This is a genomic window from Streptomyces sp. NPDC005722, from assembly GCF_040630935.1.
Taxonomy (GTDB): Bacteria; Actinomycetota; Actinomycetes; order Streptomycetales; family Streptomycetaceae; genus Actinacidiphila.
On record NZ_JBEXYN010000004.1, the window covers coordinates 339,376 to 379,750 of the forward strand.

Below are 40,375 nucleotides of genomic sequence, written 5' to 3' on the forward strand. Positions count from 1 at the left end.
ACACGGGAGCCGAAGCGGATCAGGCCGATGCGCTCGCCCTGCTCCACCTTGGTGCCCTGCGGCACGTAGGGAACGATGCGGCGCGCCACGGCTCCGGCGATCTGCACCATCTCGATGTCGCCGAGCTCGGTGTCGAAGTGCCAGACGACGCGCTCGTTGTTCTCGCTCTCCTTGTTGAACGCCGGAACGAATCCACCGGGGACGTGCTCCACGGACGTGACCGTGCCGGCCAGCGGCGCGCGGTTCACGTGGACGTTCAGCGGGCTCATGAAGATCGCGACGCGGGTGCGCCCGTCCTTCCACGGCATGATGCTCTGCACCACGCCGTCGGCCGGCGAGATGACGCGGCCCTGGGCGATCTCGCGCTCGGGGTCGCGGAAGAACCACAGCATGCCCGCCGCGAGGGCGGTGGTGGGGACGGCCACGGCCGCCCAGCGCCCGGAGCGGCGGGCGCGGACCAGACTGACCGCCGCGGTGGCCACGGTCGGGAGGAGCCACGGCGACGCTCCGCGCGCGAGGCGTACGCCGGCCCGGCTGTCGCGTTGTGCAGAGGAATGGCTGTGGGGCATGGAAGACCTTCGTAGCGGAGGGTGCCGCAAAGATGGTGCTGGGGACGGCGGCTTTCCGTGAATGGTATCGGGAGTCACCGGCAACTGGGCAAGCCAGCAGTCGAGTCAGTGGCCGGTATTTGATGACTGGGTGTGACCTTTGGCTCGCACAAAGTGTCACAACCCAGACATTCACCCCTGGATCCGGTACTCCTCGAGCAGCCGGCGACCGATGATCATTTTCTGGATCTCGGCGGTGCCCTCGCCGATGAGCAGCATGGGTGCCTCGCGGTACAGGCGCTCGATCTCGTACTCCTTGGAGAAGCCGTAGCCGCCGTGGATGCGGAAGGAGTCCTCCACGACCTCCTTGCAGTACTCCGAGGCCAGGTACTTCGCCATGCCGGCCTCGAGGTCGTTGCGCTGGCCGGAATCCTTCTTGCGGGCCGCGTTCACCATCAGCGCGTGGGCCGCCTCGACCTTGGTGGCCATCTCGGAGAGCTTGAACTGGATCGCCTGGTGCTGCGCGATCGGCTTGCCGAAGGTCTGCCGCTGCTGGGCGTACGCGATCCCCAGTTCGAAGGCCCGCTGTGCGACACCGCAGCCCCGGGCGGCCACGTTGACCCGGCCGACCTCGACGCCGTCCATCATTTGGTAAAAACCGCGGCCGCTCTGACCGCCCAGGACGCGATTTGACGGAATCTTCACATCTTCGAGGATGAGTTCGGTCGTGTCGACGCCCTTGTACCCCATCTTCTCGATCTTGCCGGGCACGGTGAGGCCCTTCACCTTCGGGTTCGGGCCGAAGCCGGGCTCCTTCTCGATGAGGAAGGTCGTCATGGACTTGTGCGGGGCCGCGCCCTCCGGCTGACCCTCGTCGGTCCGGCACAGCACCGCGACGAGGTTGGACGTGCCGCCGTTGGTCAGCCACATCTTCTGGCCGTTGATGACGTAGTCGTCGCCGTCACGGACCGCCTTGGTGCGGATCGCGGAGACGTCGGAGCCCAGGCCCGGCTCGGACATCGAGAAGGCGCCGCGCACCTCGCCGGTGGCCATGCGGGGCAGGAAGTGGTCCTTCTGCTCCTGGGTGCCGTGCTGCTTGAGCATGTAGGCGACGATGAAGTGCGTGTTGATGATGCCCGACACGCTCATCCAGCCGCGGGCGATCTCCTCGACCGTCAGGGCGTACGTGAGCAGGGACTCGCCGAGGCCGCCGTACTCCTCGGGGATCATCAGCCCGAAGATGCCGAGTTCCTTGAGGCCCTCGACGATGTCGGTCGGGTACTCGTCCTTGTGCTCCAGCTCGTTGGCGACCGGGATGATCTCCTTGTCGACGAAGCTGCGGACGGTGGAGAGGATCTCCTGCTGGACGTCGGTCAGCCCGTCGGTCTGCGCGAGGCGGCTCATGTCTGCTGTCTCCTAGGCGTTCAGCTCGGGGCGGCCGGGCTGCTCGCCGCCGCGCTCCTTGACGTAGGTGGCGGTGGGGACCATCACCTTGCGGCGGAAGACGCACACCAGGGTGCCGTCCTGCTTGTAGCCCTTGGTCTCCACCTGGACGATCCCGCGGTCGTCCTTCGACTTCGACGGCCACTTGTCCAGCACCGTCGTCTCGCCGTAGATGGTGTCGCCGTGGAAGGTCGGCGCCACGTGCTTGAGCGACTCGACCTCCAGGTTGGCGATCGCCTTGCCGGACACGTCCGGCACCGACATGCCGAGCAGCAGGGAGTAGACGTAGTTCCCCACGACCACGTTCTTCCCGAAGTCGGTGGTCCGCTCGGCGTAGTTCGCGTCCATGTGGAGCGGGTGGTGGTTCATGGTCAGGAGGCAGAAGAGGTGGTCGTCGTACTCGGTGACCGTCTTCCCGGGCCAGTGCTTGTAGACGGCGCCGACCTCGAACTCTTCATACGTACGGCCGAACTGCATCTCTGCTGCGCCTCCGGGGTGTCGAACGTGTTCGTACGGGTGTTCGCCGCGGGGGTCATGCGGCGACCTCCAGCGGGTCCAGCTTGTTGGCCCTGCGGATCTCGTCCACGATCCTGCCGATGATCTCGGTGATCCCGAAGTCCTTCGGCGTGAACACGGCCGCGACGCCGGACTCGACCAGCTTGGCCGCGTCCGCCGGCGGGATGATGCCGCCGGCGATCACCGGCACGTCGTCCACCCCCGCCCTGCGCAGCCGGTCGAGCACGTCCGGCACCAGCTCGGCGTGCGAGCCGGAGAGGATCGACAGGCCCACGCAGTGGACGTCCTCGGCGACCGCCGCCGATACGATCTGCTCCGGCGTCAGCCGGATGCCCTGGTAGACCACTTCGAGGCCCGCGTCGCGCGCCCGTACGGCGATCTGCTCGGCGCCGTTGGAGTGACCGTCCAGCCCCGGCTTGCCCACGAGCAGCCGCAGCTTCCCGGCGCCCAGCTCCCGGGCGGTCAGCGCCACCTTGCGGCGGACCTCGGCCATCGGGGTGCCCGGCTCGGCGGTGACCGCGACGGGGGCGCTGCTCACGCCCGTGGGGGCGCGGAACTCGCCGAACACGTCGCGCAGCGCCCAGGACCACTCGCCGGTGGTGACGCCCGCCCGGGCGCACTCCACGGTGGCCTCCATGAGGTTGCCGGTGCCGGCGGCCGCGGCCTTCAGGGCCTCCAGCGAGCGCTGCGCCCGCACCTCGTCCCGGTTGTCGCGCCAGTCGTGGAGGGCGGCGACGACCCGCGCCTCGTTCTCCGGGTCGACGGTCATGATGGCGCCGTCGAGGTCGGAGGTGAGGGGGCTGGGCTCGGTGCCCTCGTAGCAGTTGACGCCGATGATCTTCTCCTCGCCGGACTCGATCCGCGCCCGGCGCTCGGCGTGCGAGGAGACCAGCTGCGACTTCAGGTAGCCGGACTCCACGGCGGCCATGGCGCCGCCCATCTCCTGGATGTGCTCGATCTCGGCGAGGGACCGCTCGACGAGTTCGCCGACCTTCGCCTCGACGACGTGGCTGCCGTCGAAGATGTCGCCGTACTCCAGCAGGTCGCTCTCGTGGGCCAGCACCTGCTGGATGCGCAGGGACCACTGCTGGTCCCAGGGGCGCGGCAGGCCCAGCGCCTCGTTCCAGGCCGGCAGCTGCACGGCGCGGGCCCGGGCGTCCTTGGAGAGCGTCACGGCCAGCATCTCCAGCACGATCCGCTGGACGTTGTTCTCCGGCTGCGCCTCCGTCAGGCCGAGCGAGTTGACCTGCACCCCGTACCGGAAGCGGCGCTGCTTGGGGTCCTCGATGCCGTAGCGGTCGCGGGTGATCCCGTCCCAGATGCGGGTGAAGGCCCGCATCTTGCACATCTCCTCGACGAAGCGGACGCCCGCGTTGACGAAGAAGGAGATGCGCGCGACGACGTCGCCCATCCGCTCCTGCGGCACCTGGCCGGAGTCGCGGACCGCGTCGAGGACGGCGATCGCGGTGGACATCGCGTAGGCGATCTCCTGCACCGGTGTGGCCCCGGCCTCCTGCAGGTGGTAGCTGCAGATGTTGATCGGGTTCCACTTGGGGAGGTGGTTGACCGTGTACGCGATCATGTCGGTCGTCAGCCGGAGCGAAGGGCCGGGCGGGAAGACGTACGTCCCGCGCGACAGGTACTCCTTGACGATGTCGTTCTGCGTCGTCCCCTGGAGCCTGGTGACGTCGGCGCCCTGCTCCTCGGCGACCACCTGGTAGAGCGCGAGCAGCCACATGGCGCTGGCGTTGATGGTCATGGAGGTGTTCATCTCCTCCAGGGGGATGTCCTGGAAGAGCCGGCGCATGTCGCCGAGGTGGGCGACCGGGACCCCGACCCGGCCCACCTCACCGCGGGCCAGGACGTGGTCGGGGTCGTACCCGGTCTGCGTCGGGAGGTCGAACGCGACCGACAGGCCCGTCTGGCCCTTGGCGAGGTTGCGCCGGTACAGGGCGTTGGACGCCTCGGCGGTGGAGTGCCCCGCGTACGTCCGCATCAGCCACGGACGATCCTTCTGACGCTGGTTCATGGTCCCTCCCGGTCTCAGACGTTCCGGAAGCGGTTGATGGCGTCCACGTGCCGGGCCCGCAGCTCCTCGTCGCGGACGCCGAGGCCCTCCTCGGGGGCGAGCGCCAGCACGCCGACCTTGCCCTGGTGCACGTTGCGGTGCACGTCGTGGGCGGCCTGGCCGGTGTCCTCCAGGCGGTACGTCTTCGACAGCGTGGGGTGGATCCTGCCCTTGGCGATCAGGCGGTTGGCCTCCCAGGCCTCGCGGTAGTTCGCGAAGTGCGAGCCGACGATGCGCTTGAGCGACATCCACAGGTAGCGGTTGTCGTACTCGTGGTTGTAGCCCGAGGTCGACGCGCAGGTGACGATCGTGCCGCCCTTGCGGGTGACGTAGACCGAGGCGCCGAAGGTCTCGCGGCCCGGGTGCTCGAAGACGATGTCCACGTCCTCGCCGTCGGTCAGCTCGCGGATGCGCTTGCCGAAGCGCTTCCACTCCTTCGGGTCCTGGGTGTGCTCGTCCTTCCAGAACCGGTAGTCCTCGGCCGTGCGGTCGATGATGGCCTCGGCGCCCATGCGGCGGCAGATCTCCGCCTTCTGCGGCGAGGACACCACGCAGATCGGGGTGGCGCCGCCGGCCAGCGCGAACTGGGTGGCGTAGCTGCCGAGGCCGCCGCTGGCTCCCCAGATCAGCACGTTGTCGCCCTGCTTCATGCCGGCGCCGTTGCGGGAGACCAGCTGGCGGTAGGCGGTGGAGTTCACCAGGCCCGGGGCCGCGGCCTCCTCCCAGCTCAGGTGCCTGGGCTTGGGCATCAGCTGGTTGGACTTGACCAGGGCTACCTCGGCGAGGCCGCCGAAGTTGGTCTCGAAGCCCCAGATGCGCTGCTCGGGGTCGAGCATCGTGTCGTTGTGGCCGTCCGCGGACTCCAGTTCGACGGACAGGCAGTGTGCGACGACCTCGTCGCCCGGCTTCCAGAGGTTCACGCCGGGGCCGGTGCGCAGCACCACGCCCGCCAGGTCGGAGCCGATGACGTGGTACGGCAGGTCGTGGCGCTTGGTCAGCGGGGAGAGCCTGCCGTAGCGCTCCAGGAAACCGAAGGTGGACACCGGCTCGAAGATCGAGGTCCACACCGAGTTGTAGTTGACCGAGCTGGCCATGACGGCCACCAGGGCCTCGCCCGGGCCGAGCTCGGGCACGGGCACCTCGTCCAGGTGCAGCGACTTGCGCGGGTCCTTCGCGCGGCTGTCAACGCCCTCGAACATGCCGGCCTCGTCCTTGTGGACGGTGACGGCGCGGTACGACTCGGGGAGCGGCAGCGCGGCGAAGTCCGCGGCCGTGCTTTCGGACGCCATGATTGCGTCGAGGATGTCCTTCACGGTGATGCCTCCGGCGAAGCGCGACGTAGGGACGCTTGAGGGAACGTCGGGGGGTTGCTGAGGGTGGTGCCGTCGGTTCGGCGGTGGTGCTTCGGTCCGTGGCGGTCGCACGGATGGAGCGGGAGCGCGTGGTGGCGCTGTGAATGCCTGTGACGCAGGCGTCCGGGCCTCGGGGACAGACGGCGTGCGACGGATCCCAGCACGCCGCCCGCCCGGACTGCTTTCACGGTATGGCACCGCGTGCCACCCTGCAAGACACTGCGTGCCAACAATTTCTCTCAGATGGCGCCACGGCTTCACGTTTGAGCAACACGCGAAGGCGCCCCCGGCACGAGGGCCTGGGGGCGCCGGTGGGATGCCGGGGCGCGGAAGGGCGCCGGGGGCGCGAACGGGCGGCTACGCGCCCTTCAGGGCTTTTTCGATCGTCCGCATGACCTCGGCCGGCGAGGCGTCGGTGCGGGCCACGGCCACGATGACCTCGCCCTGCTCGGAGGCGAGGATCGGGGTGGGGGAGGGGCGCCGGCCGATGCCGGTGCCGAAGGTCTGCTTGATCACCTCGAAGGCGTGGTCGAGCTGCGACTCGACGTCGCCCTTGCCGCCGGCGCGCAGCCAGCGCCGCAGCACGTGGTTGTGGGCGGCGACGACGGCGGACGCGGCGACCTCGGCCAGCAGGGGGTCGTCGTCCCCGACGTGCTGGGCGCCCTCGTCGAAGTGGCCCAGCAGGTAGCGGGTGAACAGCCGCTCGTAGCGGGCCACCGAGGCGATCTCGCGCTCCCGCAGGATGGGGATCTCGCGGGTCAGCCGGTAGCGCTCCACCGAGACCTCGGGAGCCTCCGCGTACATCCGCAGCACCTCGGTGATGCCGCGGCACACCGTGTCGAGCGGGTGCTCGTGCGGTTCTGCCGAGTCCAGCACCTGCCCCACGCGCACCAGGGTGTCGTCGTGGTCGGGGAAGATCGCCTCTTCCTTGGAGCGGAAGTGCCGGAAGAACGTCCTCCGCGCGACCCCGGCGGCCGCGGCGATCTCGTCGACCGTGGTCGCCTCGTACCCCTGGCTCGCGAAGAGGTGCATCGCCGCGGCGGCCAGTTCCTGGCGGACACGATGGCGCTGGGCGGTGGTGGAGGACGCACGGGCGGGCTTCACGGGCTGGGGCATACCGCGAACGTACTGCATTCCCGTGGAAGCGTGGGCCGGGCCCGGTTTCCGGAGGCGGTGGGGCGGCCCCAGCAGGCCGCCCCAGCCGCCGGGACCGTCCCGGCCGTCCCAGCCGCCCGTGTGATCAGCGGCGGGCATACTCGCGGAAGCCGCGGCCCGTCTTGCGGCCGAGGCAGCCCGCGGACACCAGGTGCTCGAGCAGCGGCGCCGGCGCCAGGCCCGGGTCGCGGAACTCCCTGTGCAGCACCTGCTCGATCGCGAGCGAGACGTCCAGCCCGACGACGTCGAGCAGCTCGAAGGGCCCCATGGGGTAGCCGCCGCCGAGCTTCATGGCCGAGTCGATGTCCTCGACCGTCGCGTAGTGCTCCTGGACCATCTTCACGGCGTTGTTGAGGTACGGGAACAGCAGCGCGTTGACGATGAAGCCGGCCCGGTCGCCGCAGTCCACGGGGTGCTTCCCGATCCGGCCGCAGACCTCGTGGACGGTGGCGTGCACGTCCTCGGCGGTCAGCACGGTGCGGACCACCTCGACCAGCTTCATGGCGGGGGCCGGGTTGAAGAAGTGCATGCCGACGACGTCCCGCGGACGCGTGGTCGCCGTCGCGACCGCCACCACGGGAAGCGAGGACGTCGTCGTGGCCAGCACCGCGTCCGGCTTGCAGACCTTGTCCAGGGTCGCGAAGAGCTGCTGCTTGACGGGCAGGTCCTCGGCGACCGCCTCGACGGCCAGGTCCACGTCGGCGAAGGCGTCCAGCGAGCCCGCCGCGGTCACCCGCGCCAGGGCGGCGTCACGCTGCTCCTGGCTGAGCCGGCCCTTGGCGACCGACCGGTCCAGCGACTTGGCGAGCGCCGTGACGGCCCTGTCCGCCTTCTCCTGGCCGCGCGCGGCCAGGACAACCTCGTACCCGGCCTTGGCGAAGACCTCGGCGATGCCGGTGGCCATCGTGCCCGAGCCCGCGACGCCCACGCTGCGCACGGGACGTCCGCCGCTCGCGCCGCCGGCCGCGGCCGGCGTCTCGGCGTCCGCGACGACCGTCGCGCTGCCGGGGGCCTCGTAGCTGTAGAAACCGCGCCCGGCCTTGCGGCCCTTGAGGCCGGCGGCGGTGAGCTGCTTCAGGATGGGCGCGGGGGCGTGCAGCCGGTCGCGCGAGGCCTCGTACATCGCCTCCAGGACGGTCTGGGCCGTGTCGATGCCGATCAGGTCCAGCAGGGCGAGCGGGCCCATGGGCAGGCCGCAGCCCAGCCGCATCGCCGCGTCGATGTCCTCGCGGGTGGCGTAGCGCGCCTCGTACATGGCCGCGGCCTGGTTGAGGTAGCCGAAGAGCAGCCCGTCGGCGATGAAGCCCGGACGGTCGCCGACCGCCACCGGCTCCTTGCCGAACGAGCGGACCAGTCCGGTCACGGCGTCCGTGGTCTCGGGGGAGGTCAGCACGGTGGAGACCACCTCGACCAGCTTCATGGCCGGGGCGGGGGCGAAGAAGTGCAGGCCGAGGACGCGGTCCGGGCGGGAGGTGTGGGAGGCCAGCTGGGTCACCGACAGCGCGTTGGTGCCGGTCGCGAGGATGGCGCCGGGCTTGACGATGGCGTCGAGCGCCGTGAGGACCTCGCGCTTGATCTCGAAGTGCTCGGTGACGGCCTCGATCACCAGGTCGGCGTCGGCCGCCGCCTGCAGGTCGGGGAAGGTGCGGAAACGGGTCAGGATGTCGCCGCGTTCGGACTCCGTGATCCGCTCGCGCTGCACGGCGCGGGCGGTGGAGGCCTCCAGGGCGGCGACGGCGCGGTGCGCGGCCGCGTCGTCGATCTCGATGCCGATCACTTCGTGGCCGGCCCGGGCGACGACCTCGGCGATGCCGGTGCCCATGGTGCCGAGACCGATGATGGCGACGGTGGGGAAGGGTCGTGGACGGTCCATCGCGGAACTCCGAATGCTGAGGATCCGCGCCGTGCGTCTCTGCTGCGCAGGCGCGGGGCGGGAGAGTCGAGGAGCCGCGGGGGTGCGTACGCGTGCGTGTGCGTACCCGCGTGAGAACCGGCGAGCCCTGTCCCGGGGCTGCGCCGCGATGGTGCCGAACCGACAACGGCCGCACAAGCGGCTGCGTCACCAGGCCGCCACGTGCGTTGGTTAGAGGGTAACCGGTGAGTAACCTCGGCGCCAGCCCTCCCGCCCATGTGATTTACGCCTCCCACAGATGAGCGCGCCATTAGGGTGAGCGCACGGGGGAGAGGGGGAACCGTGGAACGGGTGCAGGGGGGCGCCGGTCACGCGGCGCGGCGCGCGGCCCGGCTGTACGAGGCCGTAAGGGCCGGGGAGACGGACGTCGCGCGGCTGCGCGGGCGCGGCGAACCGCGCCGTGTCCTGGGCCTGCTGGAGTTCGCCGCCCAGGGGCGCCGCGAGGAACGCGGTTCCTATCTGCGGCGGCTCGCCGCCTCCCCTGACGCCGCCGCCATGGTGCGGCCCTGGCTGGGGCCCACGGAACGGGCGCGCCTCGACGTCGCGGGCGGGCAGGTCACCGCCGTCCCGCCTTTGCTGGTCATGCTTCCCCGCGGCACGGAGGAGGGGCGCCGCTACGCCCTGGAAGCGCTGGCGGTGCAGCGCCCCCTGGAGGCGACGGGACCGCTCTTCGGCCTGCTCGCCGTACTCGCCCCCGAGGAGCCGCCGTGGTATCCGGGGCTGATCGAGGACACCGTCAGTCGCATCGTCATCGGCCGGCACCTGCCCTCGTGGCGCAGGCCGTCCGGGACCGAGCCCGTACTACCCGCCGTCTGCGTGCCCATGCTGCTGCGCCAGGCCGGTCAGGCGGCGCCCCGCGTCAGGCGGCCGGCCCTGACGCTGCTCGGGTGCGACCGGGACCCGGCGCACCTGGAGTTGTTCCTCGCGGCGGCGGGCGACCCGGACCAAGGGGTGGCCTCGGCGGCGCTCGTCGCCCTGGGGCGGCTGGACGACCCCACGGCCCGGGACCGGCTCGCCGCCGTCCTGACCGAGCCGTCGCGCTCCCTGGAGGAGCGGGAGATCGCCGCCGTGATGCTCGGCCGGGCCGGCGACCGGAGGGCGTTCGAGACCCTGGTGCTGCTCCTGAACCACCGCGACGGCATCCGCAACGTCACGGCGGCCGAAGCCCTCGCCCGGCTCGGCGATCCCCGGACCGCACGCGCCGCCGCCGCGCTCGCCACGAACCGGCTGCGGATCGCCTACGCCCTGGCCGCCGTGCGCCTGCTGGGGCGGTTGCGGGCGCCGGAGTCGCTGCCCGCGCTCACGTCCACCCTCGCCTGGCTCCTGGACGAGGGCCGGACGACCTGCCAGGCGGCCGCCGGCTGCGTCGAGGAACTGGGACGGCTCGGGGACGCGCGGGCGGTGCCGGTGCTGACCCGGGCCGCCGGTGATCCCCGCCTGCGTGCCACGGCTGTCGACTCCCTCGGCCGGATCGGGGGCCCGGAGGCGCTCTCCACGCTGCTCGCGGCGGCGGCGGCGGCGTCGGACGGGGACGGGGAGGTGCGCTCCGCCGCGGCGCGCGGCCTGGCCCGCTACGAGGCCGAGCCCCGCGCGACCGCAGCCCTCGTCGGGCTGTTGGCGCCGCCCTATCCCCGGCGGATCGTCCGCGCCCTGGTGCGGTCCGGCGACCCGGTGGCGGCGGAGGTACTGGCCTCGGCGCGGGACGAGGCACCGAGTGCCGCGACGCGCCGACTCGCCGGGCGCTTCAGGCCAGATCCGTCGCGTACCGCAGCTCCCTGAGCGGGACGCCGTCGTACATCTCGGTCTGGTCGGTGCCGTCCGGCGCGAGCCCGGATCGCTCGTAGAAGCGCAGCGCCTGTGCGTTGTCCGCGAGCACCCACAGCCGCAGGCTGCGGAAGCCGCGTTCGTGCGCGCGGGCGCGGACGGCGTCCATGAGCGCGCGGCCGGTGCCCCGGCCGGTCCGGTCGGGGTGCACGTAGATCGCGTACAGCTCGCCGGTCACGGCGTCGTCAGGCTCGCCCCGGTACGGGCCGAGCGCGGCCCAGCCGGTCACCTCGTCGCCGTCCGTGGCGACCAGGTTGTCCACCTGGCTGCCGCCCGCGTCGAACCACTCCTTGCGGCGTTCCGCCTCCGCCGCGACGTCCATCGCGTCCAGGTACGAATGCGGCACGATCCCCGCGTAGGCCGCCTGCCAGCCCCGGACGCGGACCGCCGCCACGGCGTCGATGTCGTCGCGGGTCATCACCCTCACAACCGTCATGGCCGCGACGTTAAGGGGGACCGGGTCCGGCGGGCACCCGTTTTTCGTGGGATCAGATCAGGGTCAGTTGCGTCGGCTGGGCCGGTTCGGCGGCGACGGCGGGTGGCCCCGGGGTGTCCTCCTCGGGTGCGGCGATCCGGCGCGCCGCTGCGGGGCGGCTCGGACCGATCCCGAACTCCGCGGCGAATTCGTGCACTTGGCGGGTGATGCGGCGCTGGTACCAGGTGGGCGCGTAGGCGCCGTCCGCGTACAGCGCCTTGTAGCGGGGGATCAGCCGCGGGTGGTGCACGGAGAGCCAGGCCATGAACCACTCCCTCGCCCCGGAGCGCAGATGCAGCACGAGCGGGGTGACGGACGTGGCGCCCGTCCCGGCGATCGCCCGGACCGTCTCACGCAACTGCTCGGGGGAGTCGCTGAGGTACGGCAGCACCGGCGCCATCAGGACGCCCGAGGGGATGCCGTGCTCGTTGAGGGTGCGGCAGACCTCCAGCCGCTTCGCCGGCGACGGCGTGCCCGGCTCCACGGTGCGCCACAGCTCCCGGTCGACGAACCCCACGGAGACCGCGGTCGACACGTCGGTGACCTGGGAGGCCTGCACCAGGAGGTCCAGGTCGCGCAGGATCAGCGACCCCTTGGTGAGGATCGAGAAGGGGTTGGCGTGGTCGCGCAGCGCCGCCAGGATGCCGGGCATGAGCCGGTAGCGGCCCTCCGCGCGCTGGTAGCAGTCGACGTTGGTGCCCATGGCGATGTGCTCGCCGCGCCAGCGGGGCGAGGCCAGCTCGCGGCGGAGCAGCTCCGGCGCGTTGACCTTCACGACGATCTGGGAGTCGAAGTCCAGGCCGCTGTCGAGGTCCAGGTAGGTGTGCGTCTTGCGGGCGAAGCAGTACACGCAGGCGTGGCTGCAGCCGCGGTAGGGGTTGATCGTCCACTCGAACGGCATCCGTGACGCGCCGGGCACGCGGTTGACGATCGTGCGGGCGCGCACCTCGTGGAAGGTGATCCCGCGGAACTCGGGGGTGTCGAACGTACGGGTCACGGCGTCCACGCCGAAGAGCGCGGGTGTGGTCGCCGCCGTGTCGCGGCTCAGGTTGTCCCACCTCATGCCGCCTCCTTCGTTGCTCTCCTCCCGAGAATAGAACATCTGAGCGAATAGCGTCGAGGGGGATCCATGGGATTCCCGGGTTTCACCGTGCGTGAGTGGTCGTGACGGAGGGCCCCGGGCGGCTGCGACGCCGCCCGGGGCCCGGCCGGACCTCCGCCGTCACCGCGGACGCAGGCTCAGGACGAGGTCGCGCGGCAGGCCGTGGGTGTCGTGGAGGTAGCGGAGGTCCTCCTCGTCCAGCGGACCCCGGAACCGGGGGCGGGCCAGTACCTGACGGCCACGCTCCAGGAGTCCCCGGAACCGCCGTTCCTCCTCCAGCAGCACCCGGCGCGGTTCGTCCGGGTCCACGGACTGGCGGAAGTGGTCCAGGGTGTGCCGGACGAGCTCCTGCGGCAGGTCGCCGAGACCGCGGGACGGATCGTCCCGCCACAAGGTGGTGAGGACCCGCCGCACCAGCCGCCGCAGCACGTAGCCGCGGCCGGTGTGGGACGGGCGCACCCCGTCCCCGATGACCACCACGGCCGACCGCAGGTGGTCGCAGACCAGGCGCAGCGACGGCTCGTCCAGCGGCCACAGGGACGGTACGAGACGGCGCCACGGGGTGAAGACGTCGCACTCGAACACCGACGTCCGCCCCTGCAGCAGCGAGGCCAGCCGTTCCAGGCCGAGGCCGGTGTCGACGTTGCGCCGGGGGAGCGGCACAAGGGAGCCGTCCTCGAGACGGCGGTGGCGCATCATCACGTGGTTCCAGACCTCCACCCAGCGGTCGTCACCCGTGGGGGTGGACCGCGGCGGGGTGTCACCGGTCCACAGGAAGATCTCCGAGTCGGGGCCGCACGGGCCGGTCGGGCCGTTGGACCACCAGTTCTCCTCGCTCGTGAGCTCCACGGGGACGCCGTGCCTCTCCCACGACTCCAGGGAGGCGGTGTCCGGTCCGGTACGGTCGTCGCCGCCGAACACCGTGACGTGCAGCCGCCCCGGGTCGATGCCGAATCCCTCGGTGAGCAGTCCGTAGCCCCAGTCGAGGCTCTGCGGGCCCTCGTAGTCGCCGAGGGACCAGGTGCCGAGCATCTCGAAGACCGTCAGATGGGTGGGGTCGCCGACCTCCTCCAGGTCCGTGGTGCGCAGACAGCGCTGCACGTTGACCAGCCGGCCGCCGAGCGGGTGCGGACGCCCCTCCAGGTAGGGGGTGAGCGGATGCATGCCCGACGTCGTGAACAGCACGGGGTCCCCGGGCGGCGGCAGCAGGGTCGATCCGGTGATCCGGCGGTGGCCGCGTTCCTCGTAGTACGAGACGAACGTGCGGACGATCTCTTCGGTGTTCACGGGGGGTGCTCCTTCGCGTGGAGAGGCGGGGAGGCACCGGGCAACGGGACCGCACGAGCACCGTGATCGGGGCGGGAACCACGAAACCACCGGCGGGCCGTTCCCGGTCGCCGGTGGTGAGGAAGGGAGGTACGTCAGGCGGCGGCAACCGGCGAGCTGGTCGCTCGCGCGGTCGCGGTGGTGCTGGGGCCGGTGACGTTCATGCCGTCGACGATAACGCGCCGCGTCGCGCCGGGCACGTGATTTACGGCCCCATCGCCGGTCGGTCCCGGAGCCGTCGTCAGGAGGCGCATCACCGGGAGGGCGGCCCGATTTCGCGGTCACGCGGCCGTGGTGATTGGCTTGTCGGCGACGGCACACGGATCCACGGAGGACGGCGATGGCACAGGTCGAGGCCACCACGCAGCGCGAGATCGCGGCGAGCCCGGAGAGCGTCTTCGCGGCGCTCGCCGACTACTCGGGCACGCGGCAGCGACTGCTTCCCGAGCAGTACAGCGAGTACGAGGTGCGCGAGGGCGGCAGCGGCGCCGGCACCCTCGTGCACTGGAGGCTGCAGGCGACCGAGAAGCGCGTCCGGGACTGCCTTCTCGCGGTGACCGAGCCGACCCCGGGGCAGCTGGTCGAGAGCGACCGCAACTCCACCATGGTCACCACCTGGACGGTCACCCCGGCCGGCGAGGGCCGCGCCAAGGCGGTCGTCACCAGCAGCTGGACCGGTGCCGGCGGCATCGGCGGCTTCTTCGAGCGCACCTTCGCGCCCAAGGGCCTCAACCGCATCCACGACGCGGTGCTCGCGCGGCTCGCCGCGGAGACGGAGAAGTAACAGACGGTACAAAGGAGACGGCCGGGGCCGGTCGACGCCCGGCCGCCTCCTTTGACGTGCCGGACGCCGTGCCCGGCATGCCGGACGGTCGCCCGACGGGCGCACGCCGGTGGGCACGTCACTTGAAAGGGTGGATCTGCCGCACTCCGGCGCATCCCCGGCGCCCCTGATCGTTGTCGCAGGGCAGGCGCGACGAGGGGAGCGGTAGCAGATGGGCGGCACCACCGGGACGACCCTGTCCGAGGAGACCGGCACCCTCACGGACGCGACCGGCGCCGGCACGGGCCCCGAGGACCGACCCGCCGCCGCGCTCCGGGAGCAGGACGCGCCCGTCCCCGGACTGAGCCCCCGCAGGGTGCGACTGGTCTTCCTCGGGCTCATGCTGACCCTGCTGCTGGCCGCCCTCGACCAGATGATCGTGGCGACCGCGCTCCCCAAGATCGTCGGCGAACTGCACGGCCTGGACAAGATGTCCTGGGCCGTGACCGCCTACCTGCTCGCCTCCACCGTGGGGCTGCCGATCTACGGCAAGCTCGGCGACCTCTTCGGGCGCAAGAGCGTCTTCCAGTTCGCCATCGTCGTCTTCGTCATCGGATCCGCCCTCGCGGGCTGGTCGCGCTCCATGGACGAGCTGATCGCCTTCCGCGCCGTCCAGGGCGTCGGCGGCGGCGGGCTGATGATCGGCGTCCAGGCGATCATCGCGGACATCGTCCCGCCCCGGGAACGCGGCCGCTACATGGGCCTGATCGGCGCCTCCTTCGGCCTGGCCTCCGTGGCCGGCCCGCTGCTCGGCGGCTTCTTCACCGACCACGCCTCCTGGCGCTGGTGCTTCTACATCAACGTGCCCTTCGGTCTTTTGACCCTCGCCGTCATCGCCGTCGTGCTGAAACTGCCGCGTCCGGCCGTGCGCCCCCGGCTGGACGTGCTGGGCGCGCTGCTGCTGGCCGCCGGCTCCACCTGCGCGGTGCTGCTGACCAGTTGGGGCGGCACGACGTACGCCTGGCGCTCGGACGTGATCGTCGGACTGGGGGCGGCGACGCTCGTCTGCGCCGTGCTGTTCGTGGTGGTGGAACGGTTCGCCGTCGAACCGGTCATCCCGCTGCGGCTCTTCCGCGACGGCGTCTTCACCGTCTCCGCCCTGATCGGGGCCGTCGTCGGCGTCGGCCTCTTCGGCGCCGCCAGCTACCTCCCGACCTTCCTGCAGATGGTCAACGGCGTCAGCGCCACCGAGTCCGGGCTGCTGATGCTGCCCATGATGCTCGGCGTCGTCCTGGCCTCCGTGGTCTCCGGCCACATGATCAGCCGTACCGGGCGCTACCGGGTCTTCCCGCTGCTCGGCGGGGCGCTCTCGGTGGCCGGAATGTGGCTGCTGTCGCTGCTGGAGCGGGACACCCCACGCGTCGAGTACAGCGTCTACATGGGCGTGCTGGGGCTGGGCATCGGGCTCGTGCTGCCGGTGCTGATCCTCGCCGTGCAGAACTCCGTGCGGCCCGCCGACCTCGGCACCGCCACCAGCGCCAACAACTTCTTCCGGCAGATCGGCGGCTCGGTCGGGGCGGCCGTCTTCGGCACCCTGTTCGCCAACCGGCTCGCGGACGGGCTCGCCGACCGGCTGCCGGACGGCGTCGACCTGCCGGACCCCCAGTCCATCACCCCGCACATGGTGCACGCGATGCCGGCGCCGCTGCGCGACGCCTATGTGAGCGCATACGCGGAGGCCATGCCGCGGATCTTCCTCTACCTGGTGCCGGTGCTCGCCCTCGGCTTCCTGCTCGCCTTCCTGCTCAAGGAGAAACCCCTGGTGACCCAGCACGTCCCCACCGCCCGCAAGGCCGAGACCGTCGGTGTCCCGGTGTGCGGCACCGTCCAGCACGCCGACGGCAGCACCGTGGGCCGGGCGGCGCTCACCCTCATCGATGTGACCGGCCGCCAGATCGGGCGCGGCGCCACCGGCGAGGACGGGCGCTACGCGCTGAGCACCCCGGGCAGCGGCAGCTACGTGCTGATCGCCGCCGCCGGGGGGCACCAGCCCCAGGCCGTCAGCGTGACCGTCGGGGAGCGCCCGGTCGAGCTCGACGTGGTGCTCGGCGGCGCCGGACGGCTGGCGGGCACCGTGCGCACCGCCGACGGCACGCCCGTACGGGAGGCCACCGTCACCCTCACCGACTCCCGCGGCGACGTGGTGGCCACCACCCGCACGGGGAGGGACGGCGACTACGTCCTGAGCGACCTCGTCGCGGGCGAGTACACGCTCGCCGCCAACGCCCCCGCCTACCGGCCCGCGGCGCTGCCGGTGTCGGTGCACGCGGCCCGGGAGACCCGGCAGGACGTCGAACTCGCGGGCGGCGCGCTGCTGCGCGGCACCGTGCGCGGCCCGGGCGGCAGCCCGGTGGAGGACGCCCGGGTCACCCTGCTGGACGCGGCGGGCAACGTCCAGGACACCGTGACGACCGGCCCGGACGGCGTCTTCCGCTTCGTCGACCTGGCGGCGGGCGAGTACACGGTCGTGGCCTCGGGATACCCGCCGGTGGCCACCGTGCTGCGGCTCAGCGGCGGCGAGCGCACCGAACGCGACGTGCACCTGGGACACGAGGACTGACCCTCCCCTGACGGCCCTTCAGTGCCTGTGTGTGCGCCCGCGCATGCTCCGGCGCATCCACGGCGGGGCGCGGGCGCACACCGGATTCGTCCAATGCCCTACGCGGCACCCGGTGTCGGTCGTACCGTGGTTGCGGAGCCGCAGATCTTGCGCCGGGGGCCGACCACCTCCGGGCCTCGGTCGGGATCCGGGCGCCGCAGGGGAAGGAGCCGGACGCGTCATGCAACGTCGCACTCCACCGGGGGAGGGGAGCCGCGCCGCGCTGCCGGAGCAGCGGACCGTACTCACCGGACGCATCCCCCTCGCCGTGGTCGTGGTCGACGGCGACGGGCACGTCTCGCACTGGAGCACCGGCGCGCGGAAGCTCTTCGGGCGTACCCGGGAGGAGGCCGTCGGCCGCGCGGCCGTCGATCTGCTGCCCGTCTCCGGCGCGCTCGGCGAGGAGCCCGGCCCGGACGGCCCCGGGTCGCCGGACGGAGCCGGCCTCGACGCCCCGCTGAGCGGGGCGACCTCCTACCCGACCGCCGGACGCGCCCGGCTCAACCAGGGGCCCTACCCCGACCCCGGGGGCGTCCCGGCCGACGTCCTGTGGTGGGCCTACCCGCTGGTCGGTCCCGGTCCCGAGCGCCTGCTGGTGCTGGCCGCCGACGCCGCCCTGGTGCACGGCGAGGACGACTCCCCGCCCGGGGAGTCCGAGCGGATCGCGCCAGGTTTCGCGCTGCACACCGAGTTCCCCGGCGCGGACGGGCTTGCCAAGCGCCTCCCGGAGATCCTGCCGAGCATGAGCGTCGCCGAGAGCGGGCGGATCGTCTCCCAGGTGCTGGAACTCGGCTACCCCGTGCTGGAGATCAGCCGGCACGACCGGGTGCCCGTCACCCCCGACTGGGGTGTGCCCCGGCGCGAGGAACGCAGGGCCCGCAGGCAGCGCGCGGCCCGTGAGGCCGCCGCCGCGCCGCACGCAACCGCGCCGGAGGAGCTCGAGCCCGACCTGGAGTACGCCGCCGTCCGCGAGCGCCTGGAGTTCCTCAACGAGGTCAGCGGGCGCATCGGCAGCTCCCTGGACCTGACCCGTACGATCCGCGAGGTCAGCGCGGCCGTCGTCCCCCGCTTCACCGACGTCGCGGGCACCTACCTGCGCGAACAGGTGCTGGCGGGCGAGGGCTTCCCCGACGGGCCGCCCGACGTCACCACCATGTGGTACCGGGCCGCCCTGGAGCACACCGACGAGCCCGGCCGCTGGGACGACGTCGTACCGGTCGGCGAGTCCATGCCGTTCCCCGAGCACACCCCGTTCTTCCAGTGCATGACGAGCGGCCGGCCGGTGCTGGTGCCCAGGATCACCGAACCCATGGGTGAGGCGATCGCCTCGCAGTTCGAGAAGCGCGACATCCGTCCGCTGATCACCGGGCGGTCGATGCTCGTGGTGCCGCTGAAGGCGCGCGACGTCGTCCTCGGCTTCATGATCCTGCTGCGGCACGGCGAGCGACCGCCGTTCAACGACATGGACCGCGTCACGGGCGCCGAACTCGCCGCCCGCGCCGGGCTCGTCCTGGACAACGCCCGGATGTACACCTACCAGGAGAACGTCGCCGACACGCTGCAGGACAGCATGCTGCCGCAGATCACCCCGCGCATGCCGGGGTGCGACGTGGCGACCCGCTACCTGCCCGGCACCCGGCTGGGGCGCGTCGGCGGCGACTGGTTCGACACCATCAAGCTGCCCGGCTCCCGGCTCGCCCTCGTCGTCGGCGACGTCATGGGGCACGGCCTCAACGCGGCCGCCATGATGGGCCAGTTACGCACCGCCGTGCAGACCATGGCCGCGCTGGACATGCCACCGGCGCAGCTGCTGCGCAACCTCGACGACCTGGCGCAGCGCCTGGGCGAGCACTACCTCGCCACGTGCCTGTACGCCGTGTACGACCCGATCCGGTCCGAGCTGCACATCGCCAACGCGGGGCACATCCCGCCCGTGCTGGTGCGCGCGGAGGACGGCCGCAGCGCACTGCTCGACGTGCCGACGGGCGCGCCCATCGGCATCGGGGGCGTGCCCTTCGAGACGGTCCAGGTGGCCGTCCGCCCCGGTGACCGGCTCGTGCTGTGCACCGACGGGCTGGTCGAGGTGCGCGGGCAGGACATCGGGGCCGGTCTCGCCGCGCTGTGCGAGAGCGCGGCGCACCCTGCGGCCTCCATGGACGACGCCTGCGACACGATCATCCGCGCCCTCAACCCGCCGGGCGGCCGCAAGGACGACGTGGCCCTGCTGATGGCCCGGCTCAACGGCATCCCCCGTGAGGACGTCGTCAGCTGGCAGCTCGCCCTCGACCCCCGCGAGGTGGGCAGGGCCCGCGTGCTCACCCGGGGCGCGCTGGAGCGCTGGGGACTGGACGAGGCCGCGGAGGCGGCCGAGCTGATGGTCGGCGAGGTGGTCACCAATGCCGTCCGGCACGCGCACTCCCGGCACGTCGAGCTGCGCCTGGTCCGCACCGACGCGCTGCTGTGCGAGGTCTCGGACGACGACCACGCGGTGCCCGTCCTGGTGGGCGCCGGACCCGAGGACGAGTCGGGGCGGGGCCTGCGGATCGTGAGCCGGCTCGCCCGCAGGTGGGGCGCGAGCCGTACGGCACAGGGCAAGACGGTCTGGTTCGAGCAGGCCCTGCCGTGGCGGCCGGCCGCGGGACGCGGCGGTCGGATCCCGGCGGGTCCTCGAACGTAGCGAACACCAGGTCACGACTTCCACCCGCAGGCTTGCCCGCGCCGGGCACCGCCTGTAGCACGGACCCTGACGGGGCTTCGGCCGCGCGGCCGGAGCGGTCCGCGGCGACGGACACGTGGACCTGGGGAGATCGCATGGACGTCACCGGCACGAATCTGCAGGCGTGGGAGGGCTTCTGGCGGGACGCCCCCGGAGAACCGGGGGCGGCGTTCTGGGACGCGGAGGCGGAGGTCACCGCGGCGGCCCACCTCCCGTTTTTCGAGGAGCACTTCGACCCGTCGCTGCCTGTCGTCGACCTCGGCTGCGGCAACGGCACCCAGACCCGCTTCCTCGCGGGGCGGTACGGCCGGGCCGTCGGGGTGGACCTCGCGGCGGCCGCGATCGGCCACGCGCGGCACCAGGACCCGGGCGGCGTCGCGGAGTACCGGCAGCTCGACGCGGCCGACCCCGAGGCGGTCCGGCGGCTGGCCGAGGAGCTGGGCGAGGTGAACGTGTACATGCGCGGAGTGCTCCACCAGTGCCCGCCCGCGGAACGCGCACCGGTGGTCGAGGGCATCGCGGTGCTGACCGGCGGGCGCGGCCGGGTGTTCGCCGACGAACCCGCGGCGTCCGCGAAGGACGTGCTGACGGGACTCGCGCAGCGGCCGGGCGGCCCGCCCGCCAAGCTCGCGGCGATCTTCACGCACGGGATCGCGCCGGCCGAGATGCCCGACGGGACGGTCGCGGAGCTCTTCCGCGAGGCGGGGATGGAGGTGCTCGCGCGCGGTGAGGTCCCGCTCGTGACGACGGAGCGGCGGGCGGACGGTTCGCGGTTCGAGGTGCCGACGAACTGGCTGGTGGCAGGGGGTGCGCGCTGACCGCCACCGGTCTGGGCCACTGAAGTTTTCCACAGGCGGGGCGGGGGCCTGGTGCGGGGCGGTGACTTTGCGTAACGTTCCATGCCATGAAGATCCTGATCAGCGCGGACATGGAGGGCGCCACCGGGGTGACCTGGCCCGGTGACGTCCTGCCCGGCACGGAGGGCTGGCAGCGGTTCCGGCACCTGTTCACGTCCGACGTGAACGCCGCGATCGCCGGCTTCTTCGACGGCGGCGCCGACGAGGTCCTGGTCAACGAGGCCCACTGGTCGATGCGGAACCTGCTGCTGGAGCAGCTGGACGAGCGGGCCGAGATGGTCACCGGACGCCACAAGGACCTCTCCATGGTCGAGGGCGTGCAGCACGGCGACGTGGACGGCATCGCCTTCGTCGGGTTCCACACGGGCGCGGGGACGGAAGGGGTGCTCGCCCACACCTACCTCCCCAACTCCATCACCGGCGTGTGGGTCGACGGCGGCCCGCCCGCGAGCGAGGGACGGCTGAACGCGCTGGTGGCCGCCGAGTACGGGGTGCCCGTCGTGCTGGTCACGGGGGACGACCGGACCGGCGTCGACGCCCGGGACTACGCGCCGGCCGCGCGCACGGTCGCCGTCAAGGACTACGTGTCGCGGTACGCGGCCGTGTGCCGGCCGCCGGCGCGCACGGCCGCGGACATCCGCGCCGCCGCGAAGGACGCCGCGTCGCTCGCGGTGCGCCACGAGCCCGTGCGGGGCGGGCCGTTCACGATCGAGGTCGAGTTCGACGCGGCGCACCTGGCGGGAGCCGCCGCGATCGTGCCCGGTGTGGAGCGCACGGGCGAGCGCCGCGTCTCCTACACCTCACCGACCATGTACGAGGGGATCCGCTGCTACAAGGCCGTGACCACCCTCGTCTCGGCAGCTGTGGAGGAGCAGTATGGCTGACACCCGGGCACTGGACGAGGCGGTCCGCTTCACCTCGGAGCTGATCCGGATCGACACCACCAACCGCGGCGGCGGGGACGGCAACGAACGTCCCGCGGCGGAGTACGCCGCTGGCCTGCTCGACGAGGCCGGGATCGAGGCCCGCGTCCTGGAGTCCGCGCCGGGCCGGGCCAACGTCGTGGCGCGGATCGCGGGCACCTCACCCGCCGGGGAGGGTCGGGGCGCGCTGCTGGTCCACGGTCATCTGGACGTCGTGCCCGCCCAGGCCGAGGACTGGAGCGTGCACCCCTTCTCCGGCGAGGTCCGGGACGGGGTGGTCTGGGGCCGGGGCGCGGTCGACATGAAGGGCACGGTGGCGATGGTGCTCGCCACCGTGCGGTCCTGGGCCCGGAGGGGCCTGCGTCCCGAGCGGGACATCGTGCTCGCGCTGACCGCCGACGAGGAGGACAGCGCCACCTACGGCGCGACCTACCTCGTGGAGCAGCACGCGGAACTCTTCCGCGACTGCACCGAGGGCATCAGCGAGTCCGGTGGCTTCACCTTCCACGCCGGGCCCGGGCTGCGCTTGTACCCGGTCGCGGCCGGGGAGCGCGGCACGGCCTGGCTGAAGCTCACGGCGCACGGCCGGGCGGGTCACGGCTCCAAGGTCAACCGCACCAACGCGGTGACCCGGCTCGCCGCGGCCGTCTCCCGCATCGGCGAGCACCACTGGCCGGTGCGGATCATCCCCACCGTGCGGGCGGCACTGTCCGAACTGGCCGCACTGCACGAGGTCGAGCCCGACTTCGACGACGTCGACACCCTGCTCACCAAGCTGGGCACCGCCGCCGCCCTGGTGGAGCCGGTGATCCGCAACAGCGCCAACCCGACCGTGCTCGAGGCCGGTTACAAGGTGAACGTCATCCCCGGCACCGCGGTCGCCTACGTCGACGGCCGGGTCCTGCCCGGCGCCGACGAGGAGTTCGCGGCCACCATGGACGAACTCACCGGCCCGGACGTGGACTGGGAGTTCCACCACCGCGAGATCCCGCTGGAGGCCCCTCTCGACGCGCCGGTCTACGCCGCGATGCGCGAGGCCCTGATCCACTTCGACCCGGACGCCCACGTCGTGCCCTACGTCATGGGCGGCGGCACCGACGCCAAGCAGTTCTCGCGGCTCGGCATCACGGGGTACGGCTTCTCTCCGCTGAAGCTGCCCGAGGGCTACGACTACGCGGGGATGTACCACGGCGTCGACGAGCGGGTCCCGGTGGAGGGACTGCACTTCGGCGTCCGCGTACTCGACCGGTTCATGCTGGGCCGGCAGGACACGACCGAGGAAGCAGCCCGATGACGCGCGCCCCGATCATCGCCCCCTACGGTGCCTGGGAGTCGCCGGTCGACGCCCGTACCGCCGCCTCCCACGACGGACGCCCCGAGTTCCCCGCGTTCGTCGGCGAGGAGGTGTGGTGGACCGAACCCCGCCCGGCCGAGGGCGGCCGCCGTGCCCTGGTGCGCCGTCGCGCGGACGGCACGGTCGGCAGCCCGCTGCCCGCGCCGTGGAACGTCCGCACCCGTGTCATCGAGTACGGCGGCCGGGCCTGGGCGGGCACCGACCGTCCCGGCGCGGGACCGCTGATCGTCTTCTCCCACTTCCCGGACCAGCGGCTGTACGCCTACGAGCCCGACGCGCCCGGCGCCTCTCCGCGGCCGCTCACCCCGCTCTCGCCGGTCGGCGACGGGCTGCGCTGGGCCGATCCGCAGATCCATCCGGACCGCGGTGAGGTGTGGTGCGTGCTGGAGGAGTTCACCGGGGAGGGGCCGAGCGACGTACGGCGGGTCGTCGCCGCCGTCCCGCTCGACGGCTCGGCCGCCGAGGACCGCGGGGCCGTACGGGAACTCTCCGACGACTCGCACGACTTCGTGACCGCGCCGCGCCTCTCACCGGACGGTCGGCAGGTCGTGTGGATCGCCTGGGACCACCCCCGGATGCCCTGGGACGGAACGGAGCTCCAGCACGCCGCCGTCGGTCCGGACGGCACCTTCGGCCCGGCCCGGACGATCCTCGGCGGCCCCGCGGAGTCCGTCGCCCAGGCGGAGTGGACACCCGACGGCACCCTGATCGCCGCCACCGACCGTGACGGCTGGTGGAACCTGCACCGTGTCGACCCGGCCACCGGAGAGGCGGTCAACCTGCGGCCGGCGCAGGAGGAGTTCGCAGGACCCGGCTGGCAGATGGGGGCGAGGTGGTTCGCACCGCTCGCCTCCGGAACGCTGGCGGTGCTGCACGGCAAGGGCGCCCAGCGCCTGGGGATACTCGACCCGGCGACCGGCGAGTTGGCCGACGTGCCGGGACCGTGGAGCGAGTGGACCGCGGCGCTGGCGACGCAGGGCACCCGGGTGGTCGCCGTGGCCGCCTCGGCCCGCACGTCCTTCGAGGTCCTGGAGCTCGACACCTGTACGGGGCGGACCCGTGTCATCGGTGCCGCCCACCACGACACCGTGCCGCCGGAGTTCCTGCCCGACCCGGTGGAGCGCACCTTCACCGGGCCCGGGGGACGGGAGATCCACGCCCAGCTCTATCCGCCGGCGAACCCCTACTTCGCCGCGCCCGAGGGAGAGCTGCCGCCCTACGTGGTCTGGGTGCACGGCGGTCCCACCAGCCGGGCACCGCTCGTGCTCGACCTGGAGATCGCCTACTTCACCTCCCGGGGGATCGGCGTCGTCGAGGTCAACCACGGAGGTTCCACCGGCTACGGGCGCGCCTACCGCGAGCGGCTGCGCGAGCAGTGGGGGGTCGTCGACGTCGAGGACTGCGCCGCCGTCGCGCGGGCGCTGGCGCAGGAGGGGACGGCCGACGGGCAGCGGCTCGCGATCCGCGGCGGCAGCGCGGGCGGCTGGACGAGCGCGGCCTCCCTCACGGGTACCGACGTGTACGCCTGCGGCGTGATCAAGTACCCGCTGCTCGACCTCACCGGCTGGGCCCAGGGCGGTGAGACCCACGACTTCGAGTCCCGTTACCTCGACTCGCTCGTCGGGCCCTACGCCGAGGTCCCCGAGCGCTACCGGGAGCGCTCGCCGGTCACCCGGGCCGACCGGCTGGCCGTACCCTTCCTGCTGCTGCAGGGGCTGGAGGACGTGATCTGCCGGCCCGTGCAGTGCGAGCGGTTCCTCGAGCGGATCACGGGGCGAGGCATCCCCCACGCCTACCTCACCTTCGAGGGCGAGGGCCACGGCTTCCGCCGCGAGGACACGATGATCACCTGTCTGGAGGCCGAACTCGCCCTGTACGGGCAGGTATTCGGCTTCACCCCGCCCGCCGTAGCACCTCTGGAGCTCACCAAGTGACACCGCTCGTCCCACTCATCCGCCCCCGCCGCCTCGTCCCCGGCGACCGGGTCGCCGTGGTCGCGCCCAGCGGACCCGTGCCCCGGGAGCGCCTGGACGCGGGGCTCGACATCCTCCGCGGCTGGGACCTCGATCCCGTGGTGGCGCCGCACGTCCTGGACCGGCACCCCACCTTCGACTACCTGGCGGGAGAGGACGCGGCCCGCGCCCGCGACTTCCAGGAGGCTTGGTGCGACCCGTCGGTGGCCGCGGTGCTCTGTGCGCGCGGCGGCTACGGCACCCAGCGCATGAGCGACCTCCTGGACTGGGACGCGCTGCGGGCGGCCGGGCCCAAGACGCTCCTCGGCTTCAGCGACATCACCGCGCTGCACGAGGCGTTCGCGGTCCGGCTGGGCCTGTCCACCCTCCACGGCACCATGGTCGCGGCGCACGGCTTCCTCAAGGACGAGCCCACGCGAGCACAGTTGCGGGACACCCTCTTCGAGCCCGAGGGCACGCGTGTCCTCGGCGCGCCGACCGCCCGCGCGCTCGTCCCCGGCACGGCACGCGGTGTCACCGTCGGTGGGTGCCTGGCGTTGCTCGCCTCCGGTCTCGGCACGCCGGACGGGCGGCCCGGCGTGCCCGGCGGCATCCTCCTGCTGGAGGACATCGGCGAGGAGCCGTACCGGATCGACCGGATGCTGACCCAGTTGCTGCGGGCAGGCTGGCTGGACGGGGTGGCCGGCGTCGCCCTCGGTTCCTGGCGGGAGTGCGGCCCCTACGAGCAGGTGCGGGCGGTGCTCCTGGACCGGCTGGGCGGGCTCGGCGTCCCGGTCGTCGAGGAGCTGGGCTTTGGGCACTGCGAGACCAGCCTGACCGTGCCGCTCGGTGTCCCCGCCGTGCTGGACGCGGACGCGGGCACCCTCACGGTGGAAGCCGCAGCGACGGCCGGCTGACCCCGGGGCGGGACCCCCGGCCTCAGGAGGGTTCGGTGGCCGAGAGCGCGGTGACGGCGACGACGCCGTCGCACTCGGCGAACACCCCGTCGTCCAGGGCGACCTGGTGCCTGCCCGCCCCGCCGGGCAGGCCCAGCACCAACGTCGGGTACTGCACCGGGGCCTCGCCCGAGTCGCAGTAGCCGTCGCCCTCGCCCTCGCCCTGCACCTGGTGGAACGTCAGCTTGACCCAGGCGCGACCGCCCGGCGCCAGCGTGACGGGGGCGGGCGCACCGGTGTGCCGCACCGTCAACGGCACGTTCATCTCCGGGGAGCCGTTGGCCGCCCCGGCCACCGTCGGGAAGCCCTCGAGGACGCAGGGGGCGCCCGAGGTGTTGGTGAACCCGATCACCGCCGCGCCGGTGCCCGTTCCCTGCGGTCGGTCGGCGGCCTGCCGCGCCGCGGTCGCCTCCAGGTCCTCCGCGCCGCAGTGGGCCGCGGCGCCGGCCGGGGCCCCGGAACCGGTGGAGGACGCGGAGCCCCCGGCGCCACCCGAACCCCCCGAACCCCCGGGCACCGGCGTCGTGCTGGAGACCGGAACGGTGTCCCCCGCGCTGCGGGACGGCGCGGCCGACGAGGGAGCGGACGGCGAGGGCGTCCCGCCCGCGACGTCGTCCTCCCCCTGGCATCCCGTCAGCAGCACCGCCGCCGTCGCCGCCAGTGCCACCGCGATCGCGGCCCGCCTCGTGTTCCTGCGCTCCATGACGTCCCCCCGGGTCTTCGGGCCTGCCGTGCGGCCACGCGGCCACGCGGCCGTGCTGCCGCGGAACACGGGGCCGGGCCGGACCCGGGTTCCGCGCGTACACGCCTGCTACGGAACGGTGACGCCACGGAGTCGTCCGGCACGCAGAGTTGACACTGCCGGCACGTGGTGGACCCCCACGGGTGCGGGCAGGAGGACAGTACGACTCGACAGGGGAGGAGAGCCGTCACATGACCAACGACCGGACCCGGAACCGCAGGAGGAACCTGCGCGCCGGAGCCGCGACACTCGCCCTGGCCGTCGCCGCGACGCTGTCCGCGTGCAGCGGCTCCGGGGGCGGCGGGCCGCACGCCGCGGAGCCACGGCCCGCCATCGCCGTCGCCCCCGCCTCCGGCGGGCGCGCCGTGCCCGTCGACCGCAAGGTGACCGTGCGGGCCACCGCCGCCCGGATCGACTCCGTACGAGTCACCGCCCCCGGCCCCGGGCCGTTGCGCGGCACGCTCGCGTCGTCCAAGGAGAACTGGACCTCGACGGGCCGGCTGGCCCCTGGGGTGACCTACGACGTCCTCGTCCGCGCCACCGCCTCCGACGGCAAGCGGCTGACGGAGCACACGACCTTCACCACCGCCGAGCCGAAGCGCACCTTCGTGGGGGAGTACCACCCCGACAAGGGCACCACGGTCGGCGTGGGCATGCCGGTGTCGATCGTCTTCAACAAGCCGATACAGGACCGGGCGGCCGTCGAGCGCAAGCTCGGCGTCAGCGCCGACCCGGCCGTGGACGGCGCCTGGAGCTGGATGAAGGACTGGAGCGGCCGCGACCGCGTCGACTTCCGTCCGCGCTCCTACTGGAAGCCCGGCACCCAGGTCACCCTGCGCATGGACCTGGACGGCGTCGACGCGGGCGGCGGTCTCTACGGCACGCAGAACCGCGTCGTCCGCTTCCGGATAGGGGAGTCGGTCGTCACCACCGTCGACACGGCCCGCAAGACCCTCACCCTGCGCCGGGGCGGCGAGGTCCTGCGCACCCTCCCCGTCTCCACCGGCAAGCCCGGGTTCGAGACGTGGAACGGCACGATGGTCGTCCTGGAGAAGACGCCCAGCATCACCATGAACTCCAGCACCGTGCGCATCTTCGGCCCCGAGGCCTACAACCTGAAGGATGTGAAGTGGGACGTCCGGCTCACCACGTCGGGCACCTTCGCGCACGCCGCGCCCTGGAACGAGGGCAAGTTCGGCCGGGTCAACGGCAGTCACGGCTGCATAGGGCTGAGCACGGCCGACGCGAAGTGGTTCTACGAGCACGTGTCACCGGGCGACCCGGTGACCGTCGTCCACTCCACCGACACCGTCCAGGTCAACAACGGCTACGGCGCCTGGAACGCGAGCTGGGCGGACTGGCGGGCGGGAAGCGCCCTCTGACGGCGGCCGGAGCACGAAGAGAGCCCGCGCTCACCGCGCGGGCTCACCGGCTGCAGTTCCACGACCTACGAGGTGGGACTCCCTTCGCCGGCATGGTCCGGATCAGGTGCTAGGGGTCGCTCTCCGGTCTCAATCCTCTTCCCGGACCTTCGAGCCTCTCAGCCCGGCCGTTGATCCCGGTTCCGGTGGAAGCCGCTGCTCCCTGCTCCGGCTCCGGTGCTACCGGACTCCCTCGCTCGCCCCGTAGGCCACATCCCAATCTACTCAGGGCGCAAGCCGACCACCAGGGGTAAATCCACTCAATCCGTGATTTTCTCCGCAGACTGACACCTCTCGCGCCCCCTGCACCCCTGCTTTCCCGTCCGCGACACGGCTGACATCGGCCGGCCGTTGTGCGATCCGTTGACGCGGCCGCGCCACGCCCCTACCGTCACTTGGCGCGCCACCCAATGAACGACAGTTCACTGTGCGAACGGAACTGATCAGATCAGGGAGTGCCCATGCGTCGCACCTTTCCCCTGCTCCTGACGGCGGCAGCGCTCCTCGCCGCCGGACTCACCGCTTGCGGCGACTCCGACGCCCCCGCAGGCAAGGGCGGCTCCTCCGGTGGCGGAGGCACGCGGAGCGTCACGGTCGGCGCCATCGCCATCGTCGACACCGCGCCCGTGTACCTCGCCCAGAGCCAGGGCTTCTTCAAGAAGCACGGCATCGACGCGAAGATCACCTCGGTGCAGGGCGGCGCCGCCAGCATCACCGGCGTGATGGGCGGCCAGTTCGCCTTCGGCTTCGCCAACACCACCTCCCTCCTCACGGCCCAGCAGCAGGGTCTCCCGCTCAAGGTCGTCGCCAACGGCGTCGCCTCCACCGGCGAGCGGGACACCGACTACAGCGCCGTCCTCGTCCCGGCCGGCAGCCCCGTCAAGTCCGCCAAGGACCTCGCGGGCCGGACCGTCGCCGTCAACCAGCTGAAGAACATCGGCGACACGACCGTGCGCGCCGCCGTGCGCAAGGACGGCGGCGACGCCTCCAAGGTCGAGTTCGTCGAGATGCCCTTCCCGGACATGCCGGCCGCCCTCTCCAAGGGCCGGGTCGACGCGATCTGGGAGGTCGAGCCCTTCGTCACCCAGGCAACCGGCCAGGGCGCCCGAGCCGTCGCCTGGCCCTACGCCGACGCCGCCCCGGACCTCACCGTGGCCATGTACTTCACCACGCAGCAGACGCTCCAGAAGGACCCGGAGCTGGTCAAGGACTTCACCACCGCCATGAACGAGGCCCTCGCCTACGCGGACGCGCACCCCGACGCCGTGCGCGAGACGCTCAAGTCGTACACCTCGATCCCCGCCGAGGCGATCGCCGCGATCAAGCTCCCCAAGTGGCCGACGGAGATCAACCGGGACTCCGTGCAGACCGTCGCCGACGACGCCCGCCAGGACGGGACGCTCACCAAGGACGCCGACCTGGCGGCCCTCCTGCCATGAGGGGACGCGACGCCGCGTACGGAGCGGCCGGCCTCGCGGTGCTGTTCGGCATCGCGGAGGCCGTCCCGCGACTCGGCTGGGTGTCCCGGGACTACCTGCCCCCGGCGAGCGAGATCCTGCGCACCCTCGGCCGCGAACTGACCACCCGCCAACTCTGGTCGGCCCTCGGCGACACCATGAGCGCCTGGGCCCTGGGCCTGGGCATCGCGTTCGTCCTCGCCGTCGTGCTCGGGACGCTCATCGACGCCGTCCCGGGCGCCCGCGCCGCCACCGCCTCCACCGTGGAGTTCCTCCGCCCCATCCCCTCCGTGGCGCTCATCCCGCTCGCCACCCTGCTCTTCGGCGCCGACCTCGGCTCCAGCCTCCTGCTGGTCGTCTACGCCGCGTTCTGGCAGGTGCTCATCCAGGTGCTGTACGGCGTCGCCGACGTCGACCCCGTCGCCCGCGAGACCGCCCGCTCCTACCGGCTCGGCCACTGGACGACGCTGCGCCGGCTCGTCTGGCCCACCGCGCTCCCGTACGTCATGACCGGCCTGCGGCTCGCCGCCTCCGTCGCCTTCATCCTCGCCGTCACCGCCGAACTGGTCATCGGCAGCCCGGGACTCGGGCTGCGCATCCAGCTCGCCCAGTCCGGCGGCGCCGTCGCCACCGTGTACGCCCTGATCACCCTCGCCGGGATCATCGGCGTGGTCGTCAACCTCGCGGTACGCCGTCTGGAGCGGTGGCTGCTGGCCTGGCACCCCTCCGTCCGAGGGGAGGCGCCCGCATGAGCCGTACCGCGCGCCTGATGCTGGGCGCCCTGCGGGTGCTGGGGCTGCCCGTCCTCCTCGTCCTCGGCTGGTGGGCGTGGAGCGTGTGGCGGCCCAGCTTCTACGTGCCGTCGCCGCAGCGGATCGCCGCCGTCTTCGGCGACGTGTGGTTCACGGCCCGCCTCGGCGACGACGTCCTGCCCAGCCTCGCCCGGCTCCTCGCCGGGTACGTGCTCGCCGCGCTGCTTGGCGTCGCTCTCGGTGCCGCCATCGGCCTCTCGGGCCGGCTGCGGGCCGCCACCGAACCCGCCCTGGAGTTCTTCCGGGCGATCCCGCCGCCCGTGCTCGTGCCGCTGATCATGCTGGTCGCGGGTCTCGACACCGCCATGAAGGTCCTCGTCATCGTCTCCGGCGCGATCTGGCCGGTGCTGCTCAACACCATCGAGGGCGTCCGCGCCGTGGACGAGGTGCTCTCCGACACCGCGCGGGTCTACGGGCTGCGCGGCCCGGCCCGGCTGCGGCGCCTCGTGCTGCCCGCCGCGAGCCCGCAGATCATGGCGGGACTGCGGCAGGCGCTGTCCATCGCCATCATCCTCATGGTCATCGCGGAGATGTTCGCCAGCACCTCGGGCATCGGCCACAGCGTCGTGCTGTTCCAGCGGCAGTTCCAGATCCCCGAGATGTGGAGCGGCATCGTGCTGCTCGGCCTGGTCGGCTTCCTGCTCTCGCTCGCCTTCCGCGTCCTCGAACGGCGGGTCCTGCACTGGCACCAACGGGAGACACATGCTTGAGATCACCGGACTGCGCAAGGTGTACGAGGGCCGGGGCCGCGTCGTCGAGGCGCTGCGCGGCATCGACCTCAGCGTCGAGCGCGGCGAACTCGTCTGCGTCGTCGGCCCGTCGGGGTGCGGCAAGACGACCCTGCTCAAGTGCGTCGCAGGACTCCTCACGCCCACCGCCGGCCAGGTCCGGCTCGCCGGGCGCGTCGTGGACGGGCCGCCGCCCGGCATGGCGGTGGTCTTCCAGGAGTACGGCCGCAGCCTCTTCCCCTGGCTCACGGTCAGCCAGAACGTCGAACTCCCGCTCCGCGAGAAGCGCGTGCCGCGTCCGCGCCGCACCGCCCTCGTGCAACAGGCACTCGCCGCCGTCGGCCTGGCCGACGCCGGCTCCGCCCACCCCTGGCAGCTGTCCGGGGGCATGCAGCAGCGTGTGGCCATCGCCCGGGCCGTCGCCTATGAGCCCCAGGTCCTGCTCATGGACGAGCCGTTCGCCGCCGTGGACGCGCAGACCCGCGCCGACCTCGAGGACCTGCTCCTCGGCCTCTGGCACCGCCTCGGCATCACCACGATGCTCGTCACCCACGACATCGACGAGGCCGTCTACCTCGCCCGCCGGGTCGTCGTCCTCTCCGCCGCGCCCACGGTCGTGCAGGAGGACCTGCACGTCGACCTGCCGCACGACCGCGACCAGATCATCACCCGCTCCGACCCGCGCTTCGCCGAACTGCGCGCCCACGTGTACGGGCACATCCGCGCCGCCAAGACGGATCAGGGACGGCCGCCGGCGGGCACCATGAAGGCATGAGACGGTCCACGGCCGCGCTCGGCAGTGCGGTCTTCCTCTTCGCGGCACCCGGCGTCGTGGCGGGACTCGTGCCCTGGTGGCTCACCCGCTACGCGTCCGGCGACGGCCCCTGGCCGGTACGGGCGGCCGGCGGCCTGCTGGCCCTCGCTGGCGCGGCGGTGCTCCTGCACGGCTTCGCCCGCTTCGTACGCGAGGGCCGCGGCACGCCCGCGCCCGTCGCCCCCACCGAACGCCTCGTCACCGGTGGCGCGTACGCCCGGGTCCGCAACCCCATGTACCTGGCCGTCGTGGCGCTCGTCGCCGGGCAGGGACTGCTGCTCCTGCGGCCCGTCCTGCTCCTCTACGCGGCCGCCGTGTGGCTGACCGTCGCCGCGTTCGTCCGCTGGTACGAGGAGCCGACGCTGCGCGCCGCGCACGGCGAGGAGTACGAGGCGTACCGCCGGGCCGTGCCCGCGTGGCTGCCGCGGTGCGCTCAGACCCGGTCGAAGGGCTCCGCGTAGCGGAACGCCCCGCTCACCGACGGGGTGTAGCTGGACAGCGGGCGCACCTGGAAGTACGGCCCCCAGGCCGGGTCGGGCGGCGTGATCCGGTAGTCCGTGCTCGCCCGGAAGCCGTACCGGCCGTAGTAGTCCGGGCTGCCCAGCAGCGCCACCAGCGGTTCCCCGAGGGCGTCCGCGGCGCCCAGAGCGGTGTGCACCAGGGCCAGTCCGACGCCCTTGCGCTGGTGCTCCGGCGCGACGCTCAGCGGGCCGAGACCCACCACGGGAGTGCCCCCGGCGTGCGCCCGCGTGCAGACGACGTGGCCGATGACGCTCTGCCCGTCGGAGTCCACGGCGACCAGGGACAGCTCCGGCAGCCAGGCGTCGCTCTTCCGCAGCTCGGCCAGCAGCGTGACCTCGACGGGAACGGGACGGTCAGCCGAGGCGAACGCCTCCCCGGTGAGTGCTTGTACGGCAGGGACGTCGTCGGGGGTCTCGCGTCGAATCAGCACCCGCGCAGTCTGGACGCCCCGCCCCCACCGGGCAACCGCATTTCGGCCGCGGCCACGCCTCGGCCCGCGTCCCGGGGCCGGATACCGGTCGGGGGTGCCGTCCTCTGGGCGGGCGGCCGCGCCGGCGCGCACGGACGTGCTGCGACGGTCAGGGGGTCGGATGGCTGACGGGGTGAGCTGACCGCGCGGGCGGACAGGGCTCAGCGTGCCGTGCACGCGTCCGCGGGGTTCGCGGTGGCGGTCCGTTCCGCGCCGGGCCGGAGGGCCGCCGGTGCCGGGAGGCCTCCACCCGTTGCGGCGGAACACCTTCGGGCGGCCGCCCGGTCGGCCCGTCGGCTCACGGCAGTGGGCGTCGCGGCTTCCACGTGATGCTGACCCGGAACGGTCAGGTCAAGGTCATGGACTTCGGCATCGTCCGTGCCGTGGGCCATTCCGGCCTGACGATGACGCAGACCGCCGCCGTGATCAGCACCGCCCTGGGCCCGCGGTGGCGTCCGTTCCGGGCCCGGCCGGAGGACCGCCGGTGCAGGAAGCCCCCACCAGTTGAGGCGGAGCCCCTCCGGGTCGGCCCGCCGGCTCACGGCCGTGACCCTCGCGCTGCCCACGCCCGCCACCCGCGCCGCCGCCCCAGCGGGCCGCCGCCGTGATCGGCACGGGTGCGTCGCGAGGCGGTGTCAGACCGGTTCCGTGTCGGGGCGGGCCGGGACGCGGGGGCCGGGGCCGGGGCCGGGGAGGGTGCCGGGGAAGGGACCGCGGAGCAGCGAGGCGAGGCCGTGGGCGAGTTCCTCCCGCCAGCACAGGTAGTCGTGGCCGCCGTTGTACTCGTGGTGGGCCACCTCGTAGCCCTGGGCCAGCAGGGCGTCCCGGAGCCGGCGGACCGCGGCCGTCAGGCTCCACTCCTGCAGGCCGGCCGACAGGTGGAAGCGGACCGGTCTTCGGGCCAGCGACGCCACGCGTCCGGTGAGCCATTCCTCGGGCAGTGCCTCCGCGCGGTGCCCGGCCGGCCACCAGAAGGCGCCGGACTGCGCGAGCACGTTCCCGAAGCACTCGGGGCGCCGTAGTGCGGCGTACGCCGCGGCCAGCCCGCCGAGGCCCTGGCCGGCGACGACGGTGCGCGCCGGGTCGCCGCTGACCGGCCACCGGCGGGCCGCCCAGGGCAGCAGTTCGCGGGTGAGGAAGGCCACGAAGCCGTCGTCGCAGGTGAGTTCGCGGCGCCGGGTGTCGCTGTCCAGCGCGTCCGGCATCAGCGCGACGAGCGGCGGCAGCGCGCCGCCCGCCACGAGCCCGTCGAGCAGCGCGGAGACGTCGAGGTGCTGCTGCCACACGTCCCCGTCGAGCAGCACCACCACCGGCAGCCCGGCCAGGTCCTCGTAGCCGGTCGGCGCGTAGGCCCACACGCGGCGCCAGTTGCGCAGGTGCGCGCTGCGCATGGTGTGGACGGAGACCTCGCCCACCGGCGGCCCCGGCCGGTCCCGCCACGCGCCGAGGGGCGCGGGCGCCGCGGGAAGGGCGACCACCGAGAGCGGCTCGGTGCCCCAACGGGTGGGGAAGACGGTCCGGTTGAGCGGATCGCGCCGCGGGTGGCGGCGCAGCCCGCGCAGGTAGGCCTGCCCCTTGGGCCCCGAGGGGGCCGCGGCGGCGCCGTCGCCCTCGTCCACGCACAGCGCGTACGTGGCGCGCCAGTCGGCGCGCATCCTTATCGTCCAGTGCCACACGTCCGTGCCCGGCAGGCGCGACATCAGGTTGCCGGCCAGGTCGTCAGGGTCGAGGACCTGGTTGGGCAGGGCGAGTACGGCGCGCGTCGCGCTGTCGCCGCGCCAGAGGAAGGTGACGGCGGCGTGCCCGGGGTCGCCGTCCAGGCGTTCCACCAGGGGTGTGCCCTCGGCTTCCACGGCCCGCCAGAACTCCGCCTCGCGCTCCGGGTGGGCGGCCAGCGCCGCCAGCCGCGGACTGTGCGCGCGTTCGACGGGGGCGGGACGCGGGACGCGGGGCGCGCGCGAGGGCGTGCCGTTCGGTGGTCCCCACAGCGTGGACAGCATGATCGGCAAACCCTCCCGGACCCGTCCGACGGCAAAAGAAGGCCAAAATGACGTTCACCATATATTGAAGTCCGCACGCGGCAGGCTCCGTGAGGTGCAAACCCCTGACGGCGCGGGCCGATACGGGGTTCCATGTCCTCACCCGATCACCGGTGACAGAGAGAGGGACCTCTTGGCCACCACCGTGCGACGCACCACCCTCACCCTCCCGGCCAGCCCGCTCGGCCCGGAGAACCCCCTGCCCGCGCTCCGGGCGCCCGGGGACCCGCACGTCCTCGATCCGGCCGAGAGCGCCGAGCTGCCGCCCGGCATGGCCCGGCGCATCGCCTACGGGCAACTGCGCACCCTGCTCCCCGTACCGCGCCTCGACGGCTACACCCGCGAGCGCGTGCCCACCGAACTGGACGCGCTCGTCCTGGAGAACGACCGGCTGCGCGCCACCGTGCTGCCCGGTCTCGGCGGGCGCCTGTACGGGCTGCACCACAAGCCCACCGGACGCGAACTGCTGCACGCCGACCCCGTCCTGCAGTACGCCGAGTTCGGCCTCGCCGGTGCCTGGTTCTCCGGCGGCGTCGAATGGAACCCCGGCGCCACCGGGCACACCACGCTCAGCTGCGCCCCGCTCCACGCCGCCCGCGTGCCCGCCCCCGACGGCGGCGAGATGCTCCGCCTCTGGGAGTGGGAGCGGCTGCGCGACCTGCCCTTCCAGATCGACCTGTGGCTCCCCGAGGGCTCCGACTTCCTCTACGCGGGGGTACGCGTCCGCAATCCTCACCACCGGACCGTTCCCCTCTACTGGTGGTCCAACACCGCCGTACCCCAGACACCCGGCACCCGCGTCGTCGCACCCGCCTCCCACGCCTGGCACTTCGGCTCCTCCCGCACCCTCCAGCGGGTGCCCGTCCCCGAGGCGCCCACCGCCTCCGAGCATCCCGCCGACTGGTTCTACGACCTGCCCGACGGCGCCCGCCCCTGGATCGCGGCCCTCGAAGCCGACGGCCGCGGCCTCGTCCAGACCTCCACCGACGCCCTCCGCGGCCGCAAGCTCTTCGTCTGGGGCCGGGGCGCGGGCGGGCGGCGCTGGCAGCGCTGGCTCGCGGGGGACGAGGGCGACGGGCCCGGGTACCTGGAGATCCAGGCCGGACTCGCCCCCACCCAGCTGGAGCACCTGCCGCTCGCCGGGGGCGCCGACGTCAGCTGGCTGGAGGCCTACGGCCCGCTGGCCACCGCGCCCGGCGCCGATCCGCACGCGGTGGCGGAACGCCTGGAGGCGGCCCTGCCGCGCGAACGGCTGCGCGCCGCCCACGAGGAGTGGCTGCGCGCCGCCGACACCGAGCCCAAGGACGTCCTCGCGACCGGTTCCGGCTGGGGCGCTCTGGAGGTCACCCGCGGCCGGTTCGACCTGCCCGGTACGCCCTTCGCCGCCGACACGCTGGGCGAGCGGCAGAAGCCCTGGCTGGAACTGCTGCTCGCCGGGGTCTTCCCGGGGCTCGACGGCGACACCGTCCCCGGCCCGGGGCTCGTCTCCCCGGAGTGGCGGGAACTGCTGGAGACGGCGGGCACCTACGACGGCAACGCGTGGGCCCTGCACTACCACTTGGGCCTCGCCCAGTGGCAGGCCGGCGACCGCGCGCAGGCCGTGCGCAGCTGGGAGCGGGCGGCCGCGGGGCCGCGACCGTGCCTGCCGCTGCGCTGCCTCGCAGTCGCCGACCAGACCGACGGCAACCGGGAGCGCGCCGCGCAGCGCTACCTGGACGCCTTCCGGGCCGTCCCCACAGGCGACACCTGGGCCACCGCCGCGGCCGCCCTGGCCCGCGAGGCCGTGCCGGCGCTCCTGGCCGCCCGTCGCCCGGACGACGCCGCGGCCGTCCTCGGTGCCCTGCCCGCGGCCACCCGGGCCCGCGGTCGCTTCCGGCTGCTGCACGCCCAAGTCCTGCTCGCCGCGGGGGACGTCGCGGGCGCGCGGGGCGTCTTCGAGGAGGGGTTCACCGTCGACGACCTCAGGGAGGGCGAGGAGTCGCTGCACACCACCTGGCGGGCCCTCACCGACGAACCGCTGCCCGGCGGGTACGACTTCCGGATGGCCCCCGCGCCCTGAAAAACCGTTCGCCCGCGGCGCGCGGCACCCCGCACAGTGGTGCGATCCACGTACCACCACGAGGGGGAACCCGATGTCGACGCTGCGCGTCACGGCCGAGAGGCTCACGGTCCACGACCACCCGAACGCGGACGCCCTGGAACTCGCCCAGGTCGGCCTCTACCGGGCGGTCGTGGCCAAGGGCAGCTACCGGACCGGCGACTTCGCGCTGTACATACCCGAGCAGTCCGTGCTGCCCGCCGGGCTCATCGCCGAACTCGGCCTGACGGGACGGCTCGCGGGCCCCGCGGCCGACCGCGTCAAGGCGGTCCGGCTGCGCGGCGAGCTGTCCCAGGGCATCGTCTGCCGCCCGGCCGCGCTCTCGGGCACGGACCTGGCGCGGGCCGCCGAGGACGGCACCGACTTCGCGGAGCGGCTCGGCATCACCAAGTGGGCGCCGCCGGTCCCGGTGTCGATGAGCGGCGACGTGGAGTCCGCGCCGGAGTTGCTGCCGTGGATCGACGTCGAGAACGTCAAGCGCCACCCCGGCGTCTTCACCGCGGGCGAGCAGGTCGCGATCACCGAGAAGCTGCACGGGACGGCCTGCTGCCTGACCTACCTCGCGGACTCGGGACGCGTGCTGGTGACCTCCAAGGGACTGGGCGCCCAGCGCTTCGCCCTGAAGGAGGCCGACCGCAACCTCTACTGGCGGGCGGTCCGCGGACACGGCCTGCCCGAGGTCGCCGCGGCCCTCGCCGGCCGGCTCGGCGCCAACCGGGTGGCGATCTTCGGCGAGGTCTACGGCGCCGGCGTCCAGGACCTCGGCTACGGTGCCGACGCGGGCCGCGACACGCCCGGCTACGCGGCCTTCGACGTCGCCGCCGAGGTCGACGGGGCCGTCCGCTGGCTCGACCCCGCCGAGGTCCTCCCGGCGGGGAGCGTGCCGCTGGTGCCCACGCTGTACGAGGGCCCGTTCGACCTGGAGGCCGTCCTGGAGCTGGCGCGGGGCGCGGAGACCGTCTCCGGCCGCGGCCTGCACCTGCGCGAGGGCGTCGTGGTCCGGGCCGTCCCGGACCGGCACAGCCCCGAGCTCGGCGGTCGCGCCGTCCTGAAGGCGGTCAGCGACGCCTACCTCACCCGCAAGGGCGGCACCGAGTACGAGTGACTCCCGCCGAACGCGCATGACCGTTCCCTCGCTGGGTACGCGCAGCCCCCGAGCCACCCCGTACGCAAGCAACGGAAAGGGAACGGCCATGACCGATTTCACCACTCCGAACGGTGCGCAGCCCCCGGCGCAGCGAGCCCTGCACGAGATCGCCACCGGTGGTGACAACGCGGCCGCGCTCAGCACCCTGGCGGCCAGCGACATCCTGCTGCCGGTGCCGGCGCCGCCGGAGGAGCCCGCGGGGGACGGGGCGGAGCAGGAGACGATCAGCCTGCCGGTCTTCGAGCAGGAGGACGGGACGAAGCTGGTCCCGGTCTTCACCTCGGAGGTGCGCCTGGCGCACGCCCTGCCGAACGCGCGGGGCTACCGGATCCTGCCGCTCGCGGCGCTGAGCAGCGGCTGGCCGTCGGACGACCTCACGCTCGCGATAGACGCGGGGTCGCCGGACACCCTCACCATCAAGGGCGAGGGCGTCCGGGCGCTGGCCGGCCTGTCGGGCTGACGGCCCTGCGCCCGTCCCACCCGCCACGCGGGCCGCGCCCCTGGGGAGCGCGGCCCGCGTCGCCGTGCCCGGTCAGATCGGCCGGTAGACGGTCAGGGCCTCGTTGGCCTTGTCGATGACCAGGTCGCGCGGCGCGGGCGCCACCTCGCCGTCGAAGGCCAGGCGGGTGCCGGGCTCGACACCGCTGATCCGCAGCCGTCGCAGCAGGGCCGTGGTGGAGCCGGTGAGGGCCGCCGCGAGCAGACGGGTCCGGGCGTAGGGGCTGCCGGGGACGATGCGCACGTCGAGCTGCCCGTCGGACAGGGCACGGCGGCGCACCGGCGCCGGACCGATGCTGCGGTAGGCGCCGTTGCCCGCGAAGAGCATCCACACCGAGTGCCGCCGGCCGTTGATGTCGAGGTCGATCGGGGTGGAGGTGCGCAGCACGTGCAGTGCGGCCAGCACCCCGGCGGGCCAGCTGCCCACGCGCCGCGACCAGCGTTCGCGGTAGCGCACGAGGTCCGGGTAGACGCCGATGCTGAAGGTGTTCAGGAAGACCGTGGACCCCGCGGACCCGGCCTCCTCGCCGGCCGCGTCGCCGGTCGGGGTGACCCGTGCGACGTCGACGGCGATCGCGGTGCCCTCCCGGACCGCCCGCGCCGCGTCGTCGATGCTCTCGATCGACAGGTCGAGCGCGAAGTGGTTGTACGTGCCACCGGGGGAGACCAGCAACGGGACGCCGTGCCGCAGGGCGACGGACGCGGCGAGGCTGACGCTGCCGTCCCCGCCGTGGATGCCGAGCGCGCCGCCGGCCTCCGCGGCCTGCTGGGCGGCCTTCTCCAGCATCTCGGCGAGGTCGTCGTCCTCCGAGCACTCCTCGACGACGGCCTCGGGCAGCGCGTTCCGCAGCCGTTCGGCCGGCGGGCCGAGCAGCGGCGGGGGGCCGGAGACCTCGTTGACCACCGCGTACAGCCCGCGCCCTTCAGGCAGGGCCGGTGCGTCGGCCCGGGGGGTCGGGGGCACCGCCAGCTGCCGCCCGGTCGGCACGAGGCCGCGTACGGCCAGGGCCGCGCCCGCGCCGAGCGCCATCCCGGCGGCGACGTCGCTGGGGTAGTGCACACCGGTGTAGATCCGCGAGAACGCCACCGACCAGGCGACCGGCAGGACCACGGCACCCCAGCGGGGCGACTCCAGGGCGACGCCGGCGGCGAACGCGGCGGCCGACGCGGCGTGGCCGGAGGGGAAGGACGTCGTGCCGGGCTGCCGCGACAGCCGGCGGATGACGGGCACGGAGTCGAGGACCGGCCGGTTGCGCCGCACCGCGCCCTTGCCGATGGTGTTGACCACCGCCGACGCCACCGCCAGCGACCCGGCGCCGCGCAGGGCGGCGCGCCGGCCGGTGCGACCGCCGACGGCCGCGATGCCGGCGGCGACCCCGAACCACAGCAGCCCGTGGTTGGCGGCCCTGCTGAGCCGCGGCAGCACCGGCTCTGCGGCCGGCCACGAACGGGTCGCCACGTTCAGGAACAGCTCCTTGTCCCAGGCGCTCAGGATCCGGCGCACAACGACTCCCTCCACGATCGATCGATTCCCGGGCGGTACGGGTGGTGCGGGCGGTACGGGCGGTACGGGCGGTACAAGTGCTGCGGTCAGGGTCCGCGATCCGGTGCGGCGGCGCGGCGCGCGGGGCCGGCGGAACGGCCCCGCGGGGCGGGCGGCGCGGCCGGGGGGGCCGGGCGCCGGGGAGGCCACCCGGGGCGTGCCGCGGGTGGCGGCGGGCGCCTGG

The 40,375-nt window shown here is 73.3% G+C and carries 32 protein-coding genes (1 of these 32 cut by a window edge); 18 read left to right on the forward strand and 14 right to left on the reverse strand.

The features are described from left to right. From ABZ479_RS07550 to ABZ479_RS07580, 7 genes are all read right to left on the reverse strand, one after another. Positions 1-569: the 5' portion of a phosphatidylserine decarboxylase gene (locus tag ABZ479_RS07550; protein ID WP_499601401.1), read on the reverse strand. Its footprint begins 88 nt before the window's first position; the window shows 569 of its 657 coding nt (coding positions 1-569); the start codon lies at positions 567-569; its stop codon lies beyond the left edge, outside the window. A gap of 171 nt (positions 570-740) precedes the next feature. Further along, positions 741-1,952 (reverse strand): acyl-CoA dehydrogenase family protein, encoded by a 1,212-nt coding sequence (locus ABZ479_RS07555; RefSeq protein ID WP_499601400.1) that lies wholly within the window; start codon positions 1,950-1,952, stop codon positions 741-743. A gap of 12 nt (positions 1,953-1,964) precedes the next feature. Then, complete coding sequence (locus tag ABZ479_RS07560) at positions 1,965-2,468, reverse strand: MaoC family dehydratase (protein WP_500460541.1); 504 nt, start codon at positions 2,466-2,468, stop codon at positions 1,965-1,967. 55 nt (positions 2,469-2,523) lie between these two features. Further along, the gene (locus tag ABZ479_RS07565) at positions 2,524-4,536 is read right to left on the reverse strand and encodes a protein meaA (RefSeq protein WP_500460542.1); all 2,013 of its coding nucleotides are present in this window, start codon (positions 4,534-4,536) and stop codon (positions 2,524-2,526) included. 14 nt (positions 4,537-4,550) lie between these two features. Then, entirely contained in the window at positions 4,551-5,888 is a 1,338-nt protein-coding gene (ccrA, locus tag ABZ479_RS07570; protein ID WP_500460543.1) for a crotonyl-CoA carboxylase/reductase, read from the reverse strand. A gap of 396 nt (positions 5,889-6,284) precedes the next feature. After that, positions 6,285-7,061: a TetR/AcrR family transcriptional regulator gene (locus ABZ479_RS07575; RefSeq protein ID WP_500460544.1), complete on the reverse strand. Its 777-nt coding sequence runs from the start codon at positions 7,059-7,061 to the stop codon at positions 6,285-6,287. Between the two features lie 106 nt (positions 7,062-7,167). Then, positions 7,168-8,955, reverse strand: coding sequence for a 3-hydroxyacyl-CoA dehydrogenase family protein (locus ABZ479_RS07580; protein WP_500460545.1), 1,788 nt, complete (start codon positions 8,953-8,955; stop codon positions 7,168-7,170). A gap of 321 nt (positions 8,956-9,276) precedes the next feature. Between ABZ479_RS07580 and ABZ479_RS07585 the strand changes: the two genes are divergently transcribed. Then, the gene (locus ABZ479_RS07585) at positions 9,277-10,773 is read left to right on the forward strand and encodes a HEAT repeat domain-containing protein (protein WP_500460547.1); all 1,497 of its coding nucleotides are present in this window, start codon (positions 9,277-9,279) and stop codon (positions 10,771-10,773) included. Here the strand turns inward: ABZ479_RS07585 and ABZ479_RS07590 are convergent. The 3 genes from ABZ479_RS07590 to ABZ479_RS07600 all read right to left on the reverse strand — a co-directional run bounded on the left by ABZ479_RS07590 (position 10,739) and on the right by ABZ479_RS07600 (position 13,682). Continuing rightward, on the reverse strand, positions 10,739-11,254 hold the full coding sequence (locus ABZ479_RS07590) for a GNAT family N-acetyltransferase (RefSeq protein WP_500460549.1): 516 nt from the start codon (positions 11,252-11,254) through the stop codon (positions 10,739-10,741). The genes ABZ479_RS07585 and ABZ479_RS07590 overlap by 35 nt on opposite strands. 52 nt (positions 11,255-11,306) lie before the next feature. Then, the gene (locus ABZ479_RS07595) at positions 11,307-12,356 is read right to left on the reverse strand and encodes an Rv2578c family radical SAM protein (protein WP_500460550.1); all 1,050 of its coding nucleotides are present in this window, start codon (positions 12,354-12,356) and stop codon (positions 11,307-11,309) included. Positions 12,357-12,515: 159 nt separating this feature from the next. Beyond that, positions 12,516-13,682: an alanine--tRNA ligase-related protein gene (locus ABZ479_RS07600; protein WP_500460551.1), complete on the reverse strand. Its 1,167-nt coding sequence runs from the start codon at positions 13,680-13,682 to the stop codon at positions 12,516-12,518. Between the two features lie 379 nt (positions 13,683-14,061). Here ABZ479_RS07600 and ABZ479_RS07605 point away from each other — a divergent pair, with 379 nt between their 5' ends. From ABZ479_RS07605 to ABZ479_RS07640, 8 genes are all read left to right on the forward strand, one after another. Beyond that, a complete protein-coding gene (locus ABZ479_RS07605) occupies positions 14,062-14,505 on the forward strand; it encodes an SRPBCC family protein (RefSeq protein WP_500460552.1) in 444 nt (147 codons plus the stop codon). A 211-nt stretch (positions 14,506-14,716) separates the two neighbouring features. After that, on the forward strand, positions 14,717-17,104 hold the full coding sequence (locus tag ABZ479_RS07610) for an MFS transporter (RefSeq protein ID WP_500460553.1): 2,388 nt from the start codon (positions 14,717-14,719) through the stop codon (positions 17,102-17,104). A 220-nt stretch (positions 17,105-17,324) separates the two neighbouring features. Further along, positions 17,325-19,820, forward strand: a complete 2,496-nt coding sequence (locus ABZ479_RS07615) for an ATP-binding SpoIIE family protein phosphatase (RefSeq protein ID WP_500460554.1) — start codon at positions 17,325-17,327, stop codon at positions 19,818-19,820. A 134-nt stretch (positions 19,821-19,954) separates the two neighbouring features. Beyond that, positions 19,955-20,677 (forward strand): class I SAM-dependent methyltransferase, encoded by a 723-nt coding sequence (locus ABZ479_RS07620; RefSeq protein WP_500460555.1) that lies wholly within the window; start codon positions 19,955-19,957, stop codon positions 20,675-20,677. An 86-nt stretch (positions 20,678-20,763) separates the two neighbouring features. After that, positions 20,764-21,600, forward strand: a complete 837-nt coding sequence (locus ABZ479_RS07625; RefSeq protein WP_499601385.1) for a M55 family metallopeptidase — start codon at positions 20,764-20,766, stop codon at positions 21,598-21,600. Continuing rightward, entirely contained in the window at positions 21,593-22,933 is a 1,341-nt protein-coding gene (locus ABZ479_RS07630; protein WP_500460557.1) for a M20/M25/M40 family metallo-hydrolase, read from the forward strand. Before ABZ479_RS07625 ends, ABZ479_RS07630 begins: the two co-directional genes overlap by 8 nt. Beyond that, a complete protein-coding gene (locus tag ABZ479_RS07635) occupies positions 22,930-24,927 on the forward strand; it encodes a dipeptidyl-peptidase 5 (RefSeq protein WP_500460559.1) in 1,998 nt (665 codons plus the stop codon). The genes ABZ479_RS07630 and ABZ479_RS07635 overlap by 4 nt, the downstream gene beginning before the upstream one ends. Continuing rightward, positions 24,924-25,862, forward strand: coding sequence for a S66 peptidase family protein (locus ABZ479_RS07640; RefSeq protein WP_500460561.1), 939 nt, complete (start codon positions 24,924-24,926; stop codon positions 25,860-25,862). Before ABZ479_RS07635 ends, ABZ479_RS07640 begins: the two co-directional genes overlap by 4 nt. Positions 25,863-25,884: 22 nt before the next feature. Here the strand turns inward: ABZ479_RS07640 and ABZ479_RS07645 are convergent, their stop codons facing one another. After that, the gene (locus ABZ479_RS07645) at positions 25,885-26,604 is read right to left on the reverse strand and encodes a DUF4232 domain-containing protein (protein ID WP_500460562.1); all 720 of its coding nucleotides are present in this window, start codon (positions 26,602-26,604) and stop codon (positions 25,885-25,887) included. Between the two features lie 230 nt (positions 26,605-26,834). Here ABZ479_RS07645 and ABZ479_RS07650 point away from each other — a divergent pair, with 230 nt between their 5' ends. The 6 genes from ABZ479_RS07650 to ABZ479_RS07675 all read left to right on the forward strand — a co-directional run bounded on the left by ABZ479_RS07650 (position 26,835) and on the right by ABZ479_RS07675 (position 32,336). Continuing rightward, positions 26,835-28,025, forward strand: coding sequence for a L,D-transpeptidase (locus tag ABZ479_RS07650; RefSeq protein WP_500460563.1), 1,191 nt, complete (start codon positions 26,835-26,837; stop codon positions 28,023-28,025). A 500-nt stretch (positions 28,026-28,525) separates the two neighbouring features. Continuing rightward, positions 28,526-29,503, forward strand: a complete 978-nt coding sequence (locus tag ABZ479_RS07655) for an ABC transporter substrate-binding protein (RefSeq protein ID WP_500460564.1) — start codon at positions 28,526-28,528, stop codon at positions 29,501-29,503. Beyond that, positions 29,500-30,273, forward strand: a complete 774-nt coding sequence (locus ABZ479_RS07660) for an ABC transporter permease (RefSeq protein ID WP_500460565.1) — start codon at positions 29,500-29,502, stop codon at positions 30,271-30,273. The genes ABZ479_RS07655 and ABZ479_RS07660 overlap by 4 nt, the downstream gene beginning before the upstream one ends. After that, on the forward strand, positions 30,270-31,043 hold the full coding sequence (locus ABZ479_RS07665; RefSeq protein WP_500460567.1) for an ABC transporter permease: 774 nt from the start codon (positions 30,270-30,272) through the stop codon (positions 31,041-31,043). The genes ABZ479_RS07660 and ABZ479_RS07665 overlap by 4 nt, the downstream gene beginning before the upstream one ends. Continuing rightward, the gene (locus ABZ479_RS07670) at positions 31,036-31,836 is read left to right on the forward strand and encodes an ABC transporter ATP-binding protein (protein ID WP_500460568.1); all 801 of its coding nucleotides are present in this window, start codon (positions 31,036-31,038) and stop codon (positions 31,834-31,836) included. The genes ABZ479_RS07665 and ABZ479_RS07670 overlap by 8 nt, the downstream gene beginning before the upstream one ends. Further along, complete coding sequence (locus ABZ479_RS07675; RefSeq protein WP_500460569.1) at positions 31,833-32,336, forward strand: methyltransferase family protein; 504 nt, start codon at positions 31,833-31,835, stop codon at positions 32,334-32,336. Before ABZ479_RS07670 ends, ABZ479_RS07675 begins: the two co-directional genes overlap by 4 nt. On the opposite strand, the gene ABZ479_RS07680 is transcribed toward ABZ479_RS07675, so the two are convergent. Further along, entirely contained in the window at positions 32,309-32,827 is a 519-nt protein-coding gene (locus tag ABZ479_RS07680) for a GNAT family N-acetyltransferase (protein ID WP_500460570.1), read from the reverse strand. The two genes, ABZ479_RS07675 and ABZ479_RS07680, sit on opposite strands and share 28 nt — an antisense overlap. 674 nt (positions 32,828-33,501) lie before the next feature. Beyond that, positions 33,502-34,866 carry an enterochelin esterase gene (fes, locus tag ABZ479_RS07685; RefSeq protein WP_500460571.1) on the reverse strand — a complete coding sequence of 455 codons (1,365 nt, stop codon included), beginning with the start codon at positions 34,864-34,866 and terminating at the stop codon, positions 33,502-33,504. A gap of 172 nt (positions 34,867-35,038) precedes the next feature. On the opposite strand from fes, the gene ABZ479_RS07690 reads away from it, so the two are divergent. From ABZ479_RS07690 to ABZ479_RS07700, 3 genes are all read left to right on the forward strand, one after another. After that, complete coding sequence (locus ABZ479_RS07690; protein WP_500460572.1) at positions 35,039-36,964, forward strand: DUF5107 domain-containing protein; 1,926 nt, start codon at positions 35,039-35,041, stop codon at positions 36,962-36,964. A 73-nt stretch (positions 36,965-37,037) separates the two neighbouring features. Beyond that, entirely contained in the window at positions 37,038-38,108 is a 1,071-nt protein-coding gene (locus tag ABZ479_RS07695) for an RNA ligase (ATP) (protein WP_500460573.1), read from the forward strand. 88 nt (positions 38,109-38,196) lie between these two features. After that, a complete protein-coding gene (locus ABZ479_RS07700; RefSeq protein ID WP_089222759.1) occupies positions 38,197-38,610 on the forward strand; it encodes an SseB family protein in 414 nt (137 codons plus the stop codon). 72 nt (positions 38,611-38,682) lie between these two features. Here the strand turns inward: ABZ479_RS07700 and ABZ479_RS07705 are convergent, their stop codons facing one another. Further along, the gene (locus ABZ479_RS07705; protein ID WP_500460581.1) at positions 38,683-40,152 is read right to left on the reverse strand and encodes a bifunctional phosphatase PAP2/diacylglycerol kinase family protein; all 1,470 of its coding nucleotides are present in this window, start codon (positions 40,150-40,152) and stop codon (positions 38,683-38,685) included. Positions 40,153-40,375: the final 223 nt, after the last annotated feature.

Bases quoted from the DNA above. Each gene is read 5' to 3' on its own strand.
- ABZ479_RS07555 (WP_499601400.1), bottom strand. From the start codon at position 1,952: ATGAGCCGCCTCGCGCAGACCGACGGGCTGACCGACGTCCAGCAGGAG.
- ABZ479_RS07605 (WP_500460552.1), top strand. From the start codon at position 14,062: ATGGCACAGGTCGAGGCCACCACGCAGCGCGAGATCGCGGCGAGCCCG.
- ABZ479_RS07615 (WP_500460554.1), top strand. From the start codon at position 17,325: ATGCAACGTCGCACTCCACCGGGGGAGGGGAGCCGCGCCGCGCTGCCG.
- ABZ479_RS07695 (WP_500460573.1), top strand. From the start codon at position 37,038: ATGTCGACGCTGCGCGTCACGGCCGAGAGGCTCACGGTCCACGACCAC.
- ABZ479_RS07655 (WP_500460564.1), top strand. From the start codon at position 28,526: ATGCGTCGCACCTTTCCCCTGCTCCTGACGGCGGCAGCGCTCCTCGCC.
- fes (WP_500460571.1), bottom strand. From the start codon at position 34,866: ATGCTGTCCACGCTGTGGGGACCACCGAACGGCACGCCCTCGCGCGCG.
- ABZ479_RS07665 (WP_500460567.1), top strand. From the start codon at position 30,270: ATGAGCCGTACCGCGCGCCTGATGCTGGGCGCCCTGCGGGTGCTGGGG.
- ABZ479_RS07660 (WP_500460565.1), top strand. From the start codon at position 29,500: ATGAGGGGACGCGACGCCGCGTACGGAGCGGCCGGCCTCGCGGTGCTG.
- ABZ479_RS07650 (WP_500460563.1), top strand. From the start codon at position 26,835: ATGACCAACGACCGGACCCGGAACCGCAGGAGGAACCTGCGCGCCGGA.
- ABZ479_RS07565 (WP_500460542.1), bottom strand. From the start codon at position 4,536: ATGAACCAGCGTCAGAAGGATCGTCCGTGGCTGATGCGGACGTACGCG.
- ABZ479_RS07635 (WP_500460559.1), top strand. From the start codon at position 22,930: ATGACGCGCGCCCCGATCATCGCCCCCTACGGTGCCTGGGAGTCGCCG.
- ABZ479_RS07575 (WP_500460544.1), bottom strand. From the start codon at position 7,061: ATGCAGTACGTTCGCGGTATGCCCCAGCCCGTGAAGCCCGCCCGTGCG.
- ABZ479_RS07675 (WP_500460569.1), top strand. From the start codon at position 31,833: ATGAGACGGTCCACGGCCGCGCTCGGCAGTGCGGTCTTCCTCTTCGCG.
- ABZ479_RS07620 (WP_500460555.1), top strand. From the start codon at position 19,955: ATGGACGTCACCGGCACGAATCTGCAGGCGTGGGAGGGCTTCTGGCGG.
- ABZ479_RS07610 (WP_500460553.1), top strand. From the start codon at position 14,717: ATGGGCGGCACCACCGGGACGACCCTGTCCGAGGAGACCGGCACCCTC.
- ABZ479_RS07590 (WP_500460549.1), bottom strand. From the start codon at position 11,254: ATGACGGTTGTGAGGGTGATGACCCGCGACGACATCGACGCCGTGGCG.
- ABZ479_RS07645 (WP_500460562.1), bottom strand. From the start codon at position 26,604: ATGGAGCGCAGGAACACGAGGCGGGCCGCGATCGCGGTGGCACTGGCG.
- ABZ479_RS07560 (WP_500460541.1), bottom strand. From the start codon at position 2,468: ATGCAGTTCGGCCGTACGTATGAAGAGTTCGAGGTCGGCGCCGTCTAC.
- ABZ479_RS07700 (WP_089222759.1), top strand. From the start codon at position 38,197: ATGACCGATTTCACCACTCCGAACGGTGCGCAGCCCCCGGCGCAGCGA.
- ABZ479_RS07580 (WP_500460545.1), bottom strand. From the start codon at position 8,955: ATGGACCGTCCACGACCCTTCCCCACCGTCGCCATCATCGGTCTCGGC.
- ABZ479_RS07625 (WP_499601385.1), top strand. From the start codon at position 20,764: ATGAAGATCCTGATCAGCGCGGACATGGAGGGCGCCACCGGGGTGACC.
- ABZ479_RS07595 (WP_500460550.1), bottom strand. From the start codon at position 12,356: ATGAGGTGGGACAACCTGAGCCGCGACACGGCGGCGACCACACCCGCG.
- ABZ479_RS07630 (WP_500460557.1), top strand. From the start codon at position 21,593: ATGGCTGACACCCGGGCACTGGACGAGGCGGTCCGCTTCACCTCGGAG.
- ABZ479_RS07670 (WP_500460568.1), top strand. From the start codon at position 31,036: ATGCTTGAGATCACCGGACTGCGCAAGGTGTACGAGGGCCGGGGCCGC.